The organism is Kitasatospora sp. NPDC059408, assembly GCF_042751525.1.
In the GTDB taxonomy this organism is placed as follows: domain Bacteria; phylum Actinomycetota; class Actinomycetes; order Streptomycetales; family Streptomycetaceae; genus Kitasatospora.
Genome location: NZ_JBHYWI010000080.1, coordinates 1 through 45031 on the forward strand (window position 1 = coordinate 1; position 45031 = coordinate 45031).

Here is a 45031-nt window from a genome sequence, read left to right on the forward strand (position 1 = left end):
ACGACCGTACGACGGCCGCCCCCGCACCCGGGTTCGGGGGCCGGACGTCGTACGGTCGTGCGGAGGCCCCGTTGCGGGCCGCCGCCGTGAGGCGGCGAACGACGGCGACCGGCGACGACGGGGGAGTGCGATGCGCGGATGGCTGAAGGCGACGATAGGCCTGGTGGTGCTCTCCGGGCTGCTGCTGGGCGCCGACCGGATCGCGGTCGGGGTGGCCGAGGACGAGGCCGCCGACCGGATGGTGAGCAGCGGCCGGATGAGCCAGCGCCCGGACGTCTCGATCGGGGGCTTCCCGTTCCTCACCCAGGTGCTGTCCAAGAAGCTGGACGACGTCCGCATCTCGGCCGACAACCTGATGATCAACGACGGCGGCCACCAGGTGGCGCTGCACGGGTTCAAGGCCCGGCTGTCGGGCGTCCGGGTGAGTGACAGCCTGAACTCCGCGACCGTGGACAGCGGCACCGGCAGCGGTCTGATCACCTACGCGGACCTCGCCCAGCTGCTGCCGCCGGCCGCCCAGCTGATGCCTGGCGGCGGCAAGCTCCCGGTGGGCTCGAACACCCGGCTGAGCCTGTCCTACGGCGGTCCCGGCAAGGTCAAGGCGTCGCTCGGCCCGCTGCCGGTGGGCACCGGCTCGGTGCACAGCGAGGGGAACACCGTCACCGCGGACGGCTTCCAGCTCAGCGGGCTGGCCGGGATGTTCGCCGGGGCGAGCGGCCAGAAGATCGACCCGGTGAGCTTCACCCTCGACTCGCTGCCGGCCGGGCTGAAGCTGGCCGACAAGGACGGCGTGACGCCGACCGAGGACGGCCTGCAGCTGAACTTCGACGGTCGGGGCGTCAAGCTCCTCGGCTGACCACTCACCCGATCGGCCGACCCGGTCGGCTTCGTTCCGCTCCGCGAGACGCGCTGTCCAGCGCCGACCGCGGAGCGGTGTCGTTTCCGGCCCCGGAGGGCCGCCGTGACGCCGCTGCCCGCTGCCCGGCGGGCTGTGAAGGGTCAAATCTCGGCATTTGGTCGATCTGGTCTCGGCATCCGATACGCTGATGACAGCGGGCCGTCGGTGTCCCTAGCATCGTCGACATGAAGCGACAGACGGATCTCACGAAGCGGCGGGCGGTCGACCTGTGCCGCGTGGCCGCCTGTCTGTGTCGAATGCGCTAACTCGGCATCCCGGCAGGGCAGTTGCTGCCCGCCGCCGATCCTCCGGCGATTCCGTCCGGCCACTTCGGCCGACCTCCGCCGACGCACACCGCGATTCCCCGCCCGGCCGTCCCGGACACCCTCCTCCGTCCCATCATTCGGACGGACTTTCGGACCGGAGCAGGCCGAGCGTCCCGCAGCACCCCGCTGAGCAGCACCTTCCGCCAACCGCCCCCGGATGGAGAACACCACCATGAGCCGCAGCGACGTCCTGGTCGACGCCGACTGGGTCCAGGCCCGCCTGGACGACCCGAAGGTCGTCATCGTCGAGGTCGACGAGGACACCTCCGCGTACGACAAGAACCACATCCGCAACGCCGTCCGGATCGACTGGAAGAAGGACCTCCAGGACCCGGTCCGCCGCGACTTCATCGACCAGGCCGGCTTCGAGGCGCTGCTCAGCGCCAAGGGCATCGCCAACGACGACACCGTCGTCCTGTACGGCGGCAACAACAACTGGTTCGCCTCGTACGCCTACTGGTACTTCAAGCTGTACGGCCACGGCGACGTCCGCCTGCTGGACGGCGGCCGCAAGAAGTGGGAGCTGGACTCCCGCGACCTCGTCTCCGAGGTGCCGGCCCGCGCCGCGACCGAGTACACGGCGCAGGCCGCCGACTCGTCGATCCGCGCCTTCCGCGACGACGTGATCGCCGCCATCGGCACCCTCAACCTGGTAGACGTGCGCTCGCCCGACGAGTTCTCCGGCAAGCTGCTCGCCCCGGCCCACCTCCCGCAGGAGCAGTCGCAGCGCCCCGGTCACGTGCCGAGCGCCCGCAACATCCCGTGGGCCAAGAACGCCAACGACGACGGCACCTTCAAGAGCGACGACGAGCTCAAGGCCCTGTACGAGGCCGAGGGCATCGACCTGGCGAAGGACACCATCGCCTACTGCCGCATCGGCGAGCGCTCCGCGCTCACCTGGTTCGTCCTGCACGAGCTGCTCGGCCAGGAGAACGTGAAGAACTACGACGGCTCGTGGACCGAGTACGGCAGCCTCGTCGGCGTGCCGATCGAGCTCGGCAGCAACTGAGCCCCCGGCTCGACCCGTAAGTCAGAAGGAGACAGACATGTGCGGTGCGAAGGCCGGCGGCCCGGACCTGGCAGGAGTTGACGTGGCGAACGAGACGATCATCCAGGGTTCGGTGACCCGCGACGGTGAGCCGGTCAACGGCTACGTCCGGCTGCTGGACGAGGGCGGAGAGTTCACGGCCGAGGTGCCCACCTCGGCGACCGGCCAGTTCCGGTTCTTCGCCCGCCCGGGCAAGTGGACCCTGCGCGCGCTGGTGCCGGGGCAGACCGTGGACCGTCAGGTGGTGGCCTCCCAGGGCACCGCCGTCGAGGTCGCGATCGCGGTCTGATTCCCGCCCCGCGGAAGGCGGCGGAAGGCGAAACGACGAGGGCCCTGCCACGGCGGGGCCCTCGGTCGTACCGTGGAGACGTGCAGGCAAGCCGGCGGCGCCGCTACTACTTCGCCATGATGGGCGGGTGCCTCGGCATGTTCGTCCTGGCCTGGGGCGTGGTGCGGTTCTTCTCGGTGCCCGCAGCGATCGCGCTGTGCGTGGTCGCGGCGGTCATCCCGCCGGCCGCGGCGGTGTTCGCCAACAAGCGCGACCCCGACGACGACTGGTGGAACGACCCCCGCTGGGACGACCCGAAGTGGGACGAGCCCGGCCACGACCGGGACCACCCCGACCACGAGCGGCGGGACTCCTAGCCCCGCTGCCCGGCTAGTACACGAGCGCCTGCACGCCGTCGCTCATGATCTCGCTGACGAAGACCTGCGCGCCCGCGATCCGGACGCCGTCGACGGTGTCCTTCTGCTCGATCCCGCGGCGCACCGCGCACTGGGTGCACAGCGTCACCGTGCCGCCCGCCATGATCGACTCCAGCAGGTCGGGCAGCGGCGCCGAGTGCGGCAGCTCGAACTCCGCCGCCCGCCCCGGCAGGGCGAACCAGGAGGACTCCCCGGTCAGCCAGAGCGAGACCTCGATGCCGCTGGCGACGGCCACGGCCGCCACCGTGAACGCCTGCGAGCACCGCTCCGGGGCGTCGGAGCCGGCAGTGACCTTGATGACGAGCTTCTTCGACATGGCGCCACCTTAGAGCGCCCGGAACGTCCGGTTCCCGGAATCCCCGGATCGCGCGGGGAAACCTTCGGCGGCGCGCGGAAGTCGCCGCGCGGAGGGCGCCGGCGCGGCGGCGGAAACGCGACGTGGTGGGGCTCACCGCGACCGGCCGATACCCGGCGGATAGAGTGAGCGCCAGCAAAATCCACCACACTGTCGCCGCCTGGGAGCCCCCCGTGTCCGGTCTGGAAATGTTCTTCGACGGTCTGCTGGCCCTCATGGCCGTGCTGATCACCTGGTTCGCCATCTTCTCGGTGATGAAGCTGTACCAGGGCCAGCGCTGAGCCTGCCGTACGGTTGAAGCAGCCCCACACCGACGACAGCGACCAGGAACATGATCGAGATCCCCTCTGACCTCCACAAGGACGTCGTCCCGCTCGCCTTCCTCCTCGGCACCTGGGAGGGCGCGGGAGTCTATGACTTCCCGGGCACGGAGAAGTGCAACTTCGGCCAGGAGATCGTGATCCGGCACGACGGCCGCCCCTTCCTGGAGTTCCGCTCCCGCACCTGGGTGCTGAACGAGGAGGGCGAGAAGGTCCGCCCGCTGGAGAACGAGCACGCGTTCTGGCGCATCACCAGCAACCACGACGGCACCTCGGGTGCGCGCGGGATCGAGATCTCCTCCGTCCGTGACGACGGCACCGTCGAGATCTGGTACGGCGAGCTGGCCGACGGCAAGCCGCAGGTCGACGTCTCGACCGACGCGGTCGCCCGGATCGAGGGCTCCCCGGAGTACTCGGGCGGCAAGCGGCTCTACGGCTTCGTCAACGGCGAGCTGCTCTGGGTCGGCGAGAAGGCCGCCCCGAGCGTGCCGCTGCGGCCGTACATGTCCGCGCAGCTCAAGAAGGTGCTCAGCCCGGCGCAGCTGATCAAGGACATCAACGACCTGCCGGACGACGGCATCGCCTTCTTCAAGTAGGCCTCCAGCAGGCCTCCGGCAGGCACCGCGCGGGTGGTCACCACCCGCGCACGACGTAGGGACCGGCCCGCGGCCGGTCCCTACACTTGTTCCAAGGACCCCCGACCGTGGCAGGGACAGCATCGTGGCGGACACCGGCACCACCGACTGGCAGCTCTCCGGAGACTGGAAGGCCGACCTGCGGGAACGCGGCTACCGGCTGACGCCCCAGCGCCAGCTCGTCCTGGAGGCCGTCGACACGCTCGACCACGCCACCCCGGACGAGATCCTGAGCCACGTGCGGCGGACCGCGAGCGGCATCAACATCTCCACCATCTACCGGACGCTGGAGCTGCTGGAGGAGCTCGGCCTGGTCTCGCACGCCCACCTGGGCCACGGCGCCCCGACGTACCACCTGGCCGGGCGCCACCACCACCTGCACCTGGTCTGCCGGGACTGCGACGAGGTCACCGAGACGGACACCGAGATCGCCGAGCCGCTGATCGAGAGCCTGCGCGCGCGCCACGGGTTCGACACCGACCTCAAGCACTTCGCCATCTTCGGGCGCTGCGCCGACTGCACCGCCAAGCTCGCGGACGGCCAGTCGTAAGCTGACCGGTATGACCGGTGTGAAGAGCCCGCTGCTTGCCCTGTCCGGAGCCGTCCCCGCCGAGGGGGCCGACGAGGGCGTCGCCGCCCACTACGGCGACATCTTCCGGGAGCAACGCCACCTCGCGCAGGGCGACGGCTTCGTGGACCTCTCGCACCGCGGCGTGGTCACCGTCACCGGCGCGGACCGGCTGTCCTGGCTGCACCTGCTGCTCACCCAGCACGTCAGCGCGCTGCCGCCGCAGGAGGCCACCGAGGCGCTGGTGCTCTCCCCGAACGGGCACGTCGAGCACGCGCTCTACCTCGTCGACGACGGCACCACCACGTGGGCGCACGTCGAGCCGGGCACCCAGGGCGACTTGGTGGCCTACCTGGAGAGCATGAAGTTCTTCTACCGGGTCGAGGTCGCCGACGCGACCGCCGACTACGCGGTCGTGCACCTGCCGGCGGGTTCCGGCAGCTCCGTCGAGGGGGCCGCCGCCGTGCGTGAACTCCCTTACGGGCGCGATCTGTTCGTGCCGCGCGCCGAGCTGGAGAAGCTCACCGCCGGGTACGGGCCCGCGGCCGGCGTGTGGGCGTACGAGGCGCTGCGGATCGAGGGCCACCGGCCGCGGCTCGGCTTCGAGACCGACCACCGGACCATCCCGCACGAGGTGGACTGGCTGCGCACCGCCGTCCACCTGCAGAAGGGCTGCTACCGCGGGCAGGAGACCGTCGCCCGGGTGCACAACCTGGGCCGCCCGCCGCGCCGGCTGGTCTTCCTGCACCTGGACGGCACCGAGGAGACGCTGCCCCCGCACGGCACCGAGGTGCGGCTCGCGTCCGACCCGGACGGGCGGGCGCTCGGCTTCGTCACGTCCTCGGCGCGCCACCACGAGCTGGGGCCGATCGCGCTGGCGATCGTCAAGCGGAACGCCCCGGTGGACGCGGTGCTGCTGGCCGGGACGGTGCCGGGCACGCAGGACGTGATCGTCCCGCAGTAGCCCCCCGGGCCGCCGTGGCCGGGCTCAGACCTCGACGATGACGGTGAACGGGCCGTCGTTCACCAGCGCCACCTGCATGTCGGCGCCGAACCGGCCCGTCTCCACCTTGGCGCCGAGCGCCCGCAGCTGGGCGACGACCTCGTCCACCAGCGGCTCGGCGACCGGGCCGGGGGCGGCGGCGTTCCAGGTGGGGCGGCGGCCCTTGCGGGCGTCGCCGTAGAGGGTGAACTGGCTGATCACCAGGAGCGGGGCGGCGAGGTCGGAGCAGGACTGCTCGACGCCGTCCCCGTCGGCCGGCAGCAGGCGCAGCGTCCACAGCTTGCGGGCCAGCTGGGCGGCCTTGGCGGGTGTGTCGTCGTGGGTGACGCCGACCAGGACGCAGAGCCCGGGCCCCTCGATCGCGCCGACGGTCTCTCCGGCCACCGTCACCCTGGCTTCGCTCACCCGTTGCACCACTGCTCGCATGCGGCCATTGTGCCGGAGCCGAACGGGGTCACCCAGGAGGGGGATCCGTACGCACCGGGGGAGGCGTGTGATGTGGTGGCGCGCGCCGGGTTGCGCACGCCTGCGCTGGGTCGGGCGCCGTTCTTCCTGGGCAAAGGCCTCGTCATATCAGCCACCCCCGTTCGCCAGGGGGCCGTTCGGGTGCACGGGCGGTGCGCGCGCGCCGGGCGGGGTGGCACGCTGGGGCACCGTACATACGGCCCGGGGCGCCAGGAGGTCCGCCGCCCCGGGTCCGGGTTCGGCCGGGCGGTCGAGCCGGTAGGTCAGGCGTTCTGGCGGTGTCGCCCCGGCGGGTGGTGTCCGCCGGGGACCGGAACCTTTCGGGGGTGTCCGGGCGTGCCAACGGACGGGACGCGCACGGTCCGTCGGGGGACGGGCCGGACGGCGGCAGGGACGGGGTGCCGCGAGCGGGCGGGAACGGACGACGGCAGGTGGTTGGGTGATGGACGCGAGCAGCGCGCAGGACCGGTCCGGGCGGGCGACCGGGGACGACGAGCCCGACCTGGAGCGGCTGGGCCTGGACCAGCTGCGGATCCTGCGCCGGGAGACCCTGGAACAGGAGGCCGACCTCTCCTACCTGCGGCGGCTGCTGCACGGCCGGATGGACATCCTGCGCGCCGAGCTGGACCGCCGCCCGGGCGGCCGCTCGCGCGCGGCGGGGGCGGGCGGCACCGAGGGGCCGTCCGGCGACCTGCTGGACCGGTTGCCGGCCATCCTCACCGACGCGCCCTCCACCGTGCGGCGCTCGGCCCGGCACGTCACGCTCGGGCCGCCGCGGGGCCACGAGTCGCAGCTGGAGGCGGACGCGCTGATGGGCGACGTCCAGCTCGCCGACCTCGCCGCGCACCCGGCCGCGGAACTGCTCGCCGCGCTGGACCGGCTGCGGGCGCACGAGCGGGAGGTCTCCGGACGGCGGCAGCGGCTGCTGCGCACCGCGGACGGTTGCAACGCCGAGATCACCCGCAGGTACCGTGATGGGGAAGCACGGGTCGACGACCTGCTCGCGGGCGGCCCCCTCTGACCGGGTGAGGCACCATGGGCGGGTGGGGCCCGGCTCGCCCCCGGTCCACCCCTGCCCCGGAAGGCTCCGCCATGCCCCAGTCCGCCACCCCGACCGTTCTCGCCGAGGTCATACGCTCGGGCTTCACCGAGGGGCGGCACCACGGCTCGCTGGTGCTGCTCGCCGCCGACGGCTCGGTCGAGTTCGCGCTCGGCGACCCCGGCGCGCCGGTCTTCCCCCGGTCGACCGCCAAGCCGTTCCAGGCGGTGGCCACGCTGCGGGCCGGGCTGGAGATCGAGGGCGAGCTGCTGGCGCTGGCGGCCTCCAGCCACTCTGGAGAAACGTTTCACCGCGCTGGTGTCCGGACCATCCTGGCCTCCGCCGGACTGGACGAGTCCGCCCTGCGCACCCCGGCCGACCTGCCGCTCGACGAGACCGAGGCCGAGCTGCTGCTGCGCTCCGGCGGCGAGCGCGCCCCGATCCTGATGGACTGCTCCGGCAAGCACGCCGGCTGGCTGGCCGCGTGCGTCGCCAACGGCTGGGACACCGAGGGCTACCTCGACCCGGCCCACCCGATCCAGCTGCTGGCCCGCGAGGCCCTGGAGGAGGCCACCGGCGAGGGCGTCGCCCACGCCGGCGTGGACGGCTGCGGGGCGCCCCTGCTGGCCGTCTCGCTGACCGGCCTGGCCCGCGGCTACCGGGCGTTCGTGCTCGCCGCCGAGGGCACCGCGCAGCGCCGCGTCGCCGACGCGATGCGCGCCCACCCCGAGTACGTGGCCGGCACCCGCCGGGCCGACACCTGGCTGATGCGGGCCCTCCCGGGCGCGCTGTCCAAGATGGGCGCCGAGGCCGTCCAGGTGGTGGCGCTGCCGGACGGACGGGCCCTCGCCTTCAAGATCGACGACGGCGCCGAGCGGGCCCGCGGGCCGGTCCTGGCGGCGGCGCTGCGCCGGCTCGGGGTGACGGGCGCCGACGAGACCGTCGAGCGCATCGGCGCGGCCCCGCTGCTCGGCGGCGGCGTGCCCGTCGGGCAGGTACGGGCGGCGTTCTAGGCGGTCCATGCGTTCCAGGCGCTCCAGGCGTTCCGGGTGTTCCAGGCATTCCGGCGCAGCGGTTCCGACGCTCGTGGCGGCGGTCGGCGTGCGGGCGGGGCGGGGGCGGTGCACGGTGGACCGGGGGCCGTCGCACAGCTGAGGGAGCCGAGCCATGACCGAACACGTGTACCGGGTGACCGAGATCGTCGGATCCTCGACCGAGAGCGTCGACGCCGCCATCCGCAACGGCGTGGAGCGGGCCTCCCGGACGCTGCGCAACCTCGACTGGTTCGAGGTGACGCAGGTCCGGGGGCATCTGGAGGAGGGACGGGTCAAGCACTTCCAGGTCGGGATGAAGATCGGCTTCCGCCTGGAGGACTGACCGCTACCGCTCGGGCAGGACCAGCGGCACGCCCGTGCGCGGGTGCGCCAGCACCTCCACGGGGTGCCCGTACACCTCGCTGAGCAGCGGCGCGCGCAGCACCTCGGCGACCGGTCCGTCGGCGACCGTCGCGCCGCCGGTCAGCAGCACCACGCGGTCCGCGTAGGCCGCTGCCAGCGAGAGGTCGTGCAGGACGACGACCACGCCGTCCCCGGCGGCGGCGCGCGCCCGGGCGACCCGCAGCACGAGTTCCTGGTGGCGCAGGTCGAGGGCGGCCGTCGGCTCGTCCAGGAGCAGCAGCGGCGTGCGCTGGGCGAGCACCCGGGCGAGCGCCACCCGGGCCCGTTCGCCGCCGGAGAGGGCGGTGAACGGGCGCTCGGCGAACGCGGCGGACTCGGTGGCCGCCATGGCCTCGGCGACCACCGCCTCGTCCTCGGCGGCGGCCGCCGTCCCGGCCCACGGCGCGCGGCCCATCCGGACCACCTCGCCGGACCGGAACGGGAAGGACAGCGCCGCCGCCTGGGGCAGCAGCGCGCGGCGCCGGGCGAGTTCGGCGGCGCCGTAACCGCCGAGGGCGCGGCCGTGGAGGAGGACCTCGCCGCCGTCCGGCACGACGTCCCCGGCGAGGACGGACAGCAGCGTCGACTTGCCGGCTCCGTTCGGGCCGAGCAGCGCGACCACCTCGCCGGCGGCCACCCGGACCGACGCGCCGGCCAGCAGCCCGCGCCCGCCGAGGGTCAGCCGGACGTCCTCGGCCGCCAGCAGCTCGGTGCCGGGGAGCGGTCGTGCGGGCACCTCGCGGTTCGTCCGCAGTCTCATGCCCAGCCTCCCTGCTTGGTGCGGGTCCGGCGCAGCAGCCAGAAGAAGAACGGGCTGCCGATCAGCGCGGTGAGCACGCCGAGCGGCAGTTCGGCCGGCTCGGCGAGGGTGCGCGCGGCGAGGTCCGCGACGACCAGCACCAGTGCGCCGCCGAGCGCGGAGGCGGGCAGCAGGAACCGGTGGCCCGGCCCGGCGACCATCCGCAGCAGGTGCGGGACGACCAGTCCGACGAAGCCGATGATGCCGCTGACCGCGACGGCCGCGGCGGTGAGCAGCGCCACGACGGTGATCAGCACGAGCCGCATCCGCTCGACGTCCACCCCGAGGTGACGGGCCGGGCGCTCGCCGAGGGCGAGCAGGTCCAGCCGGCGCGCGTACAGCGGGGCGACGGCCAGGCCGGCGACGGCGAACGGCAGGACGGCGAGCACTTTGCCCCACGTGGCCTGCGAGAGCGAGCCGAGCTGCCAGAAGGTGACCTGGCTGATCGCGGCGGAGTCGGCGGCGAACAGGAACAGGCCGATCAGCGCGCCGCAGAAGGCGTTCACCGCGACGCCGGTGAGGATCAGCGTCACCACCTCGGTGCGCCCGCCGCTGCGGGCCAGCGCGTACACCGCGAGGACCGTCAGCAGACCGCTCGCGAAGGCGAACGCGGTGACCGTCCAGGTGCCGAGGGCGTCCAGGCCGAGCACGATGCAGGCCACCGCGCCGACCGCGCCGCCGGAGGAGACGCCGATCACGGCGGGCTCGGCGAGCGGGTTGCCGAACACGCCCTGCATCAGCGCGCCGGCGCAGCCCAGTGAGCCGCCGACCAGCAGGGCGAGCACGACGCGGGGCAGCCGGACGTTCCACAGCACCGACTCGGGGACGCGGTCGAGGGCGTGGCCACCGAGGCCGGTGCGGTGGGCGGCGGAGGCGAGGATGTCGCCGAGCGGGATGCGGTAGGCGCCGGTCCCGGCCGCGAGCAGGGCGCACAGCACGAGCGCGGCGGCGAGCGCGGCGGTGACGAGCGTGGCGTGGCTGCGCGGGCGGGGGAGCGCGGCGGTCTTCCCGGGTGCGGCCTTCTCCCGGACGGCGGTGCTCACTTGGCGTCCGCCGGATAGAGCTGGGCGGCGATCTCGCGCAGCACCTGCGGGGTGCGCGGGCCGTAGCTGAGCAGCTGTCCGTCCTCGACGGAGACGATCCGGCGGTCGAGCCCGGCCGGGGTCTGGGCGACGCCGGGCAGCTTGAGCAGGCCGTCGACGCCGCCGACGGAGTCCAGGCCCTTGCTCATCACCAGGATCGCGTCCGGCGCGGCCTTGACCAGGGCCTCGCTGGTGAGCGGGGTGAAGTCGCCGGTGAGCCCGGCGGCCTTGCCCGCGTCCTCGCCGCCGACGGCCTCGATCAGGGAGGTGGCGCCGGAGGCCGGGCCGCCGAGCAGGTAGACGGACGCGCTGCCGCGCAGGTAGAGGAAGGCGACCCTGGGGTGCCGGTCGGTGGCCGGGAGCGCGGCCTTGGCCTCGGCGGTCCGCTGCTCGGTGCGCTCCTTCAACTGCCGTCCGGCGTCCGGGACGCCGAGCGCGGAGGCGACGGTGTCGATGCGCGGGCCGACGTCGGCGAGCTGCTTGGCGTCGTCCAGGACGACGAGCGGGACGCCGGCCGCGCGGATCTGCGCGACGGCCTCGGCCGGGCCGGTCGAGCGGTCGGCGAGGACGACGGTGGGGTGCAGCGACAGCACGCCCTCGGCGGAGACGTCGTGGGCCTGGGTGATCACCGGCAGCGCGGCGGCCTGCCGGAACGTCGTGGAGACGTCCCGGGCGACGACCCTGGGCCCGAGGCCGAGGCTGAAGACGAGCTCGGCGAGGCTGCCGTTGAGCGGGATGATCCGGTCGGCGCTGGTGACGGTCACCTGGCGGCCGTCGGCGGACGCCACGGCGGCCGGGAGCCGCGGGGCGGGCTCGCCGGGCAGCGGTTCGACGGCGTCGGGGGCGCGGGTGGCGGCGCTGCCGGCCGTGCCCGCGCCGGAGCCGCAGGCGGTGAGCGCGAGCAGCAGGCCGAGGACGAGCGCCAGGAGGACGGGCCCGCGGGCGGTCCGGGATCGGATCGTACGGCTGCTCAACGTGCTTCCCTTCGCTGGGAGTTGCCGCCCGTTCCGGTCCGGTGGGGTGGGGTGGGCGGCGGGACTCTTGACTCTTATATTAGGTTAGCCTTACCTGAGTTTCGCAAGGGGGTCGGCACTGCGCCGCCCCCTCGGCTCGCCGTGCCCCCGTTCGTCCCCCGTTCGTCCATCGCTGTCGCGCCAGGAGTGATCCGCCGTGCCTCTGTCCCGCCGGCTCCGCCGTCCGGCCGCCGCCCTGCCGGCCGTCCTCGCCGCCCTGCTGGCGGTGGGCCTGTCGCCCGGGCCGGCGGCGGCCGCGGAGGGCCGGGTCTCCGGCGGGCGGCTCGACTGGGGCATCAAGCAGTCCTTCCTGACGTACGTCACCGGGCCGATCGCCAAGGGGAGTTGGGCGCTGACCGGGGGCGCGGCCACGGTCGGCGGCAGTGCCTTCCGCTTCCACTCCGCGAACGGGACCTACGACCCGGCGACCGGCGCGCTCACCGCGGCCTTCTCCGGTGGCGTCCGGTTCACCGGGCATCAGGAGAACGGCGCCGACGCGCTCGACCTGAGCCTCGGACGGGTCACCTTCCGGGCCGTCCAGGGCGGCGCGGCCGGGCTCTACGCCGACGTCAGCAGCAAGTCGCGGGAGACCGGCCAGGTGAGCGGCGCGAGCCAGGCCAAGGTCGCGGACCTGTCGCTGGCCGGGGTCGACCTGCGCGGCGCGGCCGGGACCCTGACCCTGAGCAACGTGCCGGCCACCCTGACCGACGCCGGAGCGAAGGCCTTCGCCGGCTTCTACGCCGCCGGCACGGCCCTCGATCCGGTCACCCTGTCGGTCAACCTCCCGGCTGCGCAGGCGACATCCGCGGCGCCCTCGCCGAGTGCCGCGCTGACACCGACACCGACGTCGACGCCGACCGCCGAGCCCAGCACGCTGACCGCCGAGCCCACCGCCCAGGCTCCCGCCCGCACCGGGTTCGCCGCCGGCGCCCTCGACTGGGGCGTGCGCCGAACCTTCCGCGACTACGTCACCGGCGCCATCGCCCAGGGCCGTTGGGAGCTCGGCGCCGGAGCCGCCGACGGCGGGGCGTTCTACCGCTGGAGCCCGGCCAAGGGCACGTACGACCCTGCCACCGGCGAACTCACCGCCGCCTTCACCGGCACGGTCCGCTTCACCGGCCTGCGGACGGGCGGCACGGACGGCCTCGACCTCACCCTCGCCAACCCCGGCGTCACCGTGGCCGCCGGCCGCGGGCGCCTCCTCGCCGACGTCTCCGGCCGCACGCCGGACGGTGCCGTCCAGCAGCTCACCGGCGCCGAACTGGCCGTCTTCGACCCGGCCGGCCTCACGTCCGAGGGCGGCCTGCTGAAGGCCGTCGAGCTGCCGCTCACGCTCACCGAGACGGGTGCCAAGGCCTTCGGCGGCCTCTACCCGGCCGGCACCGCGATGGACCCGCTGAGCTTCGCCGTCGCCCTCGACCCGGCCGCCGCGCTGCCCCCGCTGCCGGACCTCGGCAGCGCCCCGGCCGCCGTGCCGGGCGCCTCCGCGACCCCCTCCGCCGCACCCGTCGCCGCGTCGTCCTCCCCCGATGGCGTCCCGGTGGCGGCCGTGGCCGGCGGGGCGGCGCTGGTGGCTGCGCTCGCGGCGACCGGCGGTGTGCTCCTGCGACGCCGTCGCCGGGCTTCCTGACAACCACTCCTCCGACCTCCCCCCGTCCCCCCGAACGGAGTTCACCACCATGTCCCGCAACCGCACCCGACTGGCGGCCCTCGCCGCCGTCACCACCGGCCTCGGGCTGACCGCCCTCGGCGCCCCCGCGCTCGCCTTCGGCGCGGGCGGGCCGGGCAGCGTCACGTACGACTCCGGCGCGCTGGACTGGGGCGTGAAGAGCAGCTTCCGCGCCTACGTCACCGGCCCGGCCTCCCAGGGCGGCGCGATCGAGCTGACCGGCGGCGCGACCGCCAACGCCGACGGGAGCTTCCACTTCGGCTTCGGAAGCGCCGCGTACGACCTGACGACGCACGCGCTGAGCTCGTCCTTCACCGGAGGCGTCCGCTTCACCGCGCACCACGGCGCGCTGGACATCGCGCTGAGCGACCTGCGGATCACCACCTCGGGGACGACCGGCACGCTCACCGCCGACACCGCCTCCAAGGAGTCGATGGGGGCCACCGAGATCACCCGGCGGGAGGACGTGCCGCTGGTGACGTTCACCGTCGGGCGCGACACCACCAGCGGCTCCCCGGCGGCGGCGAAGCTGACCGAGCAGGGCGCCAAGGCGTTCGCGGGCTTCTACCCGGCGGGGACGGAGATGGACCCGCTGTCGCTGCTGCTGAAGCAGGCCCCGGCCAAGCCGTCCCCGACCGCCACCGGCTCGCCGTCCGCGACCGCGACCGCCTCGCCCACCGGGCAGCCCACCGCCTCGCCGTCGGCCACGTCCACGCCGAGCGGGACGGCCTCCCCGACCGCCACCGGCTCGCCGTCCGCGACGCGGTCGCCGAGTGCCACCGGCTCCCCGTCCGCGAGCGCCACCGCCACGCCGACCAGCACCGGCACGCCGACCAGCACCGGCACGCCCGCCGCCGGGCGGCTGCCGGTCGTGAACGGGACCCTCGACTGGACGGTCAAGGACAGCTTCCGGAAGTACCTCGCGAGCCCGACGGCGGCCGGCAAGGTCGAGTTCGGCGGCGGCGCGTCCGACTACCGCTTCGGCGGTGCGACCGGCGGCTACAACACGGCCGACCACATGCTCGCCGCCGGCTTCACGGGCTCCGTCCGCTTCCTCGCCCACCCCGGCAAGGACGGCTACGCGCTCGACACCACGCTCGCCAAGCTCGGCCTGGCGATCGACCGCGACGGCGCCTTCCTGACCGCCGACGTGAACGGCAAGTCCCAGGACGGCAAGCCGACTTCGCTGACCGGCGCCCGGATCGCCAGGCTCGACGTGCCCAAGTCCGCCCTGACGCCGGTCAACGGCGTGGTGACGCTGTCCGCCGTTCCGGCGACGCTCACCGCCGAGGGCGTGCCGGTGTTCGCCAACTACCCGGAGGGGACGGCCCTGGACCCGGTCAGCGCCACGCTGGCCTTCGACGGGAACGCCCAGCTCCCGACCGCCCGGCCGGCCAGCGTGACCACCGGCTCCGGCACCGACTCGGCCGCCGGCGGCCAGGGTTCGGGCACGGGCGCGGCCGGCGGCGCCTCGCTGACGACCTCCGGCCTCGGCGGCCCGGGCGGCGGCGTGCTCGCCGCGACCGGCTCCGGCACCCCGGTGGCCCCGCTGCTGGCCACCGCCGCCGGTCTCCTGCTCGTCGGCGGCGGCGCCACCGCCTTCGTCCGCGGCCGACGGACCGCGCAGTCCTGACGCACCCTCGGGACGCGCGAAGGCCCCGGCGGGCGACTCCCGCCGGGGCCTTCCGGTCGAGCCGGGGCCCGGTTACGACGCGAGCGGGTAGCGCGCGTCCAGGTCGTGGAAGATCGCGCCGTTGAGGACGAAGGCGCGCTTGCACTCCTCGACCACCCGGCGGCGCTCCATCTCGTCCATCGCCAGCCCGGCCGCGTCCAGCTTGGCCCGGTACTCGCGCTTGAAGGCCGCCGGGTTCTCGACCTCCTCGAAGACGTAGAACCGGACGCCGTCGCCCTTGCGCTCGAAGCCCCAGGTCTTCTCCGCCACGCCGCGGATGATCTGCCCGCCGGAGAGGTCGCCCAGGTAGCGGGTGTAGTGGTGCGCGAGGTACCCGGCCGGCCACTCGGCGGCCAGCTCCTCCACCCGCGCCACGTAGGCGGCGGTGGCCGGCAGCGGCTCCAGCCCGTCCCGCCACCGCGGCCCGCGCAGGTGCGCCAGGTCGCGCTCGATGGCGGCGGTGCGCAGCAGCGCCCGGTCGATGAACGGGCCGGCCAGCGGGTGCTGCGCGAGCTGCTCCGCGCGGCCCTCCAGCGACCGGTAGACGAACCAGAGCTGGCCGGTGAGGTCCGCGTAGGCCTCGACCCCGAGCCGCCCGCCGAGCAGGTGGCTCATGAACGACGACTGCTCCGCGGCCTCGTGCTCCTCGCTGCTGGCGGTGCGGAGCACGGTGGAGAACGGGACGGGCTCGGGCGTGGGCATGCGGCCTCCAGGGATCGGAATCGGGCCCGGCAGTTTTGGTTAGCCTAACCTAAGCGGACATCTTGCCGACAGTCCGTCGGTAAACAACGATGCGTCAGGGCCCCGGACACGGCAAGGGCCGGGGCCCGCGGAAGACTCTCCGCGAACCCCGGCCCCGGGCTGTCCCGACCTACCTCGACCTATCTCGAACTACCTCGAACCGGTCTCGATCGAGATCGGAACGACGGCTCAGTGGCCGCCCTGGTCCGCCAGGCGCTTGATCGAAGCGGTGACCTCGGCCTCGGCCTCGGCGCGGCCGACCCAGTTGGCGCCCTCGACGGACTTGCCGGGCTCCAGGTCCTTGTAGACCTCGAAGAAGTGCTGGATCTCCAGACGGTCGAACTCCGACACGTGGTGGATGTCCCGCAGGTGCTCCCAGCGCGGGTCGGTCGCCGGGACGCACAGCAGCTTGTCGTCGCCGCCGGCCTCGTCGGTCATCTGGAACATGCCGATCGCGCGGCACTTGATCAGGCAGCCGGGGAAGGTCGGCTCGTCCAGGATCACCAGCGCGTCCAGCGGGTCGCCGTCCTCGCCGAGCGTGCCCTCCACGTAGCCGTAGTCGGCCGGGTAGCGGGTCGAGGTGAAGAGCATCCGGTCGAGCCGCAGACGGCCGGTCTCGTGGTCGACCTCGTACTTGTTACGAGAGCCCTTCGGGATTTCGATAAGGACGTCGAACTCCAACGGTTCCTCCAAGGTAGGGACTGACAGAATCCAAGTGTCTCCTACGGGAGCGAGTGCTCGGGAAAGGGGCCGGTCGGTGGGAGCAGGGGTCGGGGCGGGGCGCCGCCGCAGGGGGACGGCCGCGGGACTGTTCGGGGTGGCGCTGCTGGTCACCGGGACGGTGCTGGCCTCGGGCGGCGGTGCCTACGCGCAGCCGTCCCCGACGCCGGGCGGGCACAGCGCCGGGCACGGCGACGGCGGCCGCGGCCAGGGCGGACAAGGGGGCCAGGGCGGTCAGGGCAACCAGGACGACCAAGGCGACCAGGGGCAGGGCGACCAGGGCAGGAACGGCCACGGCAAGGGCAAGCGCTCCGGCGACCCCGGCAGCCAGGGCACGGCCGCCCCGGCCACCAAGGGCGGCACCCCCGCCCCGGGCGGCAGCGCGTCCCCGCTCGCCCGCCCGGCCCCGGCGCCGGGCGCCGTCCTGGCCGCCGTCGAGGCGGGCCGGGACAAGACCGCGCAGCCCACCGCCCAGGGCCTCCAGCAGGCGCTCGCCGTCGCCCTCGGCGACCGCAGCCTCGGCACGGTCACCGTCGCCGTCGGGGACGCCGCCGACGGCAGACTCCTGTACGGCTCCGGCGAGAACACCCCGGCGACGCCGGCCTCCACCACCAAGCTCGCCACCACGGTCGCGGCCCTCTCGCTGATCCCCGGCGACACCCGGCTCACCACCCGGGTGGTCAAGGGGGCCGACCCCGGCGCGATCACCCTCGTGGGCGGCGGCGACCCGACGCTCACCGTGCTGCCCGCCGACCAGGTGCAGATCGCCGGCCGGCCCGCGGACGCCGACACCGCCCCCGCCTCGCTCGACGCGCTCGCCCGGCAGACCGCCGCCGCCCTGAAGGAGACCGGGACGACGACGGTCCGGCTGGACTACGACCTGTCGATGTACACGGGCAGCCCGCGGCACGAGAACTACGACGCGGAGAACATCCCGCTCGTCGTTCCGCTGATGGTCGACGAGGGCAAGGCCGACCCGAAGAGCCGCGAGGACGCGCCGGCCCGCGTCGCCGACCCGGCCTTCGCGGCCGCCGACGCCTTCGCGGCCCTGCTCAAGGCCCAGGGCATCACCGTCGACGGCAAGGCCAAGCCCGCCGCGGCCCCGGCCGCCGCCACCGCCCCCGTCCTCGGCCGGGTCGACTCGCCGACGATCGCCCGCCTGGTCGAACGGCTCCTGACCACCTCGGACAACACCATCGCCGAGGCGATCGCCCGCCAGGCGGCCATCGCCGCCCACCAGCCCGCCAGCTTCGAGGGCGCCGCGACCGCGGTGAAGCAGGAGCTCGGCCGGCTCGGTGTGACGACGACGAACGTGACCCTCAACGACGGCAGCGGCCTGCACCGCGGCAACGCGATCCCGCCGGCCGTCCTGGTCCAGCTCCTCACCCTGGCCGCCTCCGACCAGCACCCCACCCTGCGTCCGGTCCTCACCGGCCTCCCGATCGCCGGCTTCACCGGCACCCTCGGCAAGCGCTACGGCGCCGGCTCGGGCGCCGCCGACGCGGCCGGCCTGATCCACGCCAAGACCGGCACCCTGAGCGGCGTCAACACCCTCGCCGGGACGGTCGTCGACGCCGACGGCCGCCTCCTCGCCTTCGCCGTCATGGCCCGCACCGACGCCGACGCCGACGCCGCGCGCGCCGCCCTCGACCGCGTGGCCGCCCGCCTCACCGCCTGCGGCTGCCACTGACCGCCCTGCGGACGTGGGCGGCGCGCCCCGCCTGGCCGCGATAGGCCGCCCGGCAGCGGGGCTCGTGGGGTGGCAGCACGGAGTCGGCGGTCGGCCTCCGGTGCCGCACATGTCGATCGGTGGCCGCTGTGCCGAGGACGGTGCCCTCGTCGGCCCGTGCCCGCCAGCCGGCGCGGGCTCATCCGCTGCTGGTGCCGCGCATGTCGATCGGTGGCCGCTGTGCCGAGGACGGTGCCCTCGTCGGCCCGTGCCCACCAACCGCCGGCGAGCGCCTGTGGCGCCAGCGGCGTCGGCGGTCGCCGCTCGTGCGGCGCACCTCGGGCGTCCCCTCGGCGGCCCCAAGGCGGGCGAACGCGTCGGCCGAAACGCCGGCCTGCCTGCCGGCCGAGTGCGGTCCGCCTCGCCAGGGGCGCTCGGGCCATGCCCCCGTCGCTCCTGGGCCCCGCCCGCGCCCTCCGATCGTTGCGCGCCGGGCCGTTCGGTCGGCTCCGGAGGGGCCGGGGCGGATGTGGTTGGGGGGTGACGGGATGGGGCAGGGCGTGGGTGGGGCCGGTGGCTGCCCCGGGCGGGGCGGAGCACGTACGGTGAGGGCATGACGAGCGCGAGTGGCGGATCTGACATGGTCGACTGGAATCTCGCGGTCGCTACCGCGACCCGGCTGGTGCGGCCGGGGCCGGAGGTGAGCCGTGCGGAGGCGGCGGCCGTGGTCGCCGAGCTGCGCCGGCACGCCCTGGCGGCCGAGGAGCACGTGCGGGCGTTCACCGGGATGCGTTCGACGAGCCTGGCGGACGCCGTCGCGACGCCCGTGCTCGTGGTGGACCGCCCCGGGTGGGTGCGGGCCAACGTGGCGGGGTTCCGTACGGTCGTCCAGCCGCTGGTGGAGAAGCTCCAGGCCCGCCGGGCGAACGGCCCGGCCGCGGGCGTGCTCGGTTCGGTCGGGGAGAAGGCCACCGGCATCGAGGTCGGCGCGCTGCTGGCGTTCCTGGCGACCAGGGTGCTCGGCCAGTACGAGACCTTCGCCCCCGCGGAGCCCTCGCTGGAGGCGCCGGACAGCCCGGCCGCCCTGTTCGACAAGCCGCGCCTCGGCCCGGACGGGCCCGGCCCGGGCCGGCTGCTGCTGGTCGCGCCGAACATCGTGCACGTCGAGCGGGAGCTGGACGTCGACCCGTCCGACTTCCGGCTCTGGGTGTGCCTGCACGAGGAGACCCACCGCACGCAGTTCACGGCGGTGCCCTGGCTGCGCGACCACATCCAGTCCGAGGTGCAGTCCTTCCTGACCGAGACGGACGTCGACCCGGGCGCCCTGCTGGACCGCCTGCGCGACGCGGCCGGCGCGCTGGGCGGCGGCCTGTCGGGCGTCGGCGGCCGCGAGCCCGCCGGGGCGTCCACCGGGTTGCTGGAGGTCGTGCAGACGCCCGCGCAGCGCGAGATCCTGGGCCGGCTGACGGCGGTCATGTCGCTGCTGGAGGGCCACGCGGACGTGGTGATGGACGGGGTCGGCCCGTCGGTGGTGCCGACGGTCGCGGAGATCCGGGAGAAGTTCCAGCAGCGCCGGGACCGCGGCGCGAACCGGCTGGACCTGCTCCTGCGCCGGCTGCTCGGGATGGACGCCAAGCTGCGCCAGTACCAGGACGGCGCGGTGTTCGTCCGGGGCGTCGTGGAGCAGGTCGGGATGGAGGGGTTCAACCGGGTCTGGACGTCCCCGAACACCCTCCCGACCAAGGAGGAGATCCACGACCCGGCCGCCTGGGTCGCCCGCGTCGCCCGCTGACGGGGCAGCAGCGGACCGCCGCCGGTCGGCGGCGGTCAACCGGGTTTCAAACCCGTTCGTACGAGTGGTCCAATCGGGCAGACCGAGGGAGAAGATACGTTTCTCCATTCACCCGAACGTGGGACGGTGGTCGTACCGGTGGCGCGGGTGGCGTAGCGGGTCGCTCCTTTCTGCCACCATCTGTGAGCGCCCGGTAACAGGGTGCTCACATGTGCGCGGTCCCCGCCGCGCCCACCGCCGTCCTGTCCCCCCTCCGTCGAGGAGTCGTCCGCCGTGGGCCCACACCCCGCCGTCGCCGCGATACGCCTGGCCGTCCGCCGCACGCTCACCGACCTCGCCGCCGAGGCCGGTTCCACCTTCACCGCACCCGCCCGCGAGGCCCGCGAGCGCGCGGCCGACGCGCCGCTGGTCGGTGCCGCCGTCGGCACCACGCTGATCGGCAACGCCGCCCGCCACCCGTCCGGGCTGCCCCGCACCCCGGCCGCCCCCGGCTCGCCGCTCGTCCTGGTCGCCGTCAGCGGCGGCGCGGACTCCATGGCGCTCGCCATCGCCGCCGCCTTCGAGGCCCCCAAGATCGGTCTGCGGGTCGGCGCCGTCACCGTCGACCACGGCCTCCAGGAGGGCTCCGACGAGCGCGCCGCCCAGGTGGCCGAGCGGCTGCGTTCGCTGGGCCTGGACCCGGTCGAGGCGATCCCGGTCCGGGTGGGCCGCGGCGGCGGCCCGGAGGCGGCCGCCCGGGACGCCCGCTACGCCGCCCTGGACGAGGCCGCCGAGCGCAACGGCGCGATCGCGGTGCTGCTCGGCCACACCCGCGACGACCAGGCCGAGACCGTCCTGCTGGGCCTGGCCCGCGGCTCCGGCGCCCGTTCGCTGGCCGGGATGCCCGCCCAGAAGGGCCGTTACCGCCGCCCGCTGCTGGAGCTGGACCGGGCCGCCACCCGGCAGGCCTGCTCCGCCCAGGCGATCCCGGTCTGGGACGACCCGCACAACTGCGACCCCGCCTACACCCGCTCCCGGGTGCGCCACGAGGTGCTGCCGGTGCTGGAGAAGCACCTGGGCGGCGGCGTGGTCGAGGCCCTGGCCCGCACCGCCCGGCTGTTCCGCGACGACGCCGACGCGCTCGACCAGTGGGCGGCCCTGGCCGAGCGGGACCTCCGGACCGGCGAAGGCACCCTGGACGCCGCCAAACTGGCCGAGCTGCCGTCCGCCGTCCGTCGCCGGGTGCTGCGCCGGGCGGCGCTCCGGGCCGGCTGCCCGGCCGGCGACCTGTTCGCCCGTCACCTGGAAACCGTCGACCTGCTGGTCACCGGATGGCGGGGTCAGGGACCGCTGCACCTACCCGGGGGCGTCGAGGCCACCCGCCGGTGTGGCACGCTGGTCTTTCGGCGGCAGGGCGACTGACGGGCGGGCATGCCCCGGGGGAGCCGGCCGCCGGCCACACAGACCCCGAACGTTTGAGGACGTATCCCCGGTGGACCAGAACGACATGGGCGCTGACCTCGCGAAGGTGCTCATCAGCAAGGACGAGATCGACGCCAAGCTCCTGGAGCTGGCGGAGCGCATCGACCGGGACTACGCAGGCAAGGACCTGCTGATCGTCGGCGTCCTCAAGGGGGCCGTGATGGTCATGGCCGACCTCGCCCGTGCCCTGCACTCGCAGGTCACCATGGACTGGATGGCCGTGTCGTCCTACGGCATGGGTACCAAGTCCTCCGGCGTGGTGCGGATCCTCAAGGACCTCGACACCGACATCGCCGGCCGGGACGTCCTGATCGTCGAGGACATCATCGACTCCGGTCTGACGCTGTCCTGGCTGCTGGGCAACCTGGGCTCGCGCGGTCCGGCCTCGCTGGAGGTCTGCACCCTGCTGCGCAAGCCGGACGCGGCCAAGGTCGAGATCGACGTCAAGTACGTCGGGTTCGACATCCCCAACGAGTTCGTGGTCGGCTACGGCCTGGACTACGCGGAGAAGCTGCGCAACCTGCCGTTCATCGGCACCCTCGCCCCGCACGTCTACGGCGGCTGAGGGCCCCGTTCGGGTTACGGGCGGGAACAGTACGTTGTTCCCGCCCGTTGACCGGGGGGACAAAGAACCACAACCGTGTCGCCGTGCTCCCGCCATGGGCGGGTCCGACTGCGGTACGGTCCAATAAACCGCTCTTCACATGAGCACCGATTCCGGATGCGCCGCGGCCCACAGCCCCCCGGCGCCGCTGAGTGGCAGGAGGGACGGGGCGGCAACGCCCCGCATGGATGGACGTCAAGCGATACTTCCGTGCGCCGATCATGTGGATCGTGCTGGCCGTCCTCGCCGTCATCGTTTTGATGCAGGTCGTTTCGGACTCGAACGGCTACAAGACGGTGGACACCGGTCAGGTCGTCGCAGCGATCGACGCGAAGCAGGTCAAGTCGGCGCAGATCACCACCGGTGACTCGAACACGATCAAGATCCAGCTGAAGGACGGCGCCACGCTGTCCAACGCCGGTACGGGCAAGACCCCGTCCGGCAGCAAGTTCCAGGCCTCGTACATCGGCGACCAGGGTGTCGCGATCGCCGACAAGCTCCAGGCCCAGATCAACGACAACGACCCGAACACGCTCGCCGAGGGCTACACCATCAGCCCGGAGAAGCAGAGCACCTTCGTCAGCCTGCTGCTGTCGATGCTGCCGATCGTGATCATCGTCCTGGTCTTCCTGTTCCTGATGAACCAGATGCAGGGCGGCGGCTCCCGGGTCATGCAGTTCGGCAAGTCCAAGGCCAAGCTGCTCACCAAGGACACCCCCAAGACCACCTTCTCCGACGTCGCCGGCGCGGACGAGGCGGTCGAGGAGCTCCACGAGATCAAGGAGTTCCTGCAGGAGCCGGCCAAGTTCCAGGCCGTCGGCGCCAAGATCCCCAAGGGCGTGCTGCTCTACGGCCCGCCCGGCACCGGCAAGACCCTGCTGGCGCGAGCCGTCGCGGGCGAGGCCGGGGTGCCGTTCTACTCCATCTCCGGTTCGGACTTCGTCGAGATGTTCGTCGGTGTCGGCGCCAGCCGCGTCCGCGACCTCTTCGAGCAGGCCAAGGCGAACGCCCCGGCGATCGTCTTCGTCGACGAGATCGACGCCGTCGGCCGGCACCGCGGCGCGGGCCTCGGCGGCGGTCACGACGAGCGCGAGCAGACCCTCAACCAGCTGCTGGTCGAGATGGACGGCTTCGACGTCAAGGGCGGCGTGATCCTGATCGCCGCGACCAACCGCCCCGACATCCTGGACCCGGCGCTGCTGCGCCCGGGCCGCTTCGACCGCCAGATCGCGGTGGAGCGCCCCGACCTCCAGGGCCGCCTGGACATCCTCAAGGTGCACCAGAAGGGCAAGCCGATCGCGCCCGACGTCGACCTGTCGGCCGTCGCCAAGCGCACCCCCGGCTTCACCGGCGCGGACCTGTCGAACGTCCTCAACGAGGCCGCTCTGCTGACCGCCCGCTCGGACAAGAAGCTGATCGACAACGGCATCCTGGACGAGGCGATCGACCGCGTCGTGGCCGGTCCGCAGAAGCGCACGCGGATCATGTCCGACAAGGAGAAGAAGATCACCGCGTACCACGAGGGCGGCCACGCCCTGGTCGCGGCGGCCTGCCAGTACAGCGACCCGGTCCACAAGATCACCATCCTGTCCCGCGGCCGGGCCCTCGGCTACACGATGGTGTTGCCGGACGAGGACAAGTACTCCACCACCCGCAACGAGATGCTCGACCAGCTGGCCTACATGCTGGGCGGCCGCGCGGCGGAGGAGCTGGTCTTCCACGACCCGACCACCGGTGCCTCGAACGACATCGAGAAGGCCACCGCGACGGCCCGGGCCATGGTCACCCAGTACGGCATGACCGAGCGCCTCGGCGCGATCAAGTTCGGCAGCGACAACTCGGAGCCCTTCCTGGGCCGCGAGATGGGCCACCAGCGCGACTACTCGGAAGAGGTCGCCGGGCTGGTCGACGAAGAGGTCAAGAAGCTCATCGAGAGCGCGCACAACGAGGCCTGGGAGATCCTGGTCGAGAACCGCGACGTGCTCGACAACCTGGTCCTGGAGCTCCTGGAGAAGGAGACCCTGAACAAGGAGCAGATCGCCGAGATCTTCGCCCCGATCGTCAAGCGTCCGACCCGGCCGGCCTGGACGGGTTCCTCCCGCCGCACGCCGTCCACCCGGCCGCCGGTGCAGTCGCCCAAGGAGCTGGCGCTCACCAACGGCGCCGCCGCCTCGGCCGACACCGCTCCGGTCGACATCGTGAAGCTCCCGCCGCTGCCGACCGCCGAGCCGCCCGCGGAGGGCTGATCCGGCGCTCCCGGCGGAGCCCGGGACGGAATGGATGCCGCGTCACCAGGGTTTGTACCCTGGAGGCGCGGCATCCGTGCTGTTCGCCCCGACGTTCCCCCTAGTAAGCGAGGCCCGCATGATCGACCCGGTGACTCTCGACGGTCCGGCCACCGTCGGGACCTTCGACCAGAAGCGGGCCGAGAACGCCGTGCGCGAGCTCCTGCTCGCCGTGGGGGAGGACCCGGACCGCGAGGGCCTGCTGGAGACGCCGGCCCGCGTCGCGCGCGCCTACAAGGAGATATTCGCGGGCCTGTGGCAGGAGCCCGAGGACGTCCTGACGACGACCTTCGACCTCGGCCACGACGAGATGGTGCTCGTGAAGGACATCGAGCTGACGTCCGTCTGCGAGCACCACCTGGTGCCGTTCCGCGGGGTGGCGCACGTCGGGTACATCCCGTCCACCAGCGGCAAGATCACCGGCCTGTCCAAGCTGGCCCGGCTGGTCGACGTCTACGCCCGCCGTCCGCAGGTGCAGGAGCGGCTGACCAGCCAGGTCGCCGACGCGCTGATGCGGATCCTGGAGCCCCGGGGTGCCATCGTGGTCGTCGAGTGCGAGCACATGTGCATGTCGATGCGCGGCATCCGCAAGCCGGGCGCCAAGACCATCACGTCCTGCGTCCGCGGGCAGCTGCGCGACCCGGCCACCCGGGCCGAGGCGATGAGCCTGATCATCGGGCGCTAGGGGCTGCCAGGGCCCCTGGGGGCGCTCAGAGCGCCTCGTGCTCGGCGTGCGGGGGTGCCGGGGTGCCCAGGGCGTTGCGGCGCTCGGGCATCCGCAGCCGCACCATCCGCCGCCAGCCGATCGCGCGGTCGTACAGGTAGAGGGCGCGCACCCCGAGAGTGACGACCGCCAGCTGCCAGCGCGGCCAGCCCAGGATCCGGGCCATCCGGGCGGTCACGGCGAGGCCGACGTCCCGGTGGGTGCGGATCTCGCCGCGGGCGCAGGTCTCCAGGACGTGCCGGATGTACGGGCCGTACCCCTCGGCCCGCAGCCGCAGCAGCTCCTCGTGGCAGTACGCGAGGTGGTTGTCCTCGTCGGCGGAGATCATCCGCATCGCGCGGCCGAGGTCGGGGTTGTCCCCGTACACCTTGACCAGCTGGCGCATCTGCTCGGCCGCGCGCTGCTCGGTGACCCGGCTGTGCGCGAGGTAGGTGATGATCTCGCGGTCGGACAGCGGGAGGTCGCTGTTCAGCCGTTCGTGGGACAGGCCGACGCCTTTGGCCTCCAGCAGCATGCAGTAGTCGGCGTCGGCCGGGACGGCGACCTTGGGCAGGCCGCGCTTGCTCAGCAGCTGGGTGAAGATCCGGCCGTGCTTGCGCTCGTCGGCGCCATGCCGGGCGACCTTCGGGGCGAGGACCGGGTCCCGGGTGAGCGTGGTGATCCGCTCGTTCTCCCAGCCGCCCTGGTCCTCGCCGCCGGCCGCGATGCTGCAGAACAGCTGGTAGGCCTCGTCGTTGCGGTAGATCTCGTTGAAGAGCGAGCGGGTGCTCAGCACGGCGCCTCCTGCGCGGATCCGGACGGCGCCCTCCGGGGGCCGGACGGGCGGTCGCGATACGTTCCCCCGGGGTCGCCGGCCGGGTGGCCCGACCGGCGGGTAATCACCCGCGCGCGTCACCCGAGGTGCGAGCCCATCCACTCCAGCGAGGCCGGCAGTTCCCGGATCCAGCTGTCCCAGTTGTGGCCGCCGTCGTCCAGGTACAGCGACTCGGCCTTGAACTGCGGGTTGCTCGCGGCGGTCTGCTGGGCCTGTTCGACGAACTGGACGGTCTGCGGGTAGTCGGCCTCCTTGCGGGTGGAGACCACCAGGAGGTTGAGGGGCGGGGCCGGGAGGTTCTGCAGCCGCCAGCCGAGGTCGCTCTGCTGGGCGAGGCCCTTGTCGCCGTTGAAGAGGTTGCCGCCGGTGAACTGGTCCTCGCGCACGGTGAAGTCCCCGTGCAGGCCGACCGCGCTGCCGTAGACGTTGGGGAAGCGCATCGCAAGCCGCATCGCGCAGCTGCCGCCGGTCGAGTAGCCGAAGACGCCCCAGGAGCCCGCCGAGCGGCCGATCCGGTAGGTGGAGCCCAGCGCCTCCGGGAGGTCCTTGACGAACCAGGTCTCGGTGCGCGGGCCGCCGGGGACGTCCACGCACTCGGTGTCGCGCGGCGGGGCGACCGTCGGGCGGGCCAGGACGACGATGGTCGGCGGCATCTTGCCGTTCTTCTGGAGGTCCGCCGCGGTCTGGACGACCGGCAGCTCCTTCAGCATGTTCAGCGTGGTGCCGGGGAAGCCGGCGATGCCCACCATGACCGGGAAGCGGACCAGCGCGAACTTCGGGTCGAAGTACTCGGGGGGCAGGTAGACGAACATCTGGTCGGAGTAGCCCGTCTCCTTGCCGCTGACCCGGACCGACTCGATCCTGCCGACCTCCTCGGGGGCGCCCTTGGGCAGGTTCGGGACCGACTCCAGGCCGCCCTCGTTGGTGGGCTGGACCAGCGCGTCCGAGACCGGGGTGCCGCCCTTGTGGTTCTCGTTGCTGGTCAGGACCAGCTTGGCACCGCCGGGGCTGAGCAGGTCGTCCCAGGACGTGTAGAACCCGAAGGAGTTGTTCACCGACAGCGCCAGCACGGCCAGCACCGAGGCCTGGGTGACCGTCAGCAGGCCGATCCGGCCGAGGACCGGCAGCGGGCGCTGCCGGGCGAGCCGGGGCCAGATCCAGAGTGTGGTGAGGAGAGCCGCAGCGCCGAGTGCGAGCAGCGAGTCCACCAGCGCGTCGCTGGTCAGTTCCATGCCGTCGGCCTTCCGATGGGACCCTGTCGGTGCACGCCTCATCGTCTGGCGATCCGTCAGCTGCGGCCACCGCGACTAGGCTGTCCGGAGGCCGGGGCCGTCCGGGAGGCCGGGGACGAGCGGGGGGCAACCGGCGCCCTAGAATGCGGCGTCCACCGTACGTAACGCGTCCCGGAGGTCCTCGTCGCACCGCGCGACGGCGGCCCCGGCTCCCACCCCCGGCTCGATCGCAGCGCGCCGCGGCACCGGTTTACCGTCCGTTTCCGGTTCCTTTGTGCGCGTATGGCCTGATGAAGGAAAAGGCATGAAGGTCCATCACACGTGCTCCCCCGGAGTGACAGGACAGCCCCACGCAGCCTCTACGCTGAGCTCCCATGAGTGTTCCCGTGTCCGATGAGCCGAGCCCCGAGCAGCCGCGCCGCCGCCGCGGTCTGCAGACGCTGCGCAACCAGGCCGCTGCCGTCCCGAGGGCCTGGCTGCCCGGTGCGGTCGGCTACGCCTGTCTGCTGATCGGGCTGGTGGACATCGCCAGTGCGGTGTTCCCCAAGCTCCGGCACACCAAGATGCACACCGTCGCCGGACAGCTGCCGGGTGGGACCACCTCCCTGGCCGCGGTCGGCACGCTGATGATCGGCCTCCTGCTGGTGCTGCTCGCGCACGCGCTGCGCCGGCGCAAGCGCCGGGCCTGGCGTGCGGTCTGCGTCCTGCTGCCGGTCGGTGCCGCGCTGCACATCGTGCGCTGGCACCAGATCGGCCCGGCCGTCGTCTCCCTGGTCGTCTTCGCCGTGATGCTCGTGCACCGTCGCGAGTTCTACGCCAAGGCCGACCCGCGCACCCGCTGGCGCGCGCTGGTCAACCTGATCGTCATGGGCACCGTCAGCGTCCTGCTCGGCCTCATGATCGTCAGCGTCCGGACCCGCTACGAGCTCGGCCACCCCGGCCTCTACGAGCGGCTGGAGCACGTCGCCTACGGCCTCTTCGGCTTCGAGGGCCCGATCCGCTACAACAACGAGCGGATGTCCGACCTGGTCGCCTACCTGCTCGGCGGGCTCGGCCTGCTGACCGCCTTCACCACCGCCTACCTGGCGCTGCGCCCGGGCAAGCCGAAGCCCGAGCTCACCCCGGAGGACGAGGAGAAGGTCCGCGGCCTGCTCGACCGGCACGGCGAGCGCGACTCGCTCGGCTACTTCGCGCTGCGCCGCGACAAGAGCGTGCTGTTCTCGCCCACCGGCAAGGCCGCCATCTCCTACCGGGTGGTCTCCGGCGTGATGCTCGCCTCCGGCGACCCGGTCGGCGACGTCGAGGCCTGGCCCGGCGCGATCAAGGTCTTCATGGCCGAGGCCCGCGAGCACGCCTGGGTGCCGGCCGTCATGGGCTGCAGCGAGGTCGGCGGCGAGGTCTGGACCCGCGAGGCGGGCCTGGACGCGCTGGAGCTGGGCGACGAGGCCATCGTCGACACCGCCGCGTTCTCGCTCTCCGGCCGCGCCATGCGCAACGTCCGCCAGATGGTCAAGCGGATCGAGCGCAACGGCTACTCCTGCAAGGTGCGCCGCGTCCGCGACCTCACCCTCGACGAGAAGTTCCGGATCGCCGACGCCGCCGCCCGCTGGCGCGGCACCGACACCGAGCGCGGGTTCTCCATGGCCCTCGGCCGCTTCGGCGACCCGCTCGACGACGACTGCGTCGTGGTCACCGCCCACAAGGCGCCCGAGGAGGGCGAGGCCGGGGACGACCTCAAGGCCGTGCTGCACTTCGTGCCCTGGGGCCCGGACGGCATCTCGCTGGAGCTGATGCGCCGCGACCGCGCCGCCGACCCCGGCCTGAACGAGCTGCTGATCGTCGCCGCCCTGCAGGCCGTGCCCGACCTGGGCGTGCGCCGGGTGTCGCTGAACTTCGCGATGTTCCGCTCGGCGCTGGCCCGCGGCGAGCGGATCGGCGCCGGACCGGTGCTGCGGGCCTGGCGCGGCCTGCTGGTCTTCCTGTCGCGCTGGTTCCAGATCGAGTCGCTGTACAAGTTCAACGCCAAGTTCCAGCCCGAGTGGGAGCCGCGCTTCCTGGTGTTCCCGAGCACCCGGGACCTGCCGCGGATCGGCTTCGCCGCGATGCAGGCCGAGGCCTTCATCACCCTCGGCATGCCGCGCTTCGGCCGCAAGCGCCAGCGCGAGGGCCTGATGCCGGACTCCGTCGCCCGCGAGGTCACCGAGGCCGCCTGAGGCACCGGGCCCGATCCGGGCACCGCAGGACCCAGTGGGCCCCCGCCGAGAATCCTCGGCGGGGGCCCCGTTCGATAATGGGCGCATGAGCGAGCGCAGCGAGCGAATCATTGGAGGGCGCGCGTGGGCGAATGCCCTCGCCGAGCGAAGCGAGGCGGGCGCATGAGCGATACGCCGTCCTTCTCCGTTCCGGCCGGACTGCCGCGGCTCGGCCGCTGCGCCGTGATGGGCGTGGTCAACGTCACGCCCGACTCCTTCTCGGACGGCGGGCTGTGGCACGACCCGGCCCGCGCGATCGCGCACGGGCTCGCGCTCCGGGCCCGCGGCGCGGACCTGGTGGACGTCGGCGGCGAGTCCACCCGGCCCGGCTCCCAGCGGGTGACCGAGGAGGAGGAGCTCGCCCGGGTGCTGCCCGTCGTGCGCGAGCTGGCCGACGCCGGGGTCGTGGTCTCCATCGACACCATGCGCGCCTCCGTCGCCGAGCGGGCGGTGGCGGCCGGTGCCGCGATCGTCAACGACGTCTCCGGCGGGCTGGCCGACCCGGCCATGGCGCACGTCGTCGCCGAGACCGGCGTGCCGTTCGTGGTGATGCACTGGCGCGGGCAGTCCGCCGACATGGACCGGCTGGCCGTGTACGGCGACGTCGTCGGGGACGTCGTCGCCGAGCTGACCGCCCGGGTGGACGCGCTGGCGGCGGCCGGCGTCAAGGAGGAGCAGCTGATCCTCGACCCGGGGCTGGGCTTCGCCAAGACCCCCGAGCACAACTGGGCGCTGCTCGGGCGGCTGGACGCGCTCACCGCGCTCGGCCGTCCCGTCCTCGTCGCCGCATCGCGCAAGCGGTTCCTGGGTACGCTGCTCGCCGACCCGGAAACCGGGGAGCTGCGCCCGGCCAGGGAGCGCGACGACGCGACCGCTGCGGTGTCGGTGCTCTCGGCCCGGGCCGGGGCCTGGGCGGTGCGGGTGCACGACGTGTCCGGCACGGCGGATGCCGTCCGGGTGGTCGCGGCCTGGCAGCGCGCGGCCCGGTTGGGGTAGGACGGGAGGGTCTGTGGCAGGTGACGGCAGGTTGAGCGGGGCCGCGGCGGGACGGGCGCGAGAGGCGGACGTGGAGGCCGTGCTCGCGGCGAACCAGGCGCTCTACGAGGCGCTGGAGCGCGGGGACCTGGAGGCGGTCGAGGACGCCTGGCTGGGCGCCGCGGACGCCGACGACAAGGGCGGCGTGGTGTGCGTGCACCCGGGCTGGCCGGTGCTGCGCGGCCGGGCCCAGGTGACCCGGTCGTACATGCTGATCATGATGAACACCGAGTACATCCAGTTCTTCCTGACCGACGTCGAGGCCGAGGTGCACGGCGATGTGGCCCTTGTCACGTGCACCGAGAACATCCTCTCCGGCGGGGAGGCCGAGGAGGAGGGCGAACTCGGTCCGCTGGTCGGCGGAAAGGTCGTCTCGACGAATCTCTTCCGGCGCACCCCGGCCGGGTGGAAGCTCTGGTCGCACCACGGTTCACCCGTGCTGACCAGCGGAGACGAGGACGACGAGGACTGACCGGGCGAGCCGGGGAAAACCGCCGCCGAAGCGTCGCCCGGGAATTTCGAATCGGTCACCGAACGTTCACGTCAATCGCCGGATCGGCGTGCGTGGCGACGGTTCGTGCCGGGTAGGACGGTCAGACGTTGTCCGTGCCCGCGGGTAGATTCGAAACGGAGTGGCGGGCCTGCCGCCCGCCTTCGCCCTGCTCGTCCGTGCCTTTTCCTCGGGCGGGGCCCGTCCGACTGGGAGCAGTGATTCGTTTGCTGGACCGCGTCACCCTGCGGGGTCTGCGAGCCCGGGGCCACCACGGCGTCTTCGAGCGCGAGCGCGTCGAGGGGCAGACCTTCGTGGTCGACCTCGTCCTGTACCTGGACACCCGCCCGGCCGCGTCCGGCGACGACCTGACCCGCACGGCGCACTACGGGATCGTGGCCGAGGAGGTCACCGCGATCATCGCCGGGGAGCCGGTCGACCTGATCGAGACCCTGGCGCAGCGCATCGCCGACCAGTGCCTCAAGCACGACGCGGTCGAGGAGGTCGAGGTGACCGTCCACAAGCCGGACGCCCCGATCACCGTGCCGTTCGACGACGTGACCGTGACCATCCACCGGACGCGCGCATGACCGCAGCCGTGCGCCCGGTACCCGATGCAGAGGAATCTCGATGAACAGCGACCCGACCACCTCGCCGAGCACGTTCGACCTGGAGAGCCGGGTGGACTCCGCCGACACGACCCTGCACAGCCAGCGCTGCGCGGTGGTCGCCCTCGGCAGCAACCTGGGCAACCGCCTGGACACCCTGCAGGGTGCCGTGGACGCCCTCGCCGACACCCCCGGGCTGAGGATCAAGGCCGTCTCCGCGGTCTACGAGACGGAGGCCGTCGGCGGGCCGGACGAGCAGCCCAACTACTACAACGCGGTCGTCGTGCTGCGCACCTCGCTGCCGCCGCGCGACCTGCTGGAGCGCGGCAACGCGATCGAGGACGCCTTCGGGCGGGTGCGCACCGTCCGCTGGGGCGCGCGCACCCTGGACGTCGACATCCTGGCGTACGAGGGCGTCGTCAGCGACGACCCGCAGCTGCTGCTGCCGCACCCGCGTTCGCACGAGCGGGCCTTCGTGCTGGCGCCGTGGCTGGACGCCCAGCCGGACGCCGAGGTGCCCGGGTACGGGCAGGTCTCCGTGCTGCTGGAGAAGCTCGGCGGCCCGGACGCGCAGGGCGTGCGCCGGCGGGACGACATCCGCCTGACGCTGCCGGAGTAGCGGTTCGGCGGCCCGGTGGTCGGGGAACTCGGGTGGGGGCCCGGCCGTCCGAGTAGGTGTCCGCCGTCCGTGCGGGTGTCCGCCCGGCCGGGCCCGGTACGGTGGCCTGGCGCCGCCGCTCCGGGCTCCCGGGCGGCCGTCTCTGGTACCCCGGGAAGGACCTCCTCCGCGTGAAGCTGCTTCGCCTCCGCCTGCTGATCGGCATCACCGCCGCCACGACGGCGCTGTCCTGGGCCGGTGCCAAGCTGTGGGCCTCCCTGGACACCCTGCCGGCCGTGCCGGCGGCGGCGCCGGTGGTGCTGGCCGCGGTGGCGGTGATCCTCCTGGCGACCACGATCTCGCTGCGGGGCCGGCTGAAGGCGGTGCGGGAGCGGCAGCCCGGCGCGAAGCGGGTCGATCCGCTGCTCGCGGCCCGGGCCGTGGTGCTCGGGCAGGCCAGCGCGCTCGTGTCGGCGGTGGTCACCGGGATCTACGCGGGGGCGGGCATCTACCTGCTCGGCGAGCTGGACGTGCCGGCGCGCAAGGACCAGGCCGTGACGGCCGGCCTCGCGGTGCTCGCGGGCGCCGCGGTGATCGCGACGGCGCTCTGGCTCCAGCACGTGTGCAAGCTGCCGGAGAACCACGACGATCCGGGTGGCCCGGCGGCCTCGCACCGCTGAGCTGGGCAGTTGTCGTGATCTTGAGTGAAGTGCCGGGCACGTGCGGTAAATCTTGCACAGTGTCAAGGGTCAAAGCGGACCCTGGGCTGACACGGCCCCAATTCGCACGCTAGTTTCTTGGCATGTCTCGCGGACGCCACCGTCATTCCTCCGTCCTCGGCCGGGTCTTCCCCCCCACCGCAGCCGGCGTGCTCCTCGTCGCAGCTCTGGCCGCTCTGGTTTTCAGTCAGGACACCATCCTGGTCCGCTCGGTGGGTGTCGCGGCGGTGTCCGCGACGCTCGGCTTCGCGGTCCTGCTGAAGCAGCGCGACAGGGCGGCCCGGGCCGCGGCCGAGACGTCCGTCGCGCAGCGGCTGCGGGCCGAGGAGCGCTTCGAGGAGCAGCTCGCCGAGGCCGAGTACGCGGCGGAGGTCGCGGAGGAGCGGGCCACCCGGTTCGGGCGGCGGCTGACCGCGGAGAAGTCGCGCCTGGCGAAGGCCGAGACCGAGATCGCCCGTCTGCTGCGCGAGCGGGCCGTGCTGGTCGCCGAGCAGGCGCTCAAGGAGGCCGAGGCGGCGCAGCGGGCGCTGGCCGCGAGCCGTCCGAAGTACCCGGCCAGCCCGGCCGCGTTCGTCCGTGCCGGTGCCGTGCTGCGGCTGCTGGAGCGGCGCGCGCGGGCCCAGGAGGAGCGGCGCGAGCGGTCGGCGGGCGCGGAGGTCGCGCTGCGGGCGCGGACGGCTCCCGTCGCGCCGGCGCGGGCCGCGCAGGCTCCGGTGCCCCCGAAGCAGGTTGCCGCCGTGCCCGTCTCCGCGGTGCCGGCCCCGGTGGCCCCGTCCGTCCCGACGCCGGAGTCGGCTCCGCGGCAGGCTCCGGCGCCGACTCCGGTGAAGGCGGCTCCGGTGCGGCCGGTGCTGACCGCCACGGTGGGCCAGCTGGGCGGTGCGCCGGCCGCGCCCGCGGCTCCGGCCGAGCGGCAGCGTCCGCGCCCGGGGCAGTCCGGGCAGGCGCGCGGACAGGGCTTCAGCTTCTTCGGGCGCAGTCCGGGTGCCGCGGTGCGGGCGGCGGCCCCGGCTCCGGCGGTCGGCAGTGTCGCCGAGCTGAACGAGCGGACGGACCTGGCGGACGTGGTGGGCGACGAGGCGGTGGCCGAGAAGGCGCTGGCCGAGGCGCAGGAGGCGCAGGGGGCCCGCGGGGCCCGGGACGCCGGGGGTGCCGCGCCGGAGCAGGGCGAGCCGACCGTCGTCGACCTGACACCGGAGGAGGAGACGGAGCTGATCCAGCTCCCGGAGCTGCGCGCCTCGCGCTGACGCCCCGCGAACGCGACCGCGGCGCGGAACGTCGGACCGACCGACGTTCCGCGCCGCGGCGTTTCGGGCCCGGGGCCCGGGCGTCAGATCTGGACGCCGAAGTCCTGGGCGATGCCGGCCAGGCCGGAGGCGTAGCCCTGGCCGACGGCGCGGAACTTCCACTCGCCGTTGTTGCGGTAGAGCTCGCCGAAGATCATCGCGGTCTCGGTCGCGGCGTCCTCGGAGAGGTCGTACCGGGCGAGCTCGGCGCCGCCGGCGGCGTTCACCACGCGGATGTAGGCGTTGCGGACCTGGCCGAAGTTCTGGCTGCGGGCGACGCCGTCGTAGATGGTGACCGGGAAGGTGATCCGGGCGGCCTCGGCGGGCAGGGCGGCCAGGTCGACGTTGATCGACTCGTCGTCGCCCACGCCCTCGCCGGTGCGGTTGTCACCGGTGTGCACGACGGAGCCGTCCGGCGTGCTGGTGTTGTTGAAGAACACGAAATGACCGTTGGACAGCACCTTGCCGTCCGCGTTCAGGACGATGGCGCTGGCGTCGAGGTCGAATTCGGCGCCGGTCGTGGTGCGGACGTCCCAGCCCAGGCCGACCGAGACCGCGGACAGGCCCGGGGCCTCCTTGGTCAGCGAGACGTTTCCGCCCTTGGAGAGGCTCACTGGCATGGTGATCGCTGTCCCTTCGTTCGCTTTTCCCGGGACAACGCAATCGTCCGGTGGATTGGTTCCACCGGGGATCCTCCCTTTCGCGCGGGCGCCAATTTCTGGCAAAGCGCGGGCAATGTACGGGTCAGATCCGGCGGAACCTGCCTTGGAGCGACCAGATGTTGGGGTTGTCGGCCAGGTCGGGGTGCATGTCGAACAGGTCGGCGAGGGTGTCCTGGAGGAAGTCCCGTGCTTCGCGGCGCAGCTCGGCGTGGCGCACCACCGCGGGCGGCTCGTCGGGCAGCCAGGTGGCGCTGACCTCGACCCAGTTGAAGCGGCGGGCGAAGCGCAGCAGCTCGGTGTTCTGGGTGAAGTCGAGGTCGGCGGTCTGGACGCGGGCGGCCCGGCCGCCGGCCGGGTCGCGGTCCAGCTCCTCGGCGATGTCGCACAGCGCCCACGCGAAGTCGAGCACCGGGACCCAGCCCCAGGCGGTGGAGAGCTCCGCGCCCTCGGCGTCCAGGTACACGTCGCCGCAGAAGAGGTCGTACCGCAGGGCGTGCACGGAGGCGGTGCGGTAGTCGGTCTGCGGGGGGTCGGGGAAGCGGTTGGAGAGGGAGTAGCCGAGCTCGATCACACCGCCATTGTCGGGGCTCGGGGTGCGTGCCGGATAACCGGGTGACCGGGCGGGCCGGGCGCGGGATGATGGGCGCATGCCCGAGCCCATCCGCGTACGGGGGTCGGTGGTCGTCCCCGACGCCGAGCTCGTCTGGCGCTTCTCCCGTTCCTCCGGCCCCGGTGGCCAGCACGTCAACACCTCCGACAGCAAGGTCGAGCTGCGCTACGACGTGGCCGCATCGAAGGCGCTGCCCGAGGTGTGGCGCGAGCGCGCCCTGGAGCGGCTGGCGGGCCGGCTGGTGGACGGCCGGGTGCTGGTGGTCCAGGCCTCGGAGTTCCGCTCGCAGTGGCGCAACCGCGAGGCGGCCGCGGTCCGGCTGGCCGCGGTGCTGACCGAGGCCTGCGCGCCGCCGCCGAAGACCCGCCGGGCGACGAGGCCGAGCCGCGGGATGGTCGAGCGGCGGCTGGACAACAAGCGGCACCGCTCCGAGCTGAAGGAGGGGCGGCGCTCGCCGCGCTCCGAGTAGTCGCCCGCCGAGTAGTCGCCCGCCGCGCTCCGAGTAGTCGCCCGCCGAGTAGGCGCCCGCCGGTCCGTCGGCGCGGTGGCCCGGTCGAGCGCGCCGTGTGCCGGCGGGGTGGCTCAGCCGAGCGTGCGGTAGCCGCCGCGGAAGTAGAGCAGGGGCCGGCCGCCGGGGTCCGGGACGACGGCCTCCAGGACGCGCCCGAGCAGCAGCGTGTGGTCGCCCGCGGGTATCCGCTGTTCGGTGCGGCACTCGACGGTGGCCAGCGCGCCCTCGATCAGCGGGGCGCCGGTGGCCGGGCCGCGGTGGTGCGGGGTGTCGGCGAACAGCAGCCGGTCGCTGAGCCGGCCCTTCATGGCGAAGCGGGAGCCGGTCGTCTTCTGGGCCTCGGTGAGCACCGAGACCGCCCAGGTGTCCACGCGGGCGAGCACCTCGTCCATCCGGGAGTCCTCGCGGACCGAGATCAGCACCAGCGGCGGCTCCAGCGACACGGAGAGGAAGGACGTGGCGGTCATGCCGATGTCCTCGCCGTCCTCGGGGTCGTGGACGGTCACCAGGCTCACGCCGGCGGCGAGCTGGGAGAGTGCGGCCCGGAACTCGTCGGGCGTGGCGTGGGCGGCAGCTTCGGGCTGCGGGGACGGGTACACGTACCGCACGGTAGCTGGCGGTCGCGGGTCGCGACATCGGGCCGTGGTCGTAGGACCAGCGGCGCAGGGGTGACGGCCGGGACCGGTGCCCTCACTCACCCCCAGGGGTGAAGCAGGGGGCCTGCCGGGCGACAGGCGGCTTCAGCGCGCGGGCAATGCGGTCGACCACGAGAAATGTTCCGATAGCGCTTTATGTCCCGCTATGGGACGGATGAGCTGATTAAGGGTGCATTAGTGTCGTGTGATTTAAGTCACAAGTGGTGGCCTATTGCTGACCGAGCGTGCCGAACGCTGTGCTCCCTGTGATTCAGTTCTTCTGGCAATCGGACGATAACCAATCAAGAACTATCCGAAGCAGCCGGGGAGCCCCCGCATGGAAGCCGAGTCGGAGCCGTACGTCCGTCTCGCGACCCTCCGCACCTTGCACCGGGTCGTGGCGGACCTCAACGCTGCCCGCAGCCTGGCGGGCACGCTGCAGGCCGTCGTCGAGGGTGCGGTCCACGGGCTCGGATTCGACGCCGCCGCGGTGAGCCTGGTGCGGCCCGACGGCGACCTCGTCGTGGCGGCCGTCTGGGAGCTGGAGGAGAGCGCCATGGGCGGCCCCTCCGTGCTGCTCGGCCAGGTCGGCTCCCGCGAGTCCTGGGACCGGCTGCTCGGCGTCAGCGACCACTGGGGCACCCTGCGCTTCCTGCCCTACGACCGGGGCTGGGCCGTCGCCAGCGACATCCCGCGCTGGATCGGGGACGGCCCGATGCCCGTCTACGCCAACGACTGGCACCCCGCCGACGGGCTGCTCGCCCCCATGTACAGCGCCGGCGGCGACCTGCTCGGCGTCCTGTCGGTGGACCGTCCGCGCAGCGGCAAGCGGCCCGGCGCCTGGACCCGCGAGGCGCTGGAGATGTTCTCGCTCCAGGCCTCCATCGCGATCGGCAACGCCCGCCTGCGGGCCGAGATGCAGCGCGCCCTGGCCCGCCTGGAGAAGGAGCAGCAGGCACTGCGGGCGAGCGAGGAGAGCTTCCGCCAGGCCTTCGAGTACGCGCCCAGCGGCATGGCCATCACGGAGCTGTGCGGCCCCGGGCGCGGCCAGCTGACCAGGGTCAACGACGCGCTCTGCCGCCTGCTCGGCCGACCACGCGCGGTGCTGCGCCAGCAGAGCTTCGTCGACCTCGTCCACCCCGACGACCGCGCCCTGCTGGAGCGCACCAGCGCGGAGAGCGGGCGGGCCGAGCTCCGGCTCTCCCGGCGGGACGGCGGCTACCAGTGGGTGTGCCTGCGCAACTCCGTCGTGGCGGACGCCGCCGAGGGCCCCAGCTTCCTGCTCACCCACGTCGAGGACATCGAGGACCGCAAGCGCCACGAGCTCCAGCTCGCCCACCGGGCCAGCCACGACGCGCTCACCGGCCTGCCCAACGGCGCCGAGCTGAAGGCCCGGCTGGCCCGCCGGCTCTGCCCCGAGCCGCAGACCGTCGGTGCGGTCGCGGGCCCCGCGGAGGCGGCCTTCCCGCAGCCGTACGGCGGCTACCCGGCCGACTCGTACAGCGCGCACGCCGCGTACGACGGCCTGGAGGGCGCCGAACCGTACCCCGGGGCGGTGCACACGTACGGCGCGCCGGACGGGAGCCTGCCGGCGGGGCTTGGGGCGGCGGACGGCGGCCTCCCGGCCGGGTACGAGGTCATGGGCTACGAGGTCACGGGCTACGAGGTGGCGGGCTACGGGGCCGCCGGGTTCGGTCCCGGCTACCCGGAGCACGTGCACGCGGTGGTCCCGGCCGAGTACGGCCCGGGCGGCGAGGCGTGGTCCGGAGCGTTCCGCCCCGGCGCGGGCGGTGGCGCGATCGTCGACAAGGGGCTCGCGGTGCTCTTCTGCGACCTCGACGGCTTCAAGTCCATCAACGACCGGTTCGGCCACAACGCGGGCGACGCCGTCCTGGTCGAGGTCGCCCGCCGGCTCAGCCAGGCCGTCCGGGACGGCGACACGGTGGCCCGGCTCGGCGGTGACGAGTTCGTGGTGCTGGCCGACGGCATCGGCCGCGAGGAGGCCAAGGACCTCGCCCACCGGCTGCGCAACGCCATCATCCCGCCGATGCGGATCGACGGACGGGCGATGCGGGTGGGCGTGAGCCTCGGGATCGGCTGGGCCGGCTGCGGGATGAGCATCGAGGAAGTCCTGCACACGGCGGACGAGCGGATGTACGACGAGAAGCGGGCCAGGGGCGGCGCCGTGCGCGGGGCCAGGGGCGAGCGCTCGCACCGCCGGGCGGGCTGAACCCGGGCCCTGGCGGCCCAGGTTACCGGCGGGTTGTCAAGCCCTCGTTCCGGGCGGCCGGGTCGGGCAGGTAGGGTTCCCCGGTAACGAGAGCGTCCATGACCTGCGCCTGGGGCCGCCGGCCCGGCGGCGCGAACGATGGGGGAGTTGACCACCGTGACGACCGCCGGCAACAACGGAGCGCCCGAGGGCCCGGGGGGCGGTGCCCCTCAGGAAGACGACCCCTTCGGTTACCTCTACCGCCCGGCCGACGGGTCCTCCGGGCAGTCGGCCGAGCCGCAGCAGGGTGTGCCGCGTACGCCGTACAGCCGCCCGATGGAGGTCGGCCGTGCCCAGTACGGCCAGCAGCAGTCCTACCCTCCGCGCGCGCAGCAGCAGCCGCAGTACTTCCAGCAAGGGTCCCCGCAGCAGGGCCCCGGCCAGCCGTACCCGCATCAGTACGGCCAGCAGCAGCCCGACTACGGCAGCGTCCCCACGCAGCAGACCCGCTACGCCGAGCACTCCCGCCCGCAGCCGGGTGACGACCGCCAGGGCAGCAGCGGCCGGAGCAAGGGTGCGGTGATCGGCGCGGTGGCGGTGATCGCGGCGATCGCGATCGGCGCCGGGATCGCGCTGTCCACCGGGGACTCGGGCGACGACAAGAAGACCGCCAAGGGCGGCCAGCAGACCGCCGCCTCGGTGACTCCCAGCACGACCGGCTCCGGCACCCCGTCCGGGACCTCCTCCGCCTCGGCCTCGCCGAGCGCCTCCGTCTCCGGCGGGCCGGTGACGGTGGACGCGGGACAGCTCCAGGGCCAGAACGCACCCTCCGGAAACACCGTCAAGGGCGCCAAGTCCGCGGACGGCAGCTACCTGACGCTCCAGCCGGGCGGTTCGCTGAGCTGGACCGGTGAGGTGGCCGCGGCCGGCACCTACAAGCTGACCGTGCACTTCAACAACGCCGGCGGCGACGTGCGGGGTGCGGCGTCGGTCAACGGCAAGGACTGGCCGAGCGGACTGGCCTTCAAGAACTACTCGCCCGGCAAGGACCCGGCGTCCTCGTGGTACTCCACCTGGATACTGCCGCAGCTCCAGGCCGGTTCGAACACCATCACGATGACCGTGCCGTCCGGCGGGCCGATCCTGGTCGACCAGATCACGGTGGAGCCGAGCAGCTGACGGGCTGACGACGGCCCGGTCGGGCCCGGACGCGCCGACGGCCGCCCGTCCCCGGTAAGCGGGGAGGGCGGCCGTCGGCGTTCCGTCAGGCGGCTCCGGTCAGGCCGGCTTGACGGTGGTGAAGCGGTCGCCGCCGACGATCCACTCGCCGCGGCGCATGACGGCGACGAGGTCGTGGGTGGCGGAGTCGAGCACGACCAGGTCGGCGTACTTGCCGGTTTCCAGGGTGCCGACGGAGTCGCCCAAGCCGAGCAGCCGGGCCGGGGTCGTGCAGAGCGACTGGACGGCCTGGTCGAGCGTCAGGCCGTTGACGGTGACCGAGCGCTTGAACGCGACGTCCAGGGTGAGCGTCGAGCCGGCGATCGAGCCGCCCTCGACCAGCCGGGCCACGCCGTCCTTGACCTCGACCTGGAGCGGGCCGAGCGGGTAGAGGCCGTCGCCCATGCCCGCGGCGCCCATGGCGTCGGTGATCAGGGCGACACGTTCGGCGCCCGCGGTGCCGTAGGCGAGGTCGAGGACGGACGGGTGCAGGTGCACGCCGTCGTTGATCAGCTCGACGGTGACCCGATCGTCCTCCAGCAGCGCCACGATCGGGCCCGGGGCCCGGTGGGCGATCGCCGGCATCGCGTTGAACAGGTGGGTCGCCACGGTCGCGCCCGCGTCGACGGCCTCCAGCGTCGTCGCGTAGTCGGAGTCGGTGTGGCCGACGGCCGCGATGACGCCGAGGTCGGCGAGCATCCGGACGGAGTCGAGGCCGCCGGGGAGCTCGGGGGCCAGGGTGACCATCTTCGCGTGGCCGCGGGCCGCGTCGACGAGCTTGCGCACCAGCGCCGGGTCCGGGTCGCGCAGCAGGTCGGGGCGGTGGGCGCCGCAGCGGTTGCGGGAGATGAACGGGCCCTCGAAGTGGATGCCGGCCAGCACGCCGTCCTCGACCAGTTCGGACAGCACGGCGGCCTGGCGGGCGACCTCGTCGATCTCGCCGGTGACGGTCGAGGCGATGGTGGTCGTGGTGCCGTGTTCGAGGTGGGTCCGGGCGGCCCGCAGCGCCTCCTCGGCGATGCCGGAGGCGTAGGACGCGCCGCCGCCGCCGTGGACGTGCAGGTCGACGAAGCCCGGGACGACGGTGTGGCCGGTCAGGTCGAGGTCGCCCGGCTCGGCCCCGCCACCACGCGCCCCACTCGTGATGGCCGCGATCCGGTCGCCCTCGACGGCGATCCGCTCGCCATCGACGACCCCGCCGGGCAGGACCAGCCGGGCGCCGGCCAGTGCGGTACGGTCACGCTCCGCGGCAGTCACGCGGTCACCTCCATCTGTCGGGACGGGCGTCCCGGGTTCTCGAATGCGCTGGGCGCCGGCAGGCCGCTGTGGTCGGTGACCCGGCTCCGGACGGCGGTCGGCGTCCGGGTGCCATGGGGGTGCGGGGGCCGGGCCGGCCGGTGGTGTCGGGTCGGCTCCGGGTGTCGGGTCGGCTCCGGTGGTCGGGTCGGCCGGTCGTGTTGGGTCGGCTCCGGGTGTCGGGTCGGCCGGTCGTGTTGGGTCGGCTCCGGGTGTCGGGCCGGCTCCGGGTGTCGGGTCGGCCGGTGCGTCCGGGTGGGCTCGTGCGGTCCCGGATGCCGAGCATGAGGCCTCGGAGGCCGGGTGGGGAGCCCCCTCACGGGCGCGGGGGGTGGGTTTCGGCGAGCAGGTCCCAGGCGAGGAGACCGGCTCCCAGCGACGCCGCGGTGTCCTTCAGCATCGCCGGTACGACCTTCGGGGGCATCTGGAAGGTCAGACGCTCGGTGATGGCCGCCCGCAGCGGGGTGAAGAGCGTGTCGCCGGCCTCGGCCAGCCCGCCGCCGACGATCACCGTGGACGGGTCGAGCAGGCTCTGGGCGAGCACGATGCCGTCCGCCAGGGCGTCGACGGCGCCCTGCCAGACCGCGAGTGCGCGGTCGTCCCCGGCGTCCACCGCGGCGGCGCAGGATGCCGCGTCGGCGTCGGGGTCGCCGCTGGCCGCGGCCCAGGCCCGGGAGACCGCGGAGGCCGAGGCCAGTGTCTCCAGGCAGCCGCGGGCGCCGCAGCCGCACTGCGGGCCGCCCGGGCGCACCACGACGTGGCCGATCTCGCCGCCGTAGCCGTGGGCCCCGGCCTCGATCCGCCCGTCGATGCCGATGGCGCCGGCGATGCCGGTGCCGAGCGCGATGAACAGGAAGCGGCCGACGCCCCGACCGGCGCCGATCCGGCCCTCGGCGAGGCCGCCGGAGCGCACGTCGTGGCCGAGGGCGACGGGGATCGGGGCGCTGCTGCTGCCCCCCTTCGCGGGGGCGGGGGTCGCGAGGCGCTCGCCGAGGAGCTTGCGCAGCGGCAGGTCGCGCCAGCCGAGGTTGGCGGAGTAGACCGCGATGCCGTTCCTCTCGTCGATCGTGCCCGGCACGGCCACGCCGGCCGCGAGCGGAGCGACGCCGAAGCGGTCGCGGCCCTCGGCCGCCAGGTCGGCGGCGAAGTCGAGGATGGCGGCGACGACGGCGTCCGTGCCGTGCTCCCGCCCGGTCGGTCGGCGTGCCTCGAACAGCACGGAGCCGTCCTGGGCGAGCAGCGCGGCCTTCATGCCGGTGCCGCCTACATCGAGTGCGATGACGTGCTTCACGGGGGACAGTTTCCCTTGGCCGGGTCGAAGAGGTCTAGTCCAGTTGTCGGATTGGTCTGGTCCATACTGGGTGAGCTTTGTCGCAGAAGCGGGCGGTGTGCGGGGCTTTGGGGCGTGGGTTTTCGGAGGGTTGTGAGGGGTTGGGGCGGTGGTTCGGGCGGTGGTTCGGGCGGGCGTCGACGGTGTTTCGTTGCGCATCGTGCAATGACGTCCGCACTTCGATAACTACTTGCCGGACACGGGGCAGAGGTATGGACCACTGTGGGGTCGGTTTGGCAGTGTTGCGCCTCCCCCCTGCCGGAATCACCCCTCCGGTCGCATTTCTCCCCCCGAAGGCGGTACCCGCGTTGAACAGGCGCGCCCACGTCCCCACCCGTGTGCTCGGCACCGCGCTGGCCGGAGCGCTGGTGCTCTCCGCGGTCAGCGCCTGCAGCGGACAGGGCGACGGGCCCGTCACCATCAGGCTGGTCGCCGCGGACTACGGCGAGAACGCCGACACCAGCTCCAAGCTGTACTGGGACGAGGTCGTGCGCGGCTTCGAGGCGCAGAACCCCGGCATCAAGGTCGACGTCGACGTCGAGAGCTGGACCGACATCGGCAAGAAGGTCGACGACCTGATCGCGGCCGGCAAGTCGCCCGACCTCCTGCAGACCGGCGGCTTCGCCGACCAGGTCGCCGCGGACCGGCTGTACCCGGCGGCGGACGTGCTCTCGCTGGACACCCAGGCCAAGTTCATGGACTCCTTCGCCCACGCCGGGCAGGTGCTCGGCACGCAGTACGGGATTCCCTTCGTCTCTTCCTCCCGCGTGCTCTTCTACAACAAGACGCTCTTCAAGCAGGCGGGAATCAGCCAGCCGCCGGTCACCTGGAGCGAACTGCGGCAGGACGCCGAGAAGATCAAGGCCAAGGCGCCGGGCGTCACCCCGTACGGCCTCCCGCTGGGGCCCGAGGAGGCACCGGCCGAGTCCATGCTGTGGACGCTGAGCGGCGGCGGCCTGCTCTCCGACGACGTCGGCAACTACACGATCGACAGCGCCCAGAACCAGGCCACCTTCACCTGGCTCAAGAGCAACCTGGTGAGCACCGGGCTGACCTATCCCGAGCCGGGCAAGATGAACCGCACCCCGGTGTTCCAGGACTTCGCGTCCGGGAAGGTCGCGATGCTGAACGGGCACCCGACGCTGCTGCGGATGGCCACCGCCGGGAACGTCGACTTCGGGACGGCCCCGATCCCCAGGAAGGACGGCCTCAACAAGACCGGCAGCCTCGGCGTCGCGGACTGGATGATGGCCTTCAAGGCCAACGGGCACAAGGACCAGATCAAGAAGTTCCTGTCCTTCGTCTTCATGCGGGAGAACCAGCTCAAGTTCGACGAGCGGTACAACCTCCTGCCGGTGACCCAGGACGCCTTCGGCCAGATGTCCTCGGACCCCAAGCACGCCGACCTCAAGCAGTTCGCCACCGGCCTGACCAACGCCAGCTTCTACCCGTTCGGCGACCCGGCCTGGGCGGACGTGAGCAACCGGATCAAGGCCGGGATCGGTGAGGCCGTCACCGGGGACCCGAAGCAGGTCCTCACCGGGCTGCAGGACGCCGCCGTCAAGGAGGCGGCCCGGCTTCGGAAGTGAGGCCGGGCCTGGGTGGGGGTGGGGCGGGGCCTGGGCGGGGGTGCGGCCGGGTCCGGGCGGAGGTGGGGCGGGGTGCCTCCTTCCTTCAGGGGAGGGTGATGGCGTAGGCCTTCCTGAGGGTCTCGTGGACGGTCCACGTCGTCCGGTCGCCCTCCCGCAGGACGGCGCAGTCGCCCGGGCCCACGTGCAGCGTCGGGCCGCCGTCGACCTCGATGGTGGCCCGGCCGCTCAGCACAACGAACATCTCGTCGGCCTCGGTGTCGGTGACCACGCCCGGGGTGATCTGCCAGATGCCGCGCAGCTGCCGGCCGTCGGCGGACTCGTGCAGGACCTTCCCGGTGACCTCCGGGGTGCCCTCGACGATCTGCGCGGGGTCCAGGGGCTCGGGGGTCAGGTCGGCGTCGGGGACGTGGACGGTGAAGCTCGATTCGATCATGACCGTGACGTTAGCCGGGGCGCTCGGCCGGGGGAGGGCGCAGAGTGTGTCCTGGGGGCGTCCGAGAATGACACTTCGTAGGTCGTGGGAGGTGTTCTCGCAGGAGGTCTTCAGGAGGTGTTCTCGTGGGCGAGCTGAGTGAGCGGGACCGGGCGGTGCTGGAGCTCGAAGGGCGCCAGTGGCGTACGGCGGGGGCCAAGGAGCGGGCCGTCCGGGAGGAGCTGGGCATCTCCAGCACCCGGTACTACCAGGTGTTGAACGCGCTGCTGGACCGGCCGGAGGCTCTGGCGCACGCGCCGGTGCTGGTGAATCGGTTGCGCCGGGTGAGGGATGCGCGGCGCGCGGCTCGGTGACGTGGGGGCCGCTGCGCGGGGCTTGGGGGGCGGGGTGGGCTTTCGGGTGGGTGGGGGGTGCCGGGGGTGGCTGCGGGGGTGGCCGCTCCGGGGGCTGGATGATTTTCCGACTGCCGACT

At 73.4% G+C, this 45031-nt stretch carries 46 protein-coding genes; 31 read left to right on the forward strand and 15 right to left on the reverse strand.

Annotation, left to right across the window (positions count from 1 at the left end; all coding sequences use genetic code 11):
• Positions 1-130 precede the first annotated feature (130 nt).
• The 5 genes from ACFXDE_RS35615 (at position 131) to ACFXDE_RS35635 (ending at position 2917) form a co-directional block, all read left to right on the forward strand.
• Entirely contained in the window at positions 131-856 is a 726-nt protein-coding gene (locus tag ACFXDE_RS35615) for a DUF2993 domain-containing protein (RefSeq protein WP_380498584.1), read from the forward strand.
• A gap of 227 nt (positions 857-1083) precedes the next feature.
• Entirely contained in the window at positions 1084-1164 is an 81-nt protein-coding gene (locus ACFXDE_RS35620) for an Ms5788A family Cys-rich leader peptide (protein WP_350517234.1), read from the forward strand.
• A gap of 232 nt (positions 1165-1396) precedes the next feature.
• On the forward strand, positions 1397-2233 hold the full coding sequence (locus ACFXDE_RS35625) for a sulfurtransferase (RefSeq protein ID WP_380498585.1): 837 nt from the start codon (positions 1397-1399) through the stop codon (positions 2231-2233).
• A gap of 37 nt (positions 2234-2270) precedes the next feature.
• Positions 2271-2561: a DUF1416 domain-containing protein gene (locus ACFXDE_RS35630; RefSeq protein WP_030059605.1), complete on the forward strand. Its 291-nt coding sequence runs from the start codon at positions 2271-2273 to the stop codon at positions 2559-2561.
• A gap of 80 nt (positions 2562-2641) precedes the next feature.
• Positions 2642-2917, forward strand: a complete 276-nt coding sequence (locus ACFXDE_RS35635) for a DUF3099 domain-containing protein (RefSeq protein WP_380498586.1) — start codon at positions 2642-2644, stop codon at positions 2915-2917.
• Positions 2918-2930: 13 nt separating this feature from the next.
• On the opposite strand, the gene ACFXDE_RS35640 is transcribed toward ACFXDE_RS35635, so the two are convergent.
• Positions 2931-3293, reverse strand: coding sequence for a DsrE family protein (locus tag ACFXDE_RS35640; RefSeq protein ID WP_329932323.1), 363 nt, complete (start codon positions 3291-3293; stop codon positions 2931-2933).
• Between the two features lie 370 nt (positions 3294-3663).
• On the opposite strand from ACFXDE_RS35640, the gene ACFXDE_RS35645 reads away from it, so the two are divergent.
• The 3 genes from ACFXDE_RS35645 to ACFXDE_RS35655 all read left to right on the forward strand — a co-directional run bounded on the left by ACFXDE_RS35645 (position 3664) and on the right by ACFXDE_RS35655 (position 5819).
• The gene (locus ACFXDE_RS35645; RefSeq protein ID WP_380441145.1) at positions 3664-4248 is read left to right on the forward strand and encodes an FABP family protein; all 585 of its coding nucleotides are present in this window, start codon (positions 3664-3666) and stop codon (positions 4246-4248) included.
• Positions 4249-4372: 124 nt separating this feature from the next.
• Positions 4373-4837 (forward strand): Fur family transcriptional regulator, encoded by a 465-nt coding sequence (locus ACFXDE_RS35650; protein ID WP_380441143.1) that lies wholly within the window; start codon positions 4373-4375, stop codon positions 4835-4837.
• A 19-nt stretch (positions 4838-4856) separates the two neighbouring features.
• Positions 4857-5819, forward strand: coding sequence for a YgfZ/GcvT domain-containing protein (locus ACFXDE_RS35655; RefSeq protein ID WP_380498607.1), 963 nt, complete (start codon positions 4857-4859; stop codon positions 5817-5819).
• Positions 5820-5843: 24 nt separating this feature from the next.
• Here ACFXDE_RS35655 and dtd read toward each other — a convergent pair whose 3' ends face one another.
• A complete protein-coding gene (dtd, locus tag ACFXDE_RS35660; protein WP_380498587.1) occupies positions 5844-6284 on the reverse strand; it encodes a D-aminoacyl-tRNA deacylase in 441 nt (146 codons plus the stop codon).
• 481 nt (positions 6285-6765) lie between these two features.
• Between dtd and ACFXDE_RS35665 the strand changes: the two genes are divergently transcribed.
• The 3 genes from ACFXDE_RS35665 (at position 6766) to ACFXDE_RS35675 (ending at position 8739) form a co-directional block, all read left to right on the forward strand.
• A complete protein-coding gene (locus ACFXDE_RS35665; protein WP_380498588.1) occupies positions 6766-7344 on the forward strand; it encodes an ABC transporter substrate-binding protein in 579 nt (192 codons plus the stop codon).
• A gap of 71 nt (positions 7345-7415) precedes the next feature.
• Positions 7416-8375 (forward strand): asparaginase, encoded by a 960-nt coding sequence (locus tag ACFXDE_RS35670; RefSeq protein WP_380498589.1) that lies wholly within the window; start codon positions 7416-7418, stop codon positions 8373-8375.
• 154 nt (positions 8376-8529) lie between these two features.
• Positions 8530-8739, forward strand: a complete 210-nt coding sequence (locus ACFXDE_RS35675) for a dodecin (protein WP_380441135.1) — start codon at positions 8530-8532, stop codon at positions 8737-8739.
• 3 nt (positions 8740-8742) lie between these two features.
• On the opposite strand, the gene ACFXDE_RS35680 is transcribed toward ACFXDE_RS35675, so the two are convergent.
• From ACFXDE_RS35680 to ACFXDE_RS35690, 3 genes are read right to left on the reverse strand one after another with little or no spacing between them, the layout of a single operon-like run.
• Positions 8743-9558, reverse strand: coding sequence for a heme ABC transporter ATP-binding protein (locus tag ACFXDE_RS35680; protein ID WP_380498590.1), 816 nt, complete (start codon positions 9556-9558; stop codon positions 8743-8745).
• A complete protein-coding gene (locus ACFXDE_RS35685) occupies positions 9555-10640 on the reverse strand; it encodes a FecCD family ABC transporter permease (RefSeq protein ID WP_380498591.1) in 1086 nt (361 codons plus the stop codon). The genes ACFXDE_RS35680 and ACFXDE_RS35685 overlap by 4 nt, the downstream gene beginning before the upstream one ends.
• Entirely contained in the window at positions 10637-11653 is a 1017-nt protein-coding gene (locus ACFXDE_RS35690) for a hemin ABC transporter substrate-binding protein (protein WP_380498592.1), read from the reverse strand. The genes ACFXDE_RS35685 and ACFXDE_RS35690 overlap by 4 nt, the downstream gene beginning before the upstream one ends.
• 196 nt (positions 11654-11849) lie before the next feature.
• Here ACFXDE_RS35690 and ACFXDE_RS35695 point away from each other — a divergent pair, with 196 nt between their 5' ends.
• Both ACFXDE_RS35695 and ACFXDE_RS35700 read left to right on the forward strand, forming a co-directional pair.
• Positions 11850-13322: an HtaA domain-containing protein gene (locus ACFXDE_RS35695; protein ID WP_380498593.1), complete on the forward strand. Its 1473-nt coding sequence runs from the start codon at positions 11850-11852 to the stop codon at positions 13320-13322.
• 49 nt (positions 13323-13371) lie between these two features.
• Entirely contained in the window at positions 13372-14994 is a 1623-nt protein-coding gene (locus ACFXDE_RS35700; protein ID WP_380498594.1) for an HtaA domain-containing protein, read from the forward strand.
• 72 nt (positions 14995-15066) lie between these two features.
• On the opposite strand, the gene ACFXDE_RS35705 is transcribed toward ACFXDE_RS35700, so the two are convergent.
• On the reverse strand, positions 15067-15735 hold the full coding sequence (locus tag ACFXDE_RS35705; RefSeq protein ID WP_380498595.1) for a heme oxygenase (biliverdin-producing): 669 nt from the start codon (positions 15733-15735) through the stop codon (positions 15067-15069).
• Between the two features lie 228 nt (positions 15736-15963).
• Complete coding sequence (locus ACFXDE_RS35710) at positions 15964-16455, reverse strand: inorganic diphosphatase (protein WP_329932372.1); 492 nt, start codon at positions 16453-16455, stop codon at positions 15964-15966.
• A gap of 76 nt (positions 16456-16531) precedes the next feature.
• Between ACFXDE_RS35710 and dacB the strand changes: the two genes are divergently transcribed.
• From dacB to folE, 6 genes are all read left to right on the forward strand, one after another.
• Positions 16532-18184 carry a D-alanyl-D-alanine carboxypeptidase/D-alanyl-D-alanine-endopeptidase gene (gene dacB, locus ACFXDE_RS35715; RefSeq protein WP_380498596.1) on the forward strand — a complete coding sequence of 551 codons (1653 nt, stop codon included), beginning with the start codon at positions 16532-16534 and terminating at the stop codon, positions 18182-18184.
• A gap of 592 nt (positions 18185-18776) precedes the next feature.
• Entirely contained in the window at positions 18777-19955 is a 1179-nt protein-coding gene (locus ACFXDE_RS35720) for a zinc-dependent metalloprotease (protein WP_380441119.1), read from the forward strand.
• A 273-nt stretch (positions 19956-20228) separates the two neighbouring features.
• Positions 20229-21356: a tRNA lysidine(34) synthetase TilS gene (gene tilS / locus ACFXDE_RS35725; protein ID WP_380498597.1), complete on the forward strand. Its 1128-nt coding sequence runs from the start codon at positions 20229-20231 to the stop codon at positions 21354-21356.
• Positions 21357-21426: 70 nt separating this feature from the next.
• Complete coding sequence (gene hpt, locus ACFXDE_RS35730; RefSeq protein WP_030059589.1) at positions 21427-21981, forward strand: hypoxanthine phosphoribosyltransferase; 555 nt, start codon at positions 21427-21429, stop codon at positions 21979-21981.
• A 227-nt stretch (positions 21982-22208) separates the two neighbouring features.
• Entirely contained in the window at positions 22209-24266 is a 2058-nt protein-coding gene (gene ftsH, locus ACFXDE_RS35735) for an ATP-dependent zinc metalloprotease FtsH (protein WP_380498598.1), read from the forward strand.
• Between the two features lie 118 nt (positions 24267-24384).
• A complete protein-coding gene (gene folE / locus ACFXDE_RS35740) occupies positions 24385-24990 on the forward strand; it encodes a GTP cyclohydrolase I FolE (RefSeq protein WP_380441113.1) in 606 nt (201 codons plus the stop codon).
• A gap of 25 nt (positions 24991-25015) precedes the next feature.
• On the opposite strand, the gene ACFXDE_RS35745 is transcribed toward folE, so the two are convergent.
• The gene (locus ACFXDE_RS35745; protein WP_380441112.1) at positions 25016-25804 is read right to left on the reverse strand and encodes a ferritin-like domain-containing protein; all 789 of its coding nucleotides are present in this window, start codon (positions 25802-25804) and stop codon (positions 25016-25018) included.
• 116 nt (positions 25805-25920) lie between these two features.
• On the reverse strand, positions 25921-27075 hold the full coding sequence (locus ACFXDE_RS35750) for an alpha/beta hydrolase (protein ID WP_380498599.1): 1155 nt from the start codon (positions 27073-27075) through the stop codon (positions 25921-25923).
• 374 nt (positions 27076-27449) lie between these two features.
• On the opposite strand from ACFXDE_RS35750, the gene ACFXDE_RS35755 reads away from it, so the two are divergent.
• From ACFXDE_RS35755 to ACFXDE_RS35785, 7 genes are all read left to right on the forward strand, one after another.
• A complete protein-coding gene (locus tag ACFXDE_RS35755) occupies positions 27450-29288 on the forward strand; it encodes a phosphatidylglycerol lysyltransferase domain-containing protein (protein ID WP_380441108.1) in 1839 nt (612 codons plus the stop codon).
• Positions 29289-29450: 162 nt separating this feature from the next.
• Positions 29451-30323 (forward strand): dihydropteroate synthase, encoded by an 873-nt coding sequence (gene folP / locus ACFXDE_RS35760; RefSeq protein ID WP_380441106.1) that lies wholly within the window; start codon positions 29451-29453, stop codon positions 30321-30323.
• A 31-nt stretch (positions 30324-30354) separates the two neighbouring features.
• Positions 30355-30834, forward strand: coding sequence for a nuclear transport factor 2 family protein (locus ACFXDE_RS35765; protein WP_359967518.1), 480 nt, complete (start codon positions 30355-30357; stop codon positions 30832-30834).
• Between the two features lie 248 nt (positions 30835-31082).
• Positions 31083-31442 (forward strand): dihydroneopterin aldolase, encoded by a 360-nt coding sequence (gene folB, locus ACFXDE_RS35770; protein WP_329932371.1) that lies wholly within the window; start codon positions 31083-31085, stop codon positions 31440-31442.
• Between the two features lie 40 nt (positions 31443-31482).
• Entirely contained in the window at positions 31483-32079 is a 597-nt protein-coding gene (folK, locus tag ACFXDE_RS35775) for a 2-amino-4-hydroxy-6-hydroxymethyldihydropteridine diphosphokinase (RefSeq protein WP_380441104.1), read from the forward strand.
• 170 nt (positions 32080-32249) lie between these two features.
• On the forward strand, positions 32250-32738 hold the full coding sequence (locus ACFXDE_RS35780; protein ID WP_359967523.1) for a DUF3180 domain-containing protein: 489 nt from the start codon (positions 32250-32252) through the stop codon (positions 32736-32738).
• A gap of 122 nt (positions 32739-32860) precedes the next feature.
• Entirely contained in the window at positions 32861-34024 is a 1164-nt protein-coding gene (locus tag ACFXDE_RS35785; RefSeq protein WP_380498600.1) for a hypothetical protein, read from the forward strand.
• An 83-nt stretch (positions 34025-34107) separates the two neighbouring features.
• Here ACFXDE_RS35785 and ACFXDE_RS35790 read toward each other — a convergent pair whose 3' ends face one another.
• On the reverse strand, positions 34108-34683 hold the full coding sequence (locus ACFXDE_RS35790; protein WP_380435771.1) for a TerD family protein: 576 nt from the start codon (positions 34681-34683) through the stop codon (positions 34108-34110).
• Positions 34684-34807: 124 nt separating this feature from the next.
• Entirely contained in the window at positions 34808-35296 is a 489-nt protein-coding gene (locus ACFXDE_RS35795) for a hypothetical protein (RefSeq protein WP_380498601.1), read from the reverse strand.
• Positions 35297-35372: 76 nt separating this feature from the next.
• Between ACFXDE_RS35795 and arfB the strand changes: the two genes are divergently transcribed.
• A complete protein-coding gene (arfB, locus tag ACFXDE_RS35800; RefSeq protein WP_380498602.1) occupies positions 35373-35804 on the forward strand; it encodes an alternative ribosome rescue aminoacyl-tRNA hydrolase ArfB in 432 nt (143 codons plus the stop codon).
• 113 nt (positions 35805-35917) lie between these two features.
• Here arfB and ACFXDE_RS35805 read toward each other — a convergent pair whose 3' ends face one another.
• The gene (locus tag ACFXDE_RS35805) at positions 35918-36445 is read right to left on the reverse strand and encodes a flavin reductase family protein (protein ID WP_380435777.1); all 528 of its coding nucleotides are present in this window, start codon (positions 36443-36445) and stop codon (positions 35918-35920) included.
• Between the two features lie 373 nt (positions 36446-36818).
• Between ACFXDE_RS35805 and ACFXDE_RS35810 the strand changes: the two genes are divergently transcribed.
• Positions 36819-38711 (forward strand): diguanylate cyclase domain-containing protein, encoded by a 1893-nt coding sequence (locus tag ACFXDE_RS35810; protein WP_380498603.1) that lies wholly within the window; start codon positions 36819-36821, stop codon positions 38709-38711.
• A gap of 147 nt (positions 38712-38858) precedes the next feature.
• The gene (locus ACFXDE_RS35815; protein WP_380498604.1) at positions 38859-39869 is read left to right on the forward strand and encodes a hypothetical protein; all 1011 of its coding nucleotides are present in this window, start codon (positions 38859-38861) and stop codon (positions 39867-39869) included.
• A gap of 99 nt (positions 39870-39968) precedes the next feature.
• Here the strand turns inward: ACFXDE_RS35815 and nagA are convergent, their stop codons facing one another.
• Positions 39969-41165, reverse strand: a complete 1197-nt coding sequence (gene nagA, locus ACFXDE_RS35820) for an N-acetylglucosamine-6-phosphate deacetylase (RefSeq protein WP_380498605.1) — start codon at positions 41163-41165, stop codon at positions 39969-39971.
• Positions 41166-41520: 355 nt separating this feature from the next.
• Positions 41521-42495: an ROK family protein gene (locus tag ACFXDE_RS35825; RefSeq protein WP_380435785.1), complete on the reverse strand. Its 975-nt coding sequence runs from the start codon at positions 42493-42495 to the stop codon at positions 41521-41523.
• 347 nt (positions 42496-42842) lie between these two features.
• Between ACFXDE_RS35825 and ACFXDE_RS35830 the strand changes: the two genes are divergently transcribed.
• Complete coding sequence (locus ACFXDE_RS35830; protein WP_380498606.1) at positions 42843-44123, forward strand: extracellular solute-binding protein; 1281 nt, start codon at positions 42843-42845, stop codon at positions 44121-44123.
• An 85-nt stretch (positions 44124-44208) separates the two neighbouring features.
• On the opposite strand, the gene ACFXDE_RS35835 is transcribed toward ACFXDE_RS35830, so the two are convergent.
• Complete coding sequence (locus ACFXDE_RS35835) at positions 44209-44559, reverse strand: cupin domain-containing protein (protein ID WP_380435789.1); 351 nt, start codon at positions 44557-44559, stop codon at positions 44209-44211.
• Between the two features lie 125 nt (positions 44560-44684).
• Between ACFXDE_RS35835 and ACFXDE_RS35840 the strand changes: the two genes are divergently transcribed.
• Complete coding sequence (locus ACFXDE_RS35840; protein ID WP_380435791.1) at positions 44685-44912, forward strand: DUF3263 domain-containing protein; 228 nt, start codon at positions 44685-44687, stop codon at positions 44910-44912.
• The last annotated feature ends 119 nt before the right edge of the window (positions 44913-45031 follow it).

What these genes read in the sequence shown, in the direction of transcription:
- ACFXDE_RS35625 (WP_380498585.1), top strand. Translation starts at nt 1,397, where the DNA reads ATGAGCCGCAGCGACGTCCTGGTCGACGCCGACTGGGTCCAGGCCCGC.
- ftsH (WP_380498598.1), top strand. Translation starts at nt 22,209, where the DNA reads ATGGACGTCAAGCGATACTTCCGTGCGCCGATCATGTGGATCGTGCTG.
- ACFXDE_RS35675 (WP_380441135.1), top strand. Translation starts at nt 8,530, where the DNA reads ATGACCGAACACGTGTACCGGGTGACCGAGATCGTCGGATCCTCGACC.
- ACFXDE_RS35620 (WP_350517234.1), top strand. Translation starts at nt 1,084, where the DNA reads ATGAAGCGACAGACGGATCTCACGAAGCGGCGGGCGGTCGACCTGTGC.
- ACFXDE_RS35645 (WP_380441145.1), top strand. Translation starts at nt 3,664, where the DNA reads ATGATCGAGATCCCCTCTGACCTCCACAAGGACGTCGTCCCGCTCGCC.
- ACFXDE_RS35665 (WP_380498588.1), top strand. Translation starts at nt 6,766, where the DNA reads ATGGACGCGAGCAGCGCGCAGGACCGGTCCGGGCGGGCGACCGGGGAC.
- ACFXDE_RS35640 (WP_329932323.1), bottom strand. Translation starts at nt 3,293, where the DNA reads ATGTCGAAGAAGCTCGTCATCAAGGTCACTGCCGGCTCCGACGCCCCG.
- ACFXDE_RS35705 (WP_380498595.1), bottom strand. Translation starts at nt 15,735, where the DNA reads ATGCCCACGCCCGAGCCCGTCCCGTTCTCCACCGTGCTCCGCACCGCC.
- ACFXDE_RS35785 (WP_380498600.1), top strand. Translation starts at nt 32,861, where the DNA reads ATGTCTCGCGGACGCCACCGTCATTCCTCCGTCCTCGGCCGGGTCTTC.
- ACFXDE_RS35720 (WP_380441119.1), top strand. Translation starts at nt 18,777, where the DNA reads ATGACGAGCGCGAGTGGCGGATCTGACATGGTCGACTGGAATCTCGCG.
- ACFXDE_RS35670 (WP_380498589.1), top strand. Translation starts at nt 7,416, where the DNA reads ATGCCCCAGTCCGCCACCCCGACCGTTCTCGCCGAGGTCATACGCTCG.
- ACFXDE_RS35680 (WP_380498590.1), bottom strand. Translation starts at nt 9,558, where the DNA reads ATGAGACTGCGGACGAACCGCGAGGTGCCCGCACGACCGCTCCCCGGC.
- ACFXDE_RS35700 (WP_380498594.1), top strand. Translation starts at nt 13,372, where the DNA reads ATGTCCCGCAACCGCACCCGACTGGCGGCCCTCGCCGCCGTCACCACC.
- ACFXDE_RS35810 (WP_380498603.1), top strand. Translation starts at nt 36,819, where the DNA reads ATGGAAGCCGAGTCGGAGCCGTACGTCCGTCTCGCGACCCTCCGCACC.
- ACFXDE_RS35630 (WP_030059605.1), top strand. Translation starts at nt 2,271, where the DNA reads ATGTGCGGTGCGAAGGCCGGCGGCCCGGACCTGGCAGGAGTTGACGTG.
- ACFXDE_RS35755 (WP_380441108.1), top strand. Translation starts at nt 27,450, where the DNA reads ATGAGTGTTCCCGTGTCCGATGAGCCGAGCCCCGAGCAGCCGCGCCGC.
- ACFXDE_RS35750 (WP_380498599.1), bottom strand. Translation starts at nt 27,075, where the DNA reads ATGGAACTGACCAGCGACGCGCTGGTGGACTCGCTGCTCGCACTCGGC.
- folK (WP_380441104.1), top strand. Translation starts at nt 31,483, where the DNA reads ATGAACAGCGACCCGACCACCTCGCCGAGCACGTTCGACCTGGAGAGC.
- arfB (WP_380498602.1), top strand. Translation starts at nt 35,373, where the DNA reads ATGCCCGAGCCCATCCGCGTACGGGGGTCGGTGGTCGTCCCCGACGCC.
- folP (WP_380441106.1), top strand. Translation starts at nt 29,451, where the DNA reads ATGAGCGATACGCCGTCCTTCTCCGTTCCGGCCGGACTGCCGCGGCTC.
- ACFXDE_RS35790 (WP_380435771.1), bottom strand. Translation starts at nt 34,683, where the DNA reads ATGCCAGTGAGCCTCTCCAAGGGCGGAAACGTCTCGCTGACCAAGGAG.
- ACFXDE_RS35835 (WP_380435789.1), bottom strand. Translation starts at nt 44,559, where the DNA reads ATGATCGAATCGAGCTTCACCGTCCACGTCCCCGACGCCGACCTGACC.
- ACFXDE_RS35615 (WP_380498584.1), top strand. Translation starts at nt 131, where the DNA reads ATGCGCGGATGGCTGAAGGCGACGATAGGCCTGGTGGTGCTCTCCGGG.
- dtd (WP_380498587.1), bottom strand. Translation starts at nt 6,284, where the DNA reads ATGCGAGCAGTGGTGCAACGGGTGAGCGAAGCCAGGGTGACGGTGGCC.
- folE (WP_380441113.1), top strand. Translation starts at nt 24,385, where the DNA reads ATGATCGACCCGGTGACTCTCGACGGTCCGGCCACCGTCGGGACCTTC.